The organism is Microcystis sp. Msp_OC_L_20101000_S702, assembly GCF_007095705.1.
GTDB lineage: Bacteria > Cyanobacteriota > Cyanobacteriia > Cyanobacteriales > Microcystaceae > Microcystis > Microcystis ichthyoblabe_A.
In genome coordinates, this window is sequence record NZ_SFBO01000026.1 from 1 (window position 1) to 41428 (window position 41428).

A 41428-nucleotide genomic window follows, 5' to 3' on the forward strand; every position below is an offset into this window, starting at 1 on the left:
ATCAAAGAAACTTTCGGGAAAAGTCTCAAAGAGACGATAGAAAATACTGTCCGTTTTCACTCAATTTTGTCCCTCAATGACTTGTGCTACTTGTTCAATCTCTAAGTCTAAAGTTTGGGTATAGGAAAGCCAGCAGATAGCATTTTTAGGGCAATTTGTCGAGATTTCTCTTCTTTGCCCTTTTCCTCTCCTTCCTCTCAAATATCTCGATTTAGAGGATTTTTTCTAAACCGTAAACGAGGGATTGCAGCTGAGTAACTTTGCGGATAGAAAGGAGAACCCCCGGCATATAACAGGAGCGATCGCTGGTATCATGACGAAGGGTATAGATTTCTCCGGGGGAACCGAAAATGACTTCTTGGTGGGCAATTAAACCGGGTAAACGGACGCTATGAATACGGATGTTCTCGGCAGTTAAACCGCCTCTAGCGCCGGGGATGGTTTCTTTTTCGGAAACTTGAGCAGGATTAAAGATTTTACCCAATTCTGCCAGTAATTCGGCGGTTTTAATCGCTGTGCCACTGGGTGCGTCTGCTTTTTGATTGTGATGCAGTTCGATAATTTCTACATGATCAAAGTAGCGAGATGCTTGCACGGCAGCCTGTTGTAGTAAAACCATGCCAATGGAAAAATTGGGGATAACTAAACAGCCGGTGCTGGCTTTTTCGGCAAATTCGGCTAAATCTTGCAGTTGTGCCGCCGATAATCCCGTAGTTCCCACCACCGGACGCACTCCATAGGCGATCGCACTGCGGGTATTGTCATAAACACCGTCGGGATGGGTAAAATCCACCATCACCCCCTGCACTTTTTCCTGAGTTGCCAGGACTAAAACACTCTGTAAATCGTCGAGAATCGGCACTTCTAGGGGTTCACAACCGGCCACTTCTCCCACATCCTGACCTCGAAAAGCTGGATTTCGATCCACTGCACCCACTAGGATCATATCGTCGGCACGAGCAACGGCTTTAATGACTTCCCGTCCCATTTTGCCGGCTGCACCGTTGACAACCACGGGAATCGGGTTTCTATTTTCGGTCATAGTTAATTATTCTCCTTATGTATGGCGATTATAGATTGTAAATGGGTAATAACGTTTTTTAGGGAAAAAAATCAAGATATAAATACTGCCCTAACACATCAAAAAGTTTTTTTTGGTGTGTTACCCTTGGTCAACCCACTACTTATAATAAAGCCATTTCTCCCACCACTTCCAAGCGGGTATAACTGCCGATTTTGAGGAATTTTTCCGAGAGAGATTCGGCCACATTGGGAGTAATCCAGCCTAACTGTTTGAGAATTTGCAAAGCGGCGGCATATTTAGCCCGTTTGGAACCATCTAAAGCTTTTATTGCTAATCCTAAACCTTCACCGACGCGCCCGATACATTGAATCCCTTCGGCCCCGGCTTTGCTGACGATTTCCCCTTGGCTAACCTGCATTAATTCCGTATCAAAAGCCCCTTCTCCTGCTACCATGCGGGGATGATAGGTCATAGCTCGGACGATTCTTTCTAAGTCTAAACGGTTGCCAGAGGCTAACTGGGCGTAGAGATGGGCCATTTGCCCCAACTGCATTGAATAGGTGGGCGCACCGCAGTCATCGTGGGCGCTGATTAATTCATCTCCCGGCATCCCCAATAATTCGGCAATTTTGCTTAAAATTAGCTTCTGTATCTGACTAGAACGCCGCAGATAGGTATTTAACGGCCAGCCACGCTGTTGACACACCGCTAACATCCCGGCGTGTTTACCAGAACAATTGTACTGGAGGCGACTGGGTTTACCGGACGGGAGGGGACATTGCAGAGCGTTGGGATCGATATCGGCACGCCAGAGAATATTAAAGACTTGACGGGCGTGTTCCACTGTGCCTTGGTGAGAACTACAGATAATGGCTAGATCCTTATCGTTGAGATCGTAGCGTTCGAGGGTGCCGGTACTGATGACAGCCAGTGCTTGAAAAGGTTTTAGGGCCGAACGAATAAAGGCGCTAGTTTCGGCACTGCCGGCGGTGGATAATACCCGGCCGCGGTCATCGCAAATAGCGGCCTCGACATGATGGACCGATTCAATAATACCTTCCCGGAGGAGATGAATTTCTAAGCGGTGGGTTGGTGAACGTTTTACCCTATTCATTCAGATTGGTGATTGGTTGCGGTTAGTGAGTGAAAAATAGCCAGAAAAGACCACTGATAGCGACAATTGCCCCTAGAATTAGGGCGGTTTTTTGTAAACGGCGGAGAATGGGCTGGATTTGATAGGAGACGATTAAACGATCGCGGGTTAAAATAGCGGCGGTTTTTGTCCAGATTTGGCCATCATACCAGCCCGACTCTTCATAAAATACTTTCTCTGATTGTAAGCGGTCATAGACGTAGATCCAGCCTAAATACAAGCGCAATAACACCAATCCTACCAAAATTGTCGAGCCAAAAATCCCCGCGCAGAAGAAGAGAAAAGGGGCCTTTTTCAGGGGAAAACTAGCGGCGGCAATCGGTCCGACAATTAACCATGTCCACAACCATAACCAGAGAATTTTTTTTGTATAAGAGGCTACATCTAGCGTCGCCCAACGGAAAAACCAAGATTCTTTTAATTGTTCGTACTCGTTAACCGGTTGCTGTTCTTCCGGGACGGGACAGAAATCAAGGGAGGATTTCATGGATTCTACTCCTCTAAATGGTCGCTAGGTAGAGGAATCCGTTGGGCATGACCCCAAAATGCTTCTAAATTATAAAATTCTCGCTCTTTTGGTAGAAAGATATGGACAATGATATCGCCATAATCCATCAGGATCCAGCTACCTTCGCTTTTTCCTTCCACTTGTCGGGGGGATTGTTGCCATTCTAGTTCCATAGCAGCTTCGATCGCATCCTCGATCGCTCGCACTTGGGTGGTAGAATAGCCAGTAATAATCAGAAAATAATCGGTTAAATAACAGATATCGGCGACTTTCAGGATGGCGATGTCCCCTGCTTTCTTGTCCTCGGCAGCGGTAACAATTGTCTCTAGAAAATTTTCGGTCTTGAGATTTTCGGCGACAGGGGTAATAATTCCAGTGGGATTGGTCATTCAGGTTGTGGTTATCCTTTGGCTGAGGTGGTTGTAAGGGAGTCTTGAGATTATGTTAATCAATGGTTTTAGTTTCCGTTAGTTGTTCTTTAACAATTTGTAACGCCCAGTTGCGGGTTAGCACGGTGCGGGGATGAATGGGACAATGGCTACTTAAAAGATATTTTAGGGAATAATCGCAGGTTTGTTGAAGGCTTTTATGGAGATTTTGATAGCTGAGTTGTCGTAGGGCGTTTAATTCGGGTGTATCGCCGCGATTGGGTTCCAAGGCATCGGCAATAAAGACTATACAGCTAAGATCACTCATATTGGGTTTACCGAGGGTATGATTGCGAATCGCTTCGAGAATTTCCTCATCGGTAATGTTAAATTCTTTTTGGGCGACAATTGCGCTCACGTCGGCGTGGAGTAAGTGGGGATGGGATGCACAGATATTATCCACCTCTATTCCCGCCGATTCTGCCATTTTTAGCAGTTTTTTGGGCTTGAAAAATTTAGCCAGATCGTGTAATAATCCAGCTTGCCCTGCTTGGACGGGATCGAGATCGTGATGACGAGCTAAATCAATACACATGGTCTCCACACCAAGAATATGGCGCAGACGGTGTTCGTTGACGTTTTCTTTTAACCAGTCGATAACTTGCTGTCGCATCTTTTTTTTGCCCTTGTGGAACCCCAAAACGATTGTAACAATTACTATACAATTTTGCCTATTGCTCCCGGGTTCGATCTTTACCAATCATCCTCGCAACTAGCTTCTAAAACTTCTCCTTGCTGCCAATCATCCTGAAAAGGTTGTACCACTTTACCGATCGCATCGGCCACAAAAGACTTAATAAATTCTTCCTTGCGACTAAGTTGAAATTGTCTTTGTACCACTTCCGTCATACCACCGTCACCCCAGTCTTGATCCTGACGGAAATATTCAATAAAACTTTTGCCGGCAATGCGGGTTAAATAGGCGGCACTGACCCCTTGAATTGCCTTACCGACTATATAGGTAGTAAAATTTAACTGTAGGATTCTGGCTAATAATTCTACTGCTCCTTTCACTACTCCCAAACTAACTAGAGTTTTACCCAAAGATACAGCCAATTCCTTGCCTCGATCGCTGTTAATTTCACAGCCATAAACTTGACCAATTTCCTTAACCATTTGAGCATTAACCGCCGCCGTTGCTAACAGATCGAACACTGGTAAGGGAGTCACCGCAATCACTCCCGCACCGATCCACTGATAGCGATCAATAATTTTATCAGCTTGGCGACGACGTTGGCGATCAATAATTTTCCTAGCTTCTTCTCCTAATCGTTGGGATTGTAAGAGGATATTATCCGCCACTAAATCCTCCCCTTCGGCGCGTAAAACTGAAGCCAAACGTTTAATTAAAGCTAAAATATCTGGTTCTGGTGTGATCATTTGTCCACCAGTTAACTGTACTGGTTGGGGATTAGCGGCGACGGCAATAATATCGGCTGAAAGGACAACTCCTTTAAGACGTTCTCGTAATTGTTTTAAAATAATGTCTCGATCTTCGTCGCTATAGAGATCGATTTTATTAAAGACTAAGAGAGAACGTTTACCAATATCAATTAAACCCAATAAAGGGCCGTATTCCGATTGTCGAATATCGTTATCGATGACAAATAAAAGTAAATCTGCTTCCGTGGCTAATTGTCGCGCTAACTGTTCCCTTTGACCTCCAGCTGCACCAATTTCAAGAATGCCGGGAGTGTCGGTAATTTGAATTTCCCGATTCACACCTTTCATTTTTAAACTATAGGTTTCCCCTTTTTCCGTGGTTCCCATGGTTGCCTCCACATTGCCCACCATTTGACCGATGAGGGCGTTAATTAGGGAGGTTTTTCCCGCCGATCCCGTGCCGAAAACAATGATTTTAACTTCTTTTCTGACTAAACTTCGCTCAATTTCTTGGGAACGATTAATAAAAACCTGTTGGGTTACTTTATCTTGAATTTGCTCCACTTGTTGCCGGATAGCTTTTAAGGTTTCCCCGGCGGCCTCGGTTTTTTCTACCGGTAATTTTAGGGGTGGACGGGAGGAAGAACGCAACCCGCGGCGACTTTTTTGCTGCTGGGGCAGCAGATAAAAGTAGTACAAAAGAATGTAGATCAGCAAGCCCAGCAGTCCGATAATCAGTAAAAGCAGAATATTGGCTAGTAGGGGAGCGGTAAAGGCGATCTGGATGTAAAGACGATAGATAGAGTTGACTAACCACAACATTAATCCGAAAATAAAGCTCAGACCAATGATTAAAGCGGCAAGACGGGGTAATTTCATCAGCTTTAACGGTAGGGGATTCCTTGATCTTGATCTTAGTTCTTTGCCGGCCGATTGTCGGGAACTAGAATAGACTATTATCTATAGTCATAATTGTTTTTATTCATCAGTAGGGAAGCACAATTATTTGTAGGATGGGTTAGCGGTAGCGTAACATAATCGGGCGTTGGGTTTCATGCTTCAACCCAACCTACGTTCTTCCCCACTTCCCCATCTCCCCACTTCCCCACCTCCCCACTTCCCACTTCCTTCGGACCAGAAAAGGGGTAAGATAATAAGTTTAGTGATAAGATGACCGAATTGTAAGCGGGGACTTGATATGGCAGAAACCCTATTATTTAATGCTTTGCGACAGGCGATCGATGAGGAAATGGGCCGGGACCAGACAGTATTTGTTTTGGGTGAAGATGTGGGTCATTACGGCGGTTCCTACAAAGTTACCAAAGATCTCTACAAAAAATATGGCGATTTAAGGGTTTTAGATACTCCCATCGCTGAAAATAGTTTTACGGGCATGGCAGTGGGGGCAGCCATGACGGGATTACGTCCGATTATTGAAGGCATGAATATGGGTTTTCTTCTGCTTGCCTTTAACCAAATTGCCAACAATGCCGGGATGTTACGTTATACTTCTGGCGGTAATTTTAAAATCCCCATGGTTATCCGTGGTCCGGGGGGTGTGGGCAGACAATTAGGGGCGGAACATTCCCAACGTTTAGAGGCCTATTTTCACGCAGTACCTGGCCTAAAAATTGTCGCTTGTTCCACTCCCTACAATGCCAAAGGTTTATTAAAATCGGCGATTAGAGATAATAACCCCGTGCTTTTCTTTGAACACGTTCTTCTCTATAATCTTAAGGAAAATTTACCTGATACCGAGTATCTTTTACCCCTCGATAAAGCCGAAATCGTTCGCAAGGGAGAAGATATAACTATTCTCACCTATTCGCGGATGCGTCATCACTGTTTACAGGCATTAAAACAGTTAGAAAAAGATGGCTATGATCCAGAAATTATCGATTTAATTTCCCTGAAACCCTTTGATATGGAGACGATTGCCGCTTCGATTCGCAAGACTCACAGGGTGATTATCGTGGAAGAATGTATGAAAACGGCAGGAATTGCTTCCGAGTTAATTGCTTTAATTAACGAGCAGTTATTCGATGAATTAGATGCCCCCGTGTTAAGATTATCTTCCCAAGATATCCCCACACCTTATAACGGTAATCTAGAAAGATTGACGATTATTCAACCTAATCAAATTGTCGAAGCTGTCCAAAAAATGGTCGGCGATCGCATTTAACAAATTCTCCTTTTGATACTGAAGTTATGCAGAGACAAAATTGGTTATTGTTACTGATCGTCGGCCTAGTTGTTGCCTCGATCTTTATCCTGATTAAGTTACCCCTACAATTAGGTTTAGACCTGCGCGGGGGTAGTCAATTAACCATTCAGGTTAAACCCACTGAAACCGTGACAACCATTCAACCTAATGATTTAAAAGCCGTACAAAATGTGATTGAAAATCGCGTTAATGCCCTCGGTGTTTCTGAATCATTAGTGCAGACTGTGGACAGTAAAAATCAGGTAATCGTGCAACTACCCGGGGTCACAAATCCCAAAGAAGCTGAGAGAAACCTAAATGTTCAGGCCCAATTAGAATTTCGTCAGCAAAAACAAGGTACAGAAGGAGAATTCCGGGCTGAATATTCAATTTTTCAACAAAAAAAGGCGGAATTAACCGCCCTCAAAGCCGAGAATAAACCCGAAAATGCCGCTAAAATTGCCGAACTAGAACAATCTCTGCAAAAATCTAAAGAGGCAATTTTAAATTTATTTGAGTCGGTGGACTTAACTGGAAAAAATCTGCAAAATGCCACTATTAGTTCCACCCAAGGCACTAACTGGGAAGTGGCCATTACTTTCGATTCGGAAGGGGGCAATAAATTCGCCGAACTGACTAAAGCGATCGCTGGTACTGGTCGCAGTATTGGGATTTTCCTCGATAATGAATTAATTAGCGCCCCTGTGGTTGATGTGCAGTTTGCCCAAACGGGAATTACAGGAGGCCGGGCCGTGATTACCGGTAATTTTACCGCCGAAACTGCCAACGATCTAGCGATTCAATTGCGCGGTGGTTCTCTACCTTTCCCCGTTAAAGTGGAAGAAATTCGCACCGTCGGGGCAACTTTAGGCCAGGATAGCATCCGTCGCAGTATCTACGCAGGTTTAGTGGGTTTACTGTTAGTTTTAATCTTCATGGCGGTTTATTACCGTTTACCCGGGATTATTGCCGATGTTTCCCTGATTATCTATACTATTCTCTCTCTGGGGGCTTTTGCCCTAGTGGGAGTCACGATGACGTTACCCGGTATTGCCGGATTTATCCTCAGTATCGGCATGGCAGTTGATGCAAATGTACTGATTTTTGAGCGTACCCGGGAGGAATTAAGGGCCGGAAAATCCCTATTTCGGGCAGTAGAGTCGGGATTTTATCGGGCTTTTTCCAGTATTCTCGATAGTAATGTCACTACTTTAATCGCCTGTGCTGCCTTATTTTGGTTGGGTTCAGGATTAGTCAAAGGTTTTGCTTTAACTTTAGCCATTGGGGTAGCTGTGAGTATGTTTACCGCTTTAACCTGTAGTCGTACTCTCCTGTTAATCACTGTGTTAAGCGTCCCTAGCATTCGCCAAAAACCCCAACTTTTCTGCCCTAATTTACCGGCAAATCAGTAGGGTGGGTTAGGCGACGACAAGTTATGCTGTTAACCAATAATTTCATATTCGCCGTAACCCACCGATTGCCACTCCCTACTCCCCAAATTCCTTTTTCCTTTTTACTTTTTACTTAATCGATATGGCATTTAACGTTACAAAACAGCGTAATTTTTGGTGGACAGTCTCGGCCTTGCTGACGATTGGTAGTATTTTGGCCATGGTAATTTCTTGGTTCACTATTCAAGCGCCTTTGCGACCGAGTTTAGATTTTGTTGGTGGTACGAGAATTCAGATAGAATTAGCCTGTGCCAAAAAGAATAACTGTGAGAAACCCTTAACTACTGCCGAAGTGCAAGCAATTTTAGACGAGGAAGGATTGGGTAACAGTAGTGTGCAGGTGTTGGATAAATATACTTTATCGGTGCGGACGAAAACCCTCGCAGAAGAACAGAGAACAAAATTACTCGACACCTTAAACCAGAAAATCGGTGCCTTTGACCCCGAAACCAGTCAAATCGATACGGTCGGTCCCACCATCGGTCAAGAATTATTTAGGTCGGGATTTTTAGCTTTATTAGTGTCATTTTTTGGCATTGCTGTCTATCTAAGCTTCCGTTTTCAACGGGATTACGCTTTTTTTGCCATTGTCGCCCTGCTGCACGACGTTTTGATCACTTTAGGGGTCTTTGCGGTTTTAGGCTTAATTGCGGGGGTAGAAGTGGATAGTTTATTTTTAGTTTCCCTCTTGACAATTGTGGGCTTTTCTGTTAATGACACAGTGGTAATTTATGATCGCGTGCGGGAAAATTTTGCTAATACCCCCGAATTATCCGTGGATGAAATTGTCGATAATGCGGTGAGTCAAACCCTAAGTCGTTCGATTAATACCACCCTGACTACTTTATTGCCTCTGGTGGCGATTTTTCTCTTTGGTGGCACGACCTTAAAATATTTTGCCCTAGCTTTAATTATTGGTTTCGTAGCGGGGGCCTATTCGAGTATTTTTATCGCTAGTACCCTACTAGCTTGGTGGCGCAGTCGTTCCCATCGACCCACACTCAATTACAGTTAGGATGCCATTGGTGAAGAATCAGTGGTTCTTGGATGGGTCGTAATAGTAATTTCAACCTGTTGATTGAGACGACCCAAAATTGAGATCAAACGGTCAATAGTAAAGCGTCCCAAATTAGCACGGCGAATCTGGACAAATTCACTGTGATTAATTCCAGTTCGCACTTGAGCATCGCGGGTTGATAAGTCTTCCTTCTCCAGAACCTTGATAATTTCAGCAGCAAGCAGTGCTTTCGCTTGTCGCACGTCCGCATCTACATCGCCAAAATCGCGGTACACATTCCCGCTACCTTGTACCAGTTCAAATTGTTCTTCACTCATGAGAGTTCCTCCTTCAATCGCTTGAGCCGTGCTTTGATAACTTCGACTTCTTGCTGTGGTGTTTTGATCCCTTTTGGGGATTTTTTCTGGAAGGCATGAATCACCCAGATAGCCTCACCTAACTGGACAGCATAGATAGTTCGATAGGCATCCCCCTTGAAAGGTAGAGCAATCTCGAACACACCAGAACCTATCCCCTTAAAAGGCTTGGTTAGGGATGATTTTGCCCCTTCTGCTGCAATAGTTAAAGCGTCAAGTACAATTTCTTGGGCTTCCTTGGGAAACTTTTGAAAATCTTTCCGTGCCGCTTTAATCCAAGATATAGGACGGGTATTACGCATTCGCTTATGGTGATATAACTGATACCACCGGTCAAGCCCCATTATACCTAAAGACCATCAATTTGATGCTTATCGAGGGTCATAACTCCCTTTATAGGTTGTAAAAATTTGATAACCAGGTAAAACTAAGCTGATACCAGCAAAACTATGTATTCTTCCTGGATAACTTTCTTCTGCATCACTACCCCCCAATCGCCAACAAAAAGAACCCAACCAAATATAAAAGCCTGGAATCAGTGCGTCCATCGAATAGGCAATATCCTTTAACTGAGGGTTAACTTCGTTTGATGATCCCTTTTTTTGGGAAACTTTTATTTTCATTTATTTTCATTATTTTAAACTTATAATCGTTTAAGAACTATACCATATTTTTATTAGCATTGACGATGACAATTATCACAATTCCACACTTAAACCCTTTGGTGCGATCGCTGATATGGTAGGTTGGGTTGAGGAAGGAAACCCAACGCTAATCAAAGATATTTGAAGGCCTTATTATCTTCAACCGTCCCATCGAACTAAGATAGTGCAAGCTTAAAGATGGCTTTTAGTTGTCAGCTAAATTTTTGCGCCAATTTCGTCAAATTGCTTCAAGAGATTTGATTGCGAACGCCACTGAAAGCAGCGTATGCGATCGCTATAGCATCTACAGCATCATTAATAGGCATTTTTGTCAATCCGAATAAATACTTAATTTGTTCGGCCACCTCAGCTTTAGTGGCCCTACCATGGCCCAGATGACATTTCCAACTAGCTTGATGGAGGAAAATCGGTTCAATTCCCCCATCGCGACAGCTAACTAGATTGATAATTCCCAATGCTTGCAGGACTCCACCGGCTGCCTTGATTTGCCGGTTAAAAAAGGGCATTTCCACGGCAATTTCCCCCGGTTTATATTCTGCGATTAACTCCTTTAAATCCCGTTCAATTTCGATCAAACGCTGGGCAGTAGAAAGATTTTTAGAAGTTTCGATCGTGCCGTAATCGACTAAGATCGGCACTAACTCACTATTATCCCGGAGAATAGCCCAACCGACAATCGCTAATCCGGGGTCGATACCCAACCAAGTAGTCATAGATTAAGCCAAAAAATCTTGGACGATTTGGAGGATTCTTTGGGATGCTTGTCCATCTCCAAAAGGATTAATGGCATTAGCCATACGATCATAGGCGATTTTATCCCCTAATAATTCTCCCGCTTCTGCTAAAATTTGCTCCGGATTAGTACCAATTAATTTCGCTGTTCCCGCTTGTACTGCTTCCGGTCTTTCCGTGGTTTCTCGCAATACTAAAACCGGTTTTCCTAAACTAGGGGCTTCTTCTTGAATGCCTCCAGAATCAGTTAATAATAAATAACAGCGTTGAATCGCCCCCACTAACTCGGCATAATCGAGAGGTTCAGTTAAAAATACCCTAGGATGATTGCCCAAAACAGACTGAATTGGTTCTCGGACGGTGGGATTACGATGCAGGGGTAATAATAGGGCTGTATCGGCATATTTTTCTAACAACAAAGTCAATCCTTTGATAATATCCTGTAAGGGTTCGCCCCAATTTTCCCGGCGGTGAACCGTGGCTAATAAAACCCGATAATCTGACCAATTTAAGCCCGCAATTTGACATTCTGGGGCGGTTTTAGCTACGGTTAATAAAGCATCAATAACCGTATTGCCGGTGTGGTGAATATTTCCTGTCACCCCAGATTTTTGTAAATTTTCCACGGCTAAAGTAGTGGGAGCAAAATGTAGGGTCGTCAGTTGAGAAATTAGGCGGCGATTAGCTTCTTCGGGATAGGGATTATAGATATCATTAGTTCTTAATCCTGCTTCCACATGGGCGATAGGAATTTGTTGATAAAAAGCCGCTAAAGCAGCAGCAAAAGCGGTAGTAGTATCACCTTGCACAATAATTAAATCTGGTTTTATGCGCTCAAAAACTGTTTCTAAACCGCGTAAACTACGGCAAGTAATATCAGTTAAAGTTTGACGGGTTTGCATAATATCGAGATTTTCATCTGCTTTTAAAGCAAATAATTCCATCACCTGCGCTACCATTTCTTTATGCTGTCCCGTCAGAATTACATGGGTTTGAAACTGTTCCGATTCTTGAAAAGCACGAATAACGGGAGCTAATTTAATCGCTTCGGGACGAGTTCCAAGAGTAATACAAATTGATTTCAACATATTATTATCAGTTATCAGTTATCAGTTATCAGTTATCAGATGTGAGTTTTCAGTTCACTGATTACTGTTCACTGCCAATCGCTTGAATTGTGCTGTTTTGTCATTTTTCACTCGTGGGGGGTTGTTGAACGATAAATTGGGGATAGAGTTGCATTTGCTTAGGATTTAAAGAAGGTCGAGAGATGGTCAAAACTTTTTGTTTAGCTAACTCTTGAGTCATGGTATCTAAAGTTTGAGCGATACGCAAATTATATTCTAACTGTTCCCCAGAAGAAAGCAGATTACTTAAGCCATCAATTAAACGTCTTAAATTCTCGCGAAATTGGGGATCACCGATTAACTCATCAATATCGGAGGTGATTTTTTGAGTATTTTCAAAAGTCACCCTAGCGGATTCGAGAGTTTTTTGCAGCACGACAATTGTAGCAGGATCGTTAATAGTTTTAGTAATTTCTCGTAAATTATTCGATGTTTCCACTGCATTATTCAAAATAGTCTCGACATTTTGCATGACTTGTTTAGTATCAATTTCATCTAAACCAGCATTCAACCTCATGGCGGTATTATTGAGATTATTAGCGAGACTGCCAATACCTAAACTAGCTTGATTAATATTATCGAGAGTATTAACAATTTGTCCACGATTTTCGCTGAGAACAGCATTAAGATTAGCGACTAATTGGGAAGATTGTTGAAAAGTTCTGCTGATTTGACTGCGATTTTCCTGAACGGTATTATCTAAAGTATTGACAAAACGGGAGGCATTATTAGCCGTATTAGTCACCGAGCGACTGGTGGTAGCTAATTCCAAAGATAGACGAGAGATTTCTCTTTGGGCATTACGGATAGTCTGGGAGGTATCATCGGATAAACGGGCGATTTTTTGAGCTGCTATAGCGGTATTTTTGGTGACATCATTGAGATTACCCACAAATTCAGGACTGGTAAAAGTATCCACTAAACGACCAACACTAGACATTAATTGTGTTCCTGTTTTCCCCTGTAAACGGCTATTATTACAGAGAATTAACTGTTGATCACAGTCGGGACTAAGAGGGTCGAGATTTTTGGCCTCAGCACTTAAAGAAACTAAGGGAGTGATATCGATGGCTGCCTCCCCAATTAATCCGGAAAGATTGGTAGTAACAGTTACCTTCCTAGGCATAACTAAAGTAGCAGAAGCGATTTCGGCAATAACTTCCACTTGATTGCTTCCCGGGATAAAACTCGTAATTCTTCCCACTCTCACCCCGCGAAAACGCACCGGCGCCCCGACTTGTAACCCTTCCACGTCGGCAAACTCGAAGATTAATTGATAGGTTCTTTGACCAAATCCTCCCCCGCGAACCCAGATAGCGAGCACCCCAAAGACCAATAATCCGCCTAGGGCAAACAAACCTAGTCTTCCTTCCCGTAAAGCTCGCGAACTCTGCATGATTTTTCTCTCATTCTCGATAGTTCTTAATTTAGCTTAATCTAGCTTAAACGATTGTCCTAATCGGTCCCTCAATGCTGGCGCTAAAAAATTGCCGAATCATGGGATGATCGGTACGATCGATATCTGCCACCACTCCCTGCCATTGCACTTTTCCCTGATAGAGAAATACTACTCGATCGGCGGTGCGTCGGATGGTACTTTGTTGGTGAGAAACCATCACATAGGTGTTCGCAGACCCTGATTTTTCATGGAGAGTCCGCACTAGATCCTCGATAATTGTAGAAGCTATTGGGTCTAATCCGGCGGTAGGTTCATCATACAGCAGTAATTCAGGATTATCAGCCGGATTATCGGGATTAGTGATAATAGCGCGGGCAAAAGCCACCCGTTTACGCATTCCCCCCGATAGTTCCGAAGGATAAAGGTCACTAATTCCCTGTAAACCGACCATTTCCAAGCTTTTTTCCACTAATTCCCTAATTATGGCTTTTTTTAAATTAGTTTGTTCATAAAGATAAAAACCGACATTTTCCCCGACGGTGAGAGAATCAAACAGGGCCGTTTGTTGAAAAACTAAGGAAGTTCGCATCGCTTCTCGACCATCTTCTAGCAATCCCTGACGCAATTGGCCTTTAATACGAATTTCTCCCGCATTTATCCCCGTTAATCCCGCAATTAACCGTAAAACCGTTGATTTTCCCGTCCCCGACGGACCGATAATTACCAGGGCCTCCCCTCGATAAATGGTTAAATCTAAACCGTCGAGAATAACATTATCCCCGAATCTTTTCGATACTCCTCTCAATTCAATTAACGGTTCTTTCATCGTCGCTTAATTATCTTATAACCTCTGGAATTTTAGGGAGATGGGGAAGTGGGAAGTATTTTCAGTGAACAGTAAACAGTAATCAGTGAACTGAACTCTGATAACTGATAACTGATAACTGATAACTGACTCGATTCTGGCTGCTATAGTAGAAAAGCACCCATTGCTGACGATATCTGAGGTAGATTGCCGTGACTATTGCTTTAGACCAACTGCTCACCCCCGACATTTTTCGACCAGCGCGTTATTTGGGCAACGAGTTAGGTGCTAAACATAAAGAATGGGCAAGTGCGGTGGTTCGTTGGGTGTTAACCTATCCGGAAGTGTACGAAGTGGGGGCATCTAACCTCGGCCATATTATCCTCTACAATATCCTCAATGCACAACCCCGCCAACTCTGTGATCGCACTTATTTACCCGCACCGGATTTAGCCCAAAAACTCAAACAGACAAAAACCCCCTTATTTGCCCTAGAATCCCGTCGTTGCCTCACAGATTTTGATATTCTGGGTTTTAGTCTCAGTTATGAGCTAGGAGCCACCAATATTTTAGAAATGCTCGACCTAGCGGCAATTCCCTTGACTTGGAGAGAAAGAGATGCGGGTAACTATCCGCTAATTTTTGCCGGGGGACAAACTGCCACCTCTAACCCCGAACCCTACGCCGACTTTTTTGATTTTATCGCCCTTGGTGATGGCGAAGAATTATTGCCAGAAATCGGTTTAATTTTAGAAGAAGGTAAACTAGCTAATCTAAGCAAAGAAGAACTATTGCTAGATTTAGCCCAAATTCCGGGGGTATATGTGCCGCGTTTCTACGATGTCACCCCAATTGGTGCAGTTATCCCCAATCGTGACGATGTACCGCAAAGAATTTTACGCCGGGTAGCCACTCCTATCCCAGCCTATTCTATCGGTTTAGTTCCCTTCGTCGAAACAGTCCATGATCGCCTAGTGGTGGAAATTCGTCGCGGTTGCACTCGGGGATGTCGTTTTTGTCAACCGGGGATGTTAACCCGTCCTGCGCGGGATGTGCAACCGGAAGCAGTAATCGAATCGATTGAAAAAGGAATGCGAGCGACGGGATATAACGAATTTTCTCTATTATCTCTCAGTTGCTCCGATTATCTAGCTTTACCTGCCGTGGGTATGGAGATTAAAAACCGTCTCCAGAATGAGAATATATCTCTATCCTTACCCAGTCAAAGAGTCGATCGCTTTGACGAAAATATTGCTAACATAATTGGGGGCAATCGTCAATCGGGTTTAACCTTTGCACCGGAAGCGGGAACCCAACGAATGCGCGATGTAATTAACAAAGGGTTAACCAACGAAGAATTACTCAGAGGGATAAAAACTGCCGTCGAACAGGGTTGGGATAAGGTCAAACTCTATTTTATGATCGGTTTGCCGGGGGAAACCGATGTGGATGTCATCGGTATCGCGGAAACCCTGCGCTGGTTGCGTCGGGAATGTCGTTTACCGAAGCGGAAACCCCTCGATTTTACCCTAACTATCTCGAATTTTACCCCTAAACCCCATACCCCCTTCCAGTGGCATTCCGTCTCCACGGCCGAATTTATCCGCAAACAGGAGTTATTAAGACAGGAATTCCAAGGCATGAGAGGGGTAAAAGTCAATTATACCGATGTCCGCATCTCGGCCATGGAAGATTTTATCGGTCGCGGTGACAGAAGTTTAGGGAAAGTGGTGCTGCGCGCTTGGCAATTGGGAGCCGGGATGGATGCTTGGTGGGATAATACGGAAAAAGCCTATCAAGCATGGTCACAGGCGATCGAAGAATCTGGTTTAACCTGGAAATATCGTCAGATAGAACAGGGAGAATGGCATATTTTTGCCGATACAGACAAAGATATTTTAGAGCGTCCTTTGCCCTGGGATCATCTGGATACCGGTATCGATAAAAAATGGCTAGAGGAGGACTTAAAACGCGCCCTAGACGCGGCAACGGTCCCCGATTGTTCTTTTGAGGGTTGTTCCCATTGTGGCGTTTGTAGCGTCGATTTTGGTCATAATATCGTCATTGAAGCGCCCCCGATTCCCGCTTTTGCCGGACATTTTCAACCCAATCAAGAACGCACCCAAAGAATTCGGGTTTGGTTTGGCAAAATTGGCGAAATGGCTCTAGTTAGCCACTTGGATCTGGTGCGTTTATTTGATCGCGTCGTCCGTCGGGCTGCTATTCCCATTTCCTTTACCGGTGGATTTCACCCCGGTCCGCGCATTTCGATCGCAAATGCCTTATCCTTGGGAGCAACCAGTAGCGGTGAGATTGTCGATTTTGAATTGACAAAAGTGATGGATTTAGAGACGTTTAAACAGCAGTTAACCGCACAATTACCCGCAGATTTGCCGGTTTATCAGGTGGAAGAAATTCCCTTAAATGCTCCTGCTGCCACCCGTGTGTTAGAAAAAGCCGAGTATTTGCTCACTTTTAATAGCGAGGGAATTGACTGCCAACAGTGGCAAAATTGGATCGAGGCAATTAAACAAGCAACGGTGATGGAACGGGAAAAAACCACCAAATCCGGCAAAAAAGTCACGATTAATCTGCGAGAACAATTATATGAATTAGAGTTAAAAACTGTTGACAAACAAGCCGTTTTGTGCTATGTGGGCAGTTGTCGCAATGATGGCACTTTACTACAGCCCGATCATATCGTCGAGATGTTAGAAAGGGTTTCTGGCCAAGAGATTTCGCTGCTTAATTTTCATCGTCAGCGTTTGATTTTAGGAGCTTAACCATCGTAAATTGTTCCCTTTATGCTCTAACCCCAGAAAGTCAGCTAATCTTGATCGACTAATTCCAAGGAATCATCAACCAAAGCTGGCCGGTAATTTTGAACAACCAAAAGTTTCCTAAGAGACAGATTCACCTAATCAAATAAAAGGAGATGAAAATTAAAATCTGGTTGATTTCAGGCTACCGGCAATAGTCACTGATAACTGATCACTGATAAACTTATTGCAAGGCGTCGAAGACTTTAAACATGGGTAGGTACATAGACACAAGAATAGTTCCCACCATCACCCCAATAGCAACCATCATCAAGGGTTCAATGATACTGGTTAAAGCTTTAACGGCCTGTTCCACCTCATCTTCGTAGAAATCCGCCACTTTCATCATCATGGCATCTAATTCTCCTGTTTCTTCACCAATACTAATCATTTGAATGGCCAAAGGTGGGAAAACATTGGCTTTTTGTAGGGACAAACTCATCATTCCCCCCTGCTGAATTTCCTTCTTAGCACTAGCGATCGTATTAGCAATTACCTGATTACCCACCGTATTAGAAACTATATCAAGGGAATTCAAAATCGGGACACCAGAACGCGTCAGAGTCCCAAAAACCCGGCAAAATCTAGCCACAGCCGATTTTTTATTCAAATCGCCAAAAAGGGGCATTTTAAGGAAAAACCAGTCAATTTGCAGACGACCTATCGGGGTTTTGTAATAGCGACGCAGCAAAAAAACCGTGGCGGCAATGGTGACAATCGGAATTAAAATCAACCAACTACGCATCACACCACTTAAAAAGAGCATAAATTGCGTTAAAGCTGGTAGTGGCACCTTCAAATCGGTGAAAATTTTGGCAAACACGGGAATTAAAAAGATGGTCATCCCGAAAAACACAATTATCGCCAAAATTCCCACCGCTACCGGATAGGTCATCGCTGATTTAATCTGGTTTTTCAAGCGGGCCATATCTTCCAAAAGTTTCGAGAGACGGAGCAGCACTTCATCGAGTACCCCCCCCGTCTCTCCAGCTTCGATCATACTGACATAAAGTTCATCAAAACATTCGGTATGTTTGGCCATCGCTTGCGATAACGGACTCCCTTGCTGTACTTCGGTGCTAATCGCTTGTAGTGCTTTTCTCATCTTGGGATTACTGGATTGATCCCCCAAAACTCCCAAACATCTCATAATCGGCACACCAGCATTAATCATTACCGAAAATTGACGGGAAAAAACCGCTTTATCTTTGATGGAAATCTTGGCAAATATCAACTCTAAACTAGAAAGATCGATCTCTCCTCCCGCTTTTTTGACTTTACCGACGGCGGCATATTTTGCCTTCAGTATCATTCGAGCATGATCGGGAGACATAGCTTCAACTTTCTCTTGGAAAACTTTTCCAGAGCTGCTTTTAACTTGTGCGACAAAAGTAGGCATAGGACAAATTAGTTATCAGTTATCAGTTATCAGTTTTTTAGCTGTTAGCTGTTAGCCATCAGGAGTCAGGAGATTATTTTTATTTATTGTCCCTGCTTCGGTACTCCCCAATCTCCTATGCCTTTTAAACAGTATTTATCATTAGAAACGGGCTTTAGTTTTGGCGTTAGCAACGGACCCAGCGACCAGACGTTGTAATTCATCGGGTTTACTACTTTTAGAAATTGCCTCTTCAAAGGATATAACACCGCTAACAACTAAATTAGCTAATCCCTGTTCCATAGTTTGCATTCCTAGCTTCATTCCCGTTTGAATTGCCGAGTAAACTTGGGGGGCTTTTCCTTCGCGAATTAGGTTAGCGATCGCTGGAGTTACCACCATGATTTCCTGTACCATTGTCCGTCCAAATTCCCCCGGTTTGGGATTTTTTTTCTTGACTAGGTTTTGACTAAAAACTGCTAGTAAAGAATTGGATAACATGGCGCGAATTTGTGCCTGTTGGTTAGCGGGGAAAACGTCAATAATCCGATCCACTGTTCCCGCTGCCGAGCTAGTGTGTAGGGTTCCGAAGACTAAGTGACCGGTTTCCGCCGCCGTGATTGCCAAACTAATTGTTTCTAAATCCCGCATTTCTCCCACAAGGATAATATCAGGATCTTCCCGTAAAGCTGCTCTTAGTGCGTTAGCAAAACTCTTGGTATCTTCTCCTTTTTGTCGTTGGTGAAACAGGCTTTTTATATTAGGAAAAACGTATTCAATTGGGTCTTCTACAGTTAAAATATGTTCAGACCTAGTCCGATTAATTAAGTCTAAAATTGCCGCTAAAGTGGTAGTTTTACCTGAACCTGTTTGACCAGTTACGAGAATTAATCCCCTCGGTCTTTCCGATAATTCTCGGATCACTTCTGGTAAATTTAATTGTTCAAAGTTAGGCATTTTAGAGGACAAAGCGCGTAAACAAGCTGCATAGGCTCCCCTTTCTTTATAAACATTGATCCTAAATCTTGCTAATCCTTTCACCCCGTAGGAACAGTCTAATTCCCAATTCTGCTCTAACTCTTTTATTTGAGTATTATTGAGCATACTAAAAATCAATTTCTGACAATCTTGCGGGGTTAAAGATTTTTCATTAATCGGGATGAGTTTGCCACTAATGCGAAAATAGACCGGCGCACGGGACTGAATGTGCATATCGGAACCGCCCATCTCGACCAATTGTTCCATTAAATCTTCGATCATTAATTCCATAAGTTAAACCCCATCTATAGTGAACAGTAACCAGTAAAAAGACATTGGGAAAGTGCTATTTAAGACTACTCACTTAATACTCCTTACTTAAAACTCAAATCTCATAACTGATCACTGATAACTGAAAAACTATCTTAATAACTAAATCGCGGTCTCATACAATAGGGACAATCGAGCCATTCTGGTTGTAGTTCAGCGCGACAACCACTACAGATTAAACCGCTTTTCCGTTTGGCTTTTAATTCCGCTTCTAGACCAGAATCGGTCAGTGTCACCCGTTCTACTTCTTCGAGGGTGGTGTAACCCTCGCGCACCAGATTTAAACTATAGGCTAGGAGTGTCACCATGCCCTCATCAACGGCCGCCTCCTTAATGCGATCGGTTGTCGCCCCTTGGTTAATTAACTGCTGTATTCGTTCACTATTCTGCATTACCTCATAGACACCGATGCGATCTTTGTAACCGCTGCCAGCACACTTAAGGCAGAGATTGCCCTGTTTTCGCGCTTGTTGAATTTCCTCCATAGTTAGGGTATTAGCTTTATAAAAAGTCACTTCCTGTTCATTGGCAGCGGAAAGACCAAAACGGGCTAATTCCTCTTGACTAGGGTGATAGGCGACCCGACACTGGGTACAGACGCGCCGCACGAGACGCTGGGCCAAGATTCCCAACAGAGAACCAGAAATCATGAACGGTTCAATCCCCATCTTATCAAGACGAACGATCGCACCTGCGGCATCGTTGGTGTGTAGGGTAGTTAAGACCAAGTGACCGGTTAAGGCGGCCTCGATCACCGTTTTAGCCGTTTCCCTATCCCTAGTTTCTCCCACCAGAATCACATCCGGGTCTTGTCGCAGGAATGCCCGCAGAATCGAGGCGAAATCCATGCCTTTTTCGCGAATTATCTGCACCTGGGTGATGCCTGGCAGAGAATATTCGATCGGGTCTTCGGCGGTATTAATATTAATTCCGGGGTGATTTCTTTCCGCTAACACCGAGTATAAAGTGGTGGATTTTCCCGAACCAGTGGGGCCTGTCACCAGCAACAGACCAAAGGGACGACTGGCCAAGTCCCGGAAAATTTGCAGAGTATTTCGATCGGTGATTAGTTTATCTAAACCCAACTGGGTAGCCGAGTTATCGAGAATCCTTAAACAGACTTTTTCCCCGTAGCGACTGGGCAGGGTATTAACCCGAAAATCTACTTTTCGTCCTTGATACATCCGCCGAATTTTACCATCCTGGGGAAGACGACGTTCGGAAATATCGAGATCGGCCATGATTTTAAACCGGGCTGTGACCGCCGGGGCAATTTTTTTCGGCAGTGGCTCAAAAGCTTGATGAAGAACTCCATCTTTGCGAAAGCGAATTTTCAGGAATTCTTCTTGGGGTTCGATGTGAATATCGGAGGATCCTTCCTGTAGAGCTTTAGCTATAATTTTATTGACAAGGTTGATGACGGGGGCTTGATTAGCATCCCCTTCTCCGAGATCATCGGCCACTTCATCGTTAGCAACACCAGAGGTCAAATCAAGACTGCCGACAATATCGGTCAGATCCGAGAGTTTTTCCAGTTCTTTTTCTTTTTGCAGTCGGGCTTTCTCCCGTTCTAGTTCCGATTGAGCCGAGTGGAATTTTTCCAGTAATCTTTCATAATCTTCCCCAGCAATCACCAAACGCTGTAAACCTAACTCCCTGGGGCGGAGAATACGATTGATATCGTCAGTAGCCGCGAGGTTGTCGGGATCGACCATGGCTATCAAAATCGCGGCTGGCTCTCCTTCGATTCGACGCAGGGGGATGAGACGATAGCGACGACAAAGATCGATCGGAATCAAAGAATCGATCAGCCTGGCTATTTCCAGTCCATCCACATCGCTCAATTCTGGGTCGAGCGATTCGACTCCGTAGAGAATTTTTAGTTCAAATAACTGGTTTTTCTTATACTGTCGCTGTAAATCCGGGGGCAAAGGCCGCCCGGTTAGTTTTTGCAATATTTCTACTAGCGATCGTCCCGATTTCCGCGTTTCTACCAGGGCCTGTTGCATTTGCTCGGCACCGATATAGCCCGACTGCACTAACTTGTTACCAAAGGGGGAAAAGTAATTGCGTAGGGCGACAGCACGGGTTTTCTTGGAAGAAAATGTCATAGACGATTCCTAACCTCTTCACTACCCTTTAATCTTCCCAATTTTACTGAGAAAACTGCATTCTAGCAAAAATTTTTCTAGATCACTGATTATCTATCGGGGCCGCTTATATCTAGTTACGGATCTTGTCCACAAAATGTTACATTAAGGGTTAAACCTTGATTATTAGCTGGTACTTAAAGACCAAAATCAGCATTAAATGGTCATATATTGCCAAATTCCCCACTAAAATCCTATACCATGAGTGCAGAACCAAATACCTCGGCAATTTTCGACGAAAACCAAGAATCCTCTTCTAATTCCCCTGAATCTCCTACAAACGAATCAGAAGCCAGTGTCACCGATGAAGCCAAAACGGTGACGGACAAGGCCGCCTCTAGCGAGGAATTTTCCTTTCTAGGCGGAATGACTATCGATACTCTACAAGAGGAAATTGATACTCTCAAACAGCAGTTAGAGGAACAAACCCAACAGGTTGATGCCTATAAGAAACGCTATATCACTCTAGCAGCCGAGTTCGACAATTTTCGCAAACGCACGGCCAAGGAAAAAGAGGAACTGGAAACAAAAATCAAGGGCAAAACCCTGATGGAAATTCTTGGTGTGGTGGATAATTTTGAGCGCGCTCGTACTCAAATTAAACCAGCTAACGATGGCGAGATGGGTATTCACAAGAGTTACCAAGGGGTCTATAAAACCTTAGTGGACAGTCTCAAGCGTTTGGGCGTTTCCCCCATGCGTCCGGAAGGTCAACCCTTTGATCCTAGCTACCACGAAGCGATGATGCGGGAGTACACCGATGAACATCCCGAAGGCACGGTAGTCGAGCAGCTAGTGCGAGGATACACTCTCGGAGAAGATGTTTTGCGTCATGCTTTGGTAAAAGTGGCCGCCCCCAAAGAGACAGATCCTAACGCTGATCAGTCCGAATCTCCTTCCATTCCATCCCAGGAATCCCTCTAACACCTCCACATCAAAAAGTGTTCAGATATTTTGGTTTTGGGGATATGTTTTTCCTCCCTATCCCCTCTTCCCACTGAAAGACTTTTTCTCGCTTTTATCTTTTAATTAAAAACGCTTCTATACCCAAGGCTTTTGCCCCTTGATAGTCCTCTTTTTTACTATCGCCAATATGCCAAGCTTGTGCGGGGGGACAATCATGTTTTTGCAGGGCAATTTGAAAAATTTCCCGATCGGGTTTAGCTGCTCCTGTCTGGGAAGAAATCGTGATCGATCGAAAAAAATATTCTAAGCCTAATTCGGCCAAAACTTGGTAGATACGACTATCAAAATTAGAAATAATGCCCAACTCGATCCCCTGAATCTGCCAGAGTCTTAAAGCGGGAATGACATCCTCGTACAGCACCCAAGGCTCGGCCGTGGCAAAATGATGATAAAGTTCGCCAAAAAAAGCCTCAAAATCGGGAAATCTTTCCAGATAACCTAAATTATTAAAAACTGCCCCAGTCAGCGATCGCCACCAGCGATACTCTAACTCAGGAATTTGTGCCGGTTCAACGTCAGGAAAAGCTAGGGGGGGAGAAGTGGGGAAAATAGCCAAGAAAGACTGTTCTAGACTCTCGGCCGCCACCTCTACCCCAAAATCCGCCGCTATTTGACTATAAATTCCTCCGACACTGCCTTTTACCCCAAAAAGGGTTCCCACAGCATCGAGAAAAATAACTTGCGGTTTCTGCATAAGAGTTTTGTCTTTAACGGTCTAACTGAGGTTTTTAGGGTCGGTCTTTTGGGGGGTTTAACACACCTAACCATTGCTTATTTTAAAGGATTATGGCCGAAATTCTTGGATCCCTTGCCAAACCCTTAATACCTCTGCCACCGTCCATGCTTGGGCAAAAGCACCCCTAGGAGTAAAAGGAGCATTACCATCGAAAATTTCACTTAAATTACCGATACAGCTATCCCGAAGATGGTCAATCATCGGTGTTAAAAAACTCTGGGCTAGGATGGGATCGCGATAGACTTTTAGATGGGCTTCGATAAATGCCCCTAATAACCATCCCCAGACTGTCCCCTGATGGTAGGCACTATCTCTTTTTAAGCGATCCCCACTGTAAACGCCACGGTAATCAGGATGATCCACATCTAGCGATCGCAAACCGCGAGAAGTCAAAAGTTTTAAAGCACAAATATCGAGAATGGCCTTTTTCTGTGGGGAATTTAATAACTCCTCCACCGACAAAGACAGGGCAAAAAGTTGATTCGGTCGTAAACTGGCATCATTACCCTTGTCCGTATCTAAAACATCGTAACAGTACCCTAGAGAATCGTCCCAGAAGCGAGAAAACCCTTTTAAGGTCATTTCTCTCATTTTTTCGTAATCAGTGGCATCCATGCCCAAATAATGGGCAAATTGAACCATAATTTTTAGGGCATTGAACCAAAGGGCATTAATTTCTACGGGTTTGCCGATGCGGGGAGTAATCACCAGATCATCAACTTTGGCATCCATCCAAGTTAACTGTACTCCCGTTTCGCCAGCATAGATCAAACCATCGTCATCTAGGTGAATATTGTAGCGAGTACCGCGACGAAACCAAGCGATCACTTCCGTTAAAGCGGGATAAATAGTTTTGAGAAACTCAAAATCTTGGCTTTGGTTAAAATAGGAACGAATGGCTTCAAAATACCAAAGAATAGCATCGACAGCGTTATATTCGGGCATTTCTCCGCCATCGGGCAGTAAATTGGGCAATAAACCCCGGTCTAGATAACGGGAAAAAGTTAGTAAAATCTGACGGGCGATCGCAGATCTGCCTGTAGTCAAAGTTAATCCTCTTAGGGAGATCATCGTATCGCGACCCCAATCACCAAACCAAGGATAACCCGCGATTATCGTTTTGCCGTCCGGTTGATCCCGGAGAGGACGACTAACGATAAACTGGTCGGCAGCGAGGGTAAGTTGTTGAATCCATGGCGGCTGCTGGGGATTAATCAGACTATTTTCGTAGCGATAGCGAGACTCTAGAGAAGATTGACCGTCTAAATTCGGATCGGGACGGGTACTAGCGGCAATTGTCACCGATTCTCCCACTTTAAGAGTAGCCGAAAAACTAGCCACATGGAGATGATTTTCTCGATCGATTAAACCACGATAACGTTCCACGGCCAAATCAAAGCTATAATACCAGATATGAGCGGGAAAAACCTCTCCCTGACTGATTAATAGATAAAAAGGTACAGCATTGTCATAGGCAATCACTCTTACTCCTTTTTCTAGGGGACTAATAGCCATTTGCCAGTTAAAACTCTGGGTATTGCCGTGAAAATCGCGATAATTGACAAAAGCAGTCAGATTCAGGGTTAAAGGAGAATTGCCGCGAAGGTAGGTATAGCGGGTATAGGTGGTATTTTCTCCCTGTTCCATCCAGATACGCTTTTCTAGTAAGGCATCCCCACAGATAAAAGTCCAGACGGGAATTGTCCCTTCCAGATGAAAACTTTCGATATTAATATAGCCTTGTGGTTCGATCGTAGCACCTAACCAGCGATTGCTGGCCAGATGATAGAGTTTCTGGTTATATTGTACCGATTCATCGATTTTAGTCACTAGAAGTGTTCTTTTCGTCGGTGGAGCCAAAGCAGCGATCAACAGGCCATGATAACAGCGCGTTAGCAATCCGGCCACAGTTCCCGAGGCAAAACCCCCAATACCATTAGTGACTAACCATTCGCGCTTTTCAGCCACCGGGAGACAATTACAGATATCCCGACCAAAACGGAGCTTGACCATAGGCTTCCAAATTCCTAGGAATTTTGTTATAATCAAAAATTGTGTCTTTAATATCTATAGACTAACTCTATCTTAAGGAGAAAAATCAGCAGTGAGTAAACGTACTTTAGAAGGAACCACGCGCAAACAGAAGCGCACTTCCGGATTTAGAGCGAGAATGCGTAGCGTCAACGGACGTAAAGTGATTAAAGCTCGTCGGAAAAGAGGACGCTATCGTTTAAGTGTTTAGGTTATTCTGGGAACCGACTAATTTTCGTGGGATTACCCCAAGTTCATCGCTTAAAACATCGACAGGATTTTCAAGCTGTCTATGGAACAGGGAAGCGTTATCACGGTTCCCACTTAACCTTAATTAGTTTAGAGGATTCTGGCCCGGATAAGCCTCTTCCCAGTCGTTTTGGCATCTCGATTAGCAAGAAAGTTAGTAAAAAAGCGGTGGTTCGTAATCGACTAAAAAGGCAAATAAGAGCGGTAATTCGGCAGTTATTGCCAGAAATAGCGACAGGATGGCGAGGAATAATCATTATCCGTCCCGGGGCGATCGAGTGCAATTATGAACATTTTTTGCGAGAATTAAAGCAGTTGTTAGTGAAGGCCAATATAATTCATGGGCATTAAAGAAGAAACTTTTTATGAAGGCGGTCCGCACATCGGCGACCTAATCATCAATATACTGCTAGGATTTACAGTGATTTGTTTACCTTTAACCGTTGGGGCAGTGGTGCGGGCAATCTGGTTAAGATATAAGATAACCGATCGGCGGATTTCAATCACTGGGGGTTGGATGGGACGCGATCGCACAGATATTATCTATTCAGAAGTGGCAAAAGTGGCAAAAATGCCGAGAGGAATTGGTATTTGGGGAGACATTGTCGTAACTCTCAAGGATAGAAGTCGTTTAGAAATGCGCGCGATGCCGAAATTCCGGGAAATTCATGACTACATTGCCGAAAGAGTCGCCGATAAAACCGGTCGTCCCCTAGAATCGATCATCAGTCAATAAAACAAAATAATCGATCACCGCGATTCGATAAATTAGATTTGTCAAAGTGAACCCCCATTAAACGAGAAGGCATAGATTAAAGCCATGGATTTTGGAGTCGGATTTATTTCCACAAATATCATGTTGCCAATCCTAGATTTTTTCTTTCGGATTGTGCATAGTTACGGTTTCGCCATCATTGCTTTAACGCTGGTGGTCAGATTTGCCGTCTTTCCCCTCAGCGCCGGCCAGATTCGCAATATGAGAAAAATGCGAATCACTCAACCCTTGATGAAGGAAAGACAGGCAGAAATTCAACAACGTTACAAAAATGACCCCCAAAAACAACAGGAGGAAATGGGCAAATTAATGCAGGAGTTGGGCAATCCCTTGGCCGGTTGTTTACCCCTGTTATTACAAATGCCGATTCTTTTGGCTTTATTTGCGACGCTGCGGGGTTCCCCCTTCTCGGATATTAACTACACCGTCGATTTACAGGTGTTACCGAGCGAACAAATCGCCCTCGTCCAGCGCCAACCCTATGGCACCAAACCCCAAAACGTTTATATTGACGAGTCTCTCCACTATCCCATCACCGCTTTTTTACCCCAAGGCAATAAAATCGCCCCGGGAGAACAGGTAAAAATCGACCTGCAAAACGACCAGGGCAAGTCTTTAAGCCAATTAGCCACGGAAGCACCCGAAAATAACCTAAAACCCACCTACGAGGTGGTTAAAGGTCAAGAACTGGTGCAAGTTAATGAAGACGGTTCCATCGTCGCTTTAGCCCCCGGAGATGCCAGTATTAAAGTTATCGTGCCGGGGATTGCCGCTAATACGGGTTTTCTCTTTATTGAGGCCCTGGGAAGAATTGGGGCAACCGGTGCCAATGGTGAAATTCACTGGGATATCTTGGCGATGGTGATCGCTTTCGGTATTAGTATCTATGTTAACCAAGAGTTATCCGGTGCCGGCGCTCCTTCGGGGGGAGCAGCCCAACAACAGCAAACGGTGAATAAAATCACCCCGATAATTTTTAGTATGATGTTCCTGTTTTTCCCCTTACCGGCGGGGGTATTGATGTATATCCTAACTGCGAACATCTTCCAAACTATTCAAACGGTGATTTTGATGCGGGAACCTTTACCGGAAAACCTGCAAAAATTGGTAGCGGAACAGGAAAAAACGGAAAAATCCCGCGATGCTCTCCCCTTTGAAAAACGTTCTAGCAAGAAAAAGGAAAAAACATCGTAATGAGTATATGGGAGCAAAATAGCGAGAAAGCTAAACAATGGCTGGAAAAACTGCTAAAGTTGATGGCCATGCCCGCAGATGTCCAGATTGGAGTGCAGGAATTGGGAATTGGACCTTCCTCCTGTTGGTTAATTATTGATAGCAGTCAATTGAGTCCCCAACAAGTGGAACTTCTCCTCGCTAACAAGGGTGAGGGACTGGATGCGATTCAATCCCTAGCTAATACGATTCTGAATATTGGTGTCGAGTCGGCAGAACATCAGTTCTATATTGTCGAAATCAATGGCTATCGTCAACAAAGACAGTCAGAACTTTTCGACTGGGTTAATCAAGCGGCGACGCAAGTGCGGCAAACAGGACAGGAAATAGAATTAAAAGCCCTATCTTCGGCGGAACGTCGCCAAATCCATGCCTTTTTTCAGGAAGAAAACGATTTAACCACGGAAAGTCGCGGCGTGGAACCCGATCGCCGGTTAGTAATTCGTTTAAAGTAGGATCAAAGGGTGGGGTAAAACCTGCCCTCTTTTTTATTTTAGGCTTTAGCCTTCTTGCTCACTCTAAAATTGAGTTGAGAATTACCACAGCCAGGGAGATATAAAATTAGAAAATCCGACCACCTCGACGGTTGGGGGCTAAACCACGATTACTGGGTGTAAAGCAGTAGGCATCGCGATTGATTCGTCGAATATTCTCTTGTAAAAATCGATCACAATTGCCCTCTGGAACGATAATTGTTTGATAGAGCGATTTTCCCGATAGATTACTATAGTAAGGAATCCAAAGAATACCCAGATTTTGAAATCCATATTTGAAGTGTAGTTCTTCCCCGCGTTTCTTTGCTTCGTATTCGGTCTTCCAAGCTGACTCGGCAATTACTCGCAGACCTTCAAAATCGGCACTGTGCCAGTCAAGACGTGGAGCAGCGAAAACCTCACCGAAAAATGTACCCGAAAATGCCATGCACATCATCAATAAAGTGATTTCTTTTCTGATATTCACGAAAAATTGATAACTGAAATATTTTTTATTTTAACCTCAGTTCAAGATAAGCCGAAACCCTAATTTTACCGTAGCCAGTCAGTCCTATTCTTTCCTGAAAGTCATGGCAAGATCTGCTTAACCCGAACTGACGTTATTTTAGCCAGATATCTCCTTTCTCTTCTGTCTTTTCGCCTGTTTTTGCTCTCAAAGCTCTGGCAGCCAAAATTTTGTCATCGATTGACGTTGTTAATAGTGGGATTAACTCCCTATTCAACTTTAAAAACACCCCACACCCACGCCAAACTTTTTGCCGCAAACCCTAGTTAATAACTTAACTTCAGAGCATTTACCGGTACATCATCCCAGGATTCTACGGTTCTTAAAACTGCTACCCACCCCGCTTGTTTTTGTTCGTCCGTAAGATTGGTTAACCAACTTTGATGACAATCTTTTGCCGCTTGTTCGTCTTGACAGGCAATACAAGCTTGTACTAAACCACAGGGATCAATCTGTTCATTTACCCAAATAATCATAGTTAATAGCCCTACTTAACTTTATTATTATAATCCATCGATCGCCCACAGAGAAACTTTTGATATTGATAACCTGTTACATAATTGGAGGACAACTCTGAAGGTTGACAGTCCGCTCGATCTATTGAAGAATGGAAATTGATTAACCATAATTCAAAAGGGGGAGAAGATGACCGATTAAAATTTGGCTTTTGTTCTGGGTTAACTAAGATAAACTTAGGGTTTTTATCGGGAAATCTTTGGTTAAATTCCCAAGCAATTCCCATCATTTCTCCCACCTGCACCAAACTCCTATAGCTAGTGGCAATTACTAACGGATAACGGCTATTATTTTCGATGGTGGTAACTAATTTATCTGGGCGATAATACTTACGATAGCCTAAATTAAAAGTCACACTTAGGGAACTAACTAAAGCCATGATAATTACAATAATTACTATTCTTTTCTGCTTCCTTTGCCAACAATTATCTAATAAAATTGCTAGAATTAAAATTACCGAGGGAAAGTAAACAAAACTATATCTAGCTCCCCGGGTAATATCGATCGAAAGCAGATAAGTGATGACAAAAAAAATAGCAATTGAACTGAGAAAAAATGCCGATAGAATGCCTAATTCTGGTTTATAGGAGTCTAGCCACGCTGTTTTTAATTGTGGGATAATCCAGAGAAAAAACCCGATCATTATTGCCCCAGAAATCAAGATAATTATTAAAGATTCTGATTCGACGGGGAGCAGGGAAAGCATAGTTATTAATGTTCCCAGTAACTGAAAAAAGGGGCTAATTACGGCTAAAAAACTATCATTGTCTCTCTGAATCCAACCAGTCATCTGATTGCCATAATCTTTGGGTACAAACGTGATAAACCAAATAATAATAAAGCTCAAGTTACCTAAAAAAACTAAACTTAAACGCCACCAATTAGTTATCCAAAAGTTTTTTTGTTTGATTTGCTTGAATAAAATCAATAATAAAGTTATCGCTTCTGCGAGGATAGTTAAACTAAAAAAATAGTGGACTAATAACCCTAGACAGTTGACAATTAACCAGAAAAAAACCAAAGTATGGGATATTCTCTTATGGTCGATAATTTTGCTGCTTGCCCTCAGAAAACAGCCTAAAGATATGAGGACAAATACAACCGCTAAAGTATAATGACGCGCTTCTTGGGAGATAAAAACCGCGTAGGGAGAAACCGCCATTAAAATCGCCGACAGAAAAGCGATCGAGCCAGATTTAAAGACCAATTTACTGATAAAATAAATTAGAGGAATCGAAATAACTCCCCAAAATACTGCCAGCGATCGCATTCCTGCTAAAGATACATATTCTCCCCGATCAAAGAATAATTTATTCCAGAAATAGGCGAAAATAAAATATAAAGGTGGATGATTGTCCTCCTGAATAACTAATTTAATTACATCGGCAATAGTTGCCTGATGGTTGCTCTGGAGAGGTGCTAATAAAGTGTCTAGGGAAATTATTTGATTTAACGGCACTATCTGGTAATTATTGCCAATACTAAAAACCATAGTGGCAAATTCATCCGTCCAGGGAGGTTTGCTCGTTAATTGTGTTAACCTAATAACCAGTCCCAAAATTATTACTAATCCTAACCAACAAAAATCAGACCAAGCTAACCGCTCCTTGCCTTTTTGTTGTAGATTAGAAATGACTGTAGATAAATTCAATTTAATTGTTATCTCCAAAAGATTCGATTATTTTAACCGCTTCCGATGGGGAAATATCTTGACGGCAATTAGGATAATCATACTCCTCCCGGGCAATTAATGCCCCACTGAGACGATAAAAATATTCTCCCATTTTCATCCAATCGGAATACAAATCGGGTTCGGGAAATTGTTGCCTTAATTCCGAGTCTTGGGGTGTACCATAATTGAGCCAGTATCCTTCTCCAAATAGTGGGGAATTGAGCGCTAGGGTTCCCTCTAATTCTAAACCATCATCGCCCCTGGCGTTTTCGATTCCTTCCACCAAAAAACAGCTATTCTCGGCATTTTCAAAGAGGACTGCGTATCCTTTCCCCTCTTCTGCGAGGATTTTAATCTCGCTGGCCCGAAATCCGGGGGGGATATAGTTAGGTAAAATAATCTTAGCATCTAGCGATCGCAGTTGTTGCCGTTGACTGGCGCTCAAAGTTACCGTTTCTGCTCTCAAATATTGCCCATTGTCAATAATAACAATAGATAATCCTAAAACTAAAGGCCAGAAAAATTTTATGGTCATAATCGCTGTTTCTAGGGTCATATTCTGGAGAATATGTCAGTTTTTAGCCAATTTACTGATTATTTAACCATATAAGCGACGAATATTGCCCTTTTCCTGTTCCCGATTCCCTATTTACCGATTCTAATCGACAAAAAATCATAGCTTATCTGTGGATTCCACTTTTTTCCACTTCTGTCACCCGGAATTATGGGACTGACATCACCCCAAACCCTCTCGTATTCTAAGGTTATCGACAGGAAAGAGAGGTAACAACCATGTTAGTCAGCCACCAAAATCCAACTTTTGTCCGTAACTACTTAATCGCAGTTATCTCCGTGGTGATGATGGGTGTGGGAGTTGCCGATCTCGTCAATAATCCCTCCCGAATCGCTCAACAAAACCGTCTTGATGGTTATGGTCGCTATGTTAGCGCTGGTTTGGTTAGCGGTGCGGTCAATAATATGCGTTAATTTACCTCTGATTCTCAATCCTGTTGAAAAGGTGTGGGGGAGTGGGAGTTTTTTCAGTGGTCAGTAAACAGTAAACAGTAAACAGTGAACTGATAACTGATAACTGATAACTAATAACTAATAACTGATAACTAATAACTGATAACTGATAACTGATAACTGAAACTGCCTAAACCCAAGAATGGAGAGCGCGTAATTGGGGCGTTTTTTTAGCTTGGTGGGTCTGCATTCTTTGTAAAACATCATCGAGAATTGTCACCGCTTCGCGGATATATTCCCCCTTATTCAGCATGACACATTCGGCCCTTTCGGCCATAGCGGCATCGGTAATCTCGGCCCGGGAGGGAATACTTTTCTTGACCAGATTTTCTAGGACTTGGGTAGCCCAAATTACTGGAATATGGGCCGCTTCGCATAACCAGAGAATTTCCTCTTGAATTTCTGCTAATCTTTGATAGCCAATTTCTACAGCCAAATCACCCCGGGCAATCATCACCCCAAAAGGTTGTTTACCGGCGGCATGGATGATTAATTCGGGTAGATTTTTCACGGCTAAAGGTGTTTCTATTTTGGCCACAATTGCTTTTTGTCGCCAAGCATCCCCCAAACGACTTTGTAACTCTAGCTGTAGTGTCTCGATATCGCTGGCTTTTTGTACAAAAGAGTAACCGATAATATCGGCATTTTCGGCAATAAAATCTAAATCTTGCCGGTCTTTTGCGGTCAAAGGATCGATATTTAAGACGGTATCGGGGAAATTTAGGCCCTTATCTGCTTTGAGTTTTTCCCCTTTCTCCCTGGCGTGGGTAATTTTTAGTAAAAGACCTTCCGGCATTATGGCAATAACTTCAGCCCCAATATGACCATCATCAATCCAAACTTTCGCCCCGACGGGAATTTGGGGAATAATTTCCGGTTGGGAACAATTAGCCTGAAAATACTGAGGATGGGCAGTATGGGGCGGTTGGGTGGTTAAGAGGAGAAAATCCCCTTGATATAGTCTGGTTTGGGACTGGGGAGCTAAAATCTGTTCTAAACGGATTTTTGGACCGGCTAAGTCCATATAAACTTTACAGGTATGTCCATTGACTAAATTTTCGGGATTTTTGACTGCCTCGCGCAGATTTTCAATCATTCCCTGCCACTCTTTGGGTCCATCATGGGCGCAATTAATGCGAATACAGTCCATCCCGCAACGCAGTAATTGGGCGATAAAATCGGGGTCGGTTGCCGCCTCCGTCGGCATTGTCACCATAATTCGCACCCGACGCCGGGGGGAAGACAGACCAAAAACTTCGGCGCTATGGGAGGCTAAAAGTTGATCTCCTTGGAAAAATGCCTCTAAAGGGGGATGTTTGGGTAATAATGAGGCTTCTTGATGACAAACCGCCCCTAAAGTGGCAATTACGGCATCGAGAGTCGGTAAAACTTTCGATTCAATCCGGCCTAGGGAAGATAATCCCCAGGGCATTAAAGCTAATTGTAAATCCCGGATATCTTCTTGTCTCAGGGCGAGATAATAGGCTAAATTACGGGTGCTAGGTTGAAAATTATCCTTTTCAATCAGGTTTTTCCACTGCTGCAATTTCTCCTCTCCTTCCACTGTTACAAAATGCCGTAACTTTTGCAGATGATGGAGGAGAGTTTGAGGGTAGGATAATTGTTCTCGTTTGAGTTGTTCTGAGAGAGTTAAAGACATAAAATTAAGTAAAAAGTAAAAATCGTCAATTAAGTAAGTGGTTTCAATTAAATTGAAGATAGATTTTGTCCTTGATCCCCCCTGCCCCCCTTGATAAGGGGGGTGCCGATCCCCCCTTAATAAGGGAGGTATCTGACAATTTTTAACATCCACCTACTTACTAAGGCAATATTTGCCTAGAAAATGCTCACTTTCGCCGCTTATATTGCTTTTGTCCGGCTATGGGGTCAGTTCTTGGACATAATCTCTCTGTTTCTATACTAAGCGAATATCCCGCCTCTAGAAGTTAATTTTTGCTACGATTTGTGGCGGTTATCTTCATGGTGAGTTGGGAAGTTTTCTTTTTCGGGAGTCGCTGGTCGGTGGTCGCTACTAGAAAAGCTAGGTTTATCGGTGAAAAATTATCGATAAGCTTCCCTGTCTTATACCTTTGATATTATTAAAATAATGGCGGACATTGGTTGAATAAATTATCTTTTTTGAGCTATATTAAAGGTGCATAAAGTTATTAGTAACTACAGTATTAAGTTTTATGAAGGGAGGGAATGATCCAGAATCGCGACTATAATGATTAAACAGATCATTCCTGTGTCGGCGAGAGCGAGAAAATATGTCTGCCACTGAATACGAAGCAATTATCGGTTTAGAAACCCACTGTCAACTGAACACCAGAAGCAAGATATTTTGTTCCTGTCCCACCAACTTCGATAGTCCCCCCAATACTAACGTCTGTCCCATCTGTTTGGGTTATCCGGGGGTATTACCCGTCCTTAACCAAGAAGTCCTGGCCAGTGCCGTTAAACTGGGATTAGCTATCGATGGTAAAATTACACCTCATAGCAAATTCGATCGCAAACAGTATTTTTATCCCGACCTGCCGAAAAATTATCAAATTTCCCAGTATGATCTCCCTATTGTCGAACAGGGTCAACTAGAAATCGAGATCGTCGATAAAAAAACTAAGGAAGTTAGCCGCAAAATTATCGGCATTACCCGTCTGCACATGGAAGAAGACGCGGGAAAACTGGTTCATGCTGGCAGCGAACGTCTCTCCGGTTCCACCCATTCCCTCGTGGATTTTAATCGTACAGGTGTACCATTATTGGAGATCGTCTCGGAACCGGATTTACGCACCGGGGCCGAAGCGGCGGAATATGCCCAAGAATTACGGCGTTTAGTGCGTTATCTCGGCATCAGTGACGGTAATATGCAGGAAGGTTCCCTGCGCTGCGATGTCAATATTTCTGTTCGCAAAAAAGGCACTAAAAAGTTCGGGACTAAGGTAGAAATTAAAAATATGAACTCCTTTAGTGCTATCCAAAAAGCCATAGAATACGAGATTGATCGACAAATTGAAGCGATCGAAAATGGCGAACTAATCGTACAGGAAACCCGTCTTTGGGAAGAAGCTACTCAACGGACGATTAGTATGCGGAAAAAAGAAGGTTCTAGCGATTATCGCTATTTTCCCGAACCGGATTTACCCCCCCTGGAAGTCTCCCCCGAACAGTTAAAAGCTTGGGCAGAAGAATTACCGGAATTACCCGCTCATAAACGTCGTCGTTATGAAGAAGAATTTGGTCTTTCCCCCTACGATGCCAGGGTTTTAACCGATGATCGCACCGTGGCCGAATATTTTGAAACTGCCGTAATTGCGGGGGCCAATGCGAAATTAGTCGCTAACTGGATCAGTCAAGATATCGCCGCTTATTTGAATAATAATAAGCTGATGATCACGGAAATTGCCCTGCAAGCGTCAGACTTAGCTGAATTAGTTAAACTGATTGAAACGGGAACAATTAGTGGCAAAATTGCTAAGGAAATTTTACCGGAACTTCTCACCCAGGGCGGTTCACCCAAAGCGCTGGTGGAAAAGAAAGGATTAATACAAATTTCTGACAGTTCTGCGATCGAAAAACTGATCGAGGAAATTATCGCCTCCCATCCAAGCGAGTTAGAAAAATTCCGGTCTGGTAAAACCAATCTTAAGGGATTTTTTGTCGGTCAAGTCATGAAAAAAAGCGGCGGTAAGGCCGATCCTAAATTAACTAGCCAAATCTTAGATCAAAAACTTTCTGGTTAGTTATATTCAGTGATCAGTAATCAGTAAACAGTAATCAGTGGGGAGCTTTTTTTCAGTAATCAGTAATCAGTAAACAGTAATCAGTGAACTTAAAACTCAAATCTGATAACTGATAACTGATAACTGATAACTGGTAACTGGTAACTGGTAACTGGTAACTGATAACTGATAACTAATAACTGATAACTGAAAATGACCTCGCAATTAAAGCCTAATAGCCCAAAAATTCTCGCTGTTGTCAACGGTAAAGGTGGTGTGGGTAAAACCACCACTGCGGTTAATTTAGCGGCAATTTGGGGACAGAATCAGCGTGTTTTGCTGGTGGATGCGGATCCCCAGGGTTCCTCCACTTGGTGGGTAGAAAGAAATCAAGCGGGTATGGTATTTGATTTAGCCAAGCAAATTAATACAGAGAAATTAGGAGAATTGCGTCAAATTATCGAGTATGATCTGATCGTGATTGACACACCACCAGCTTTGCGCTCCGAATTACTTACGGCAGTAATAGCAGAATCAGATTATTTAATTTTACCGACTCCTCCCGCACCGATGGATTTAATGGCTTTAATTGACACGGTACGCACGGCAGTTAAACCCCTAGGAATTGCCTATCGGGTTTTATTAACAAAAGTGGATTCCCGTAGTCTTAAGGAAACTTTAGAAGCACAAAATACTCTATTAGAATTAGGTATTCCCGCCTGTCATGCTTTTGTCAGAAATTATAAGGCCCACGAAAAAGCCGTTTTAGACGGGGTTGCTATTACCAATTGGCGCGGTAAAAATGCCCAGGAAGCCAGCGCCGATTATCGTCGTGTGGCCGAAGAATTAGAACGGGATTGGTAGATTTATGAACAGGTTTTCTAAGGACAATATTTTTGTAGTAAAGAAATCACTAAATCTAGACCATCGGGCTGAACTTGAATAGTATAGGCTTCGGCTTCGATTTGTCTGCTAAAACCCTGATAATTCATAAAAAATCTTCTGGTCATTGCTGGTGGTTCTATGGCTAAATTAAGAGCTTTAACTGTTTTGCCTCCATGACACAGTTGAGCGGCATGGACAGCTTCATGAATTAATGTTGGTCGGGCAATACCTAAGTCAAAAACTAGGGGATGAATCCAAATAATTCTAGTTTTACTATCAAATAAACCGTAGGCTCCTCGCACTGGTGGCGGGGCAATTTTGACGATGAAATTGTGTTTTTCTAAAGCTTTCTGCAGCTGGAGAAAATCAGGGTTTGCCGCCGATAAATTTTCTCCTGCAGCTAATTGCATCCCTAGAAAAACAGCAGCAATTGTGTAATAAATGCCCATCGGGTGATAGTTCCTATTAAAGAAAAATCAAAATTAGCAGGAGGTTATTCATTGATGAATCGAACCATCGGGGAGAATTGTTCCTGTTAAAATTGCCCCGGTTAATTTCACCATAATACGCTTACCAAAGCCAATTTTTGCCCCGCGTAAATCCGCCGCCGACAGATCCGCCCCGCTTAAATCCGCCCCGATGAGATTGGCTTCCTGTAAATTTGCGCCTTTAAGGTTCGCTTCGAGGAGATTGGCGCGAAAAAGATTAGCTTTGTACAGATTAGCCTTTTCTAGGTTAATTTTGTGCAGGAAACTATCGCTTAAGTCGGCATGGCTTAAATCAGCCCCGATGAGACTGCGACTAGAGAGATCTTTTTCTTTCAGGTTAGCTCCCTGTAAATCGGCTCCGTTTAAATCCCGATAGTGAGGGCGCCAGGCGCCATGATTGTGAACCTGATGGTTATTCTGGGAGTGGCTGTGTTGACTATGGGTTTGTTGACTGTGGGTTTTATGACTGTGGGTTTGGGAATTTTGGCCGGGTTGGCTAGGGTGAGGCTGATAGGGAGAAGCAGTTTTATAGGCGTGGGCGGGCTGTGTTTCAGTTTTAGGGGCGGAATTGGAGCGTTTAGGAGAATTTTGATGAATTTGCCGCAATTGTTCCCTAGCTTGGTTAATTTCTTGCAGTTTAGCGGTGGCTTTTTCCAAAAGACGCTGATTATCTTTGGGAATGCGATCGGGATGCCAAATAAACACCAAATCTTTGTAGGCTTGATTGATCTCATCGAGAGATGCCCCATGATCTAACCCTAAAACTTTATAGTATCGCTCCAATTCTTTCATTATCGAAGTCCTAATACAAGGATAAAAGCATTAATGGCTACAATTTCTCTGAGTCTTGTCGGATTTTCTAGGAGAGGATTTCTTTCAGGATAATTTGACTCTGGGAGAGTTGCCATAAAATTTGAGAAAATGTCTGGTAATTAAGAAAATCTCGTTTTTCTATCCTGTTTTGATGCGTAACTGTATAGCACATAACAGCAAAATTAGCAAATTTTTGATACAAAACTTAATTTGTGCTGTTGGGGGTTAGGGAGAGAGAAGTGGGGAAGCGAGCAGGGTGAAAGCGTCTCAAACGCTATTGACAATTGGCCAATTTTGTGATCCGCGTGGGACTTTCAAGTGATACCAGTCGATTAGAATAGTTAGGAAATCGACCCATTTGGTCTATTTTTGCTTCACAATTGAGATGGTAAATTCTACTCAAATATGCTTGAATCGTCCTCTGGGTAAGCAACTCACATAAAGTTCATTTTGTCAAGGATTGTTAAGATGCGCTTACCCCGACATTGATATTCTCAATCTTAATTGAAATGACTATATTAACCTCTCACAATAAACCGCGATAACGGATAAAAACGAGGATTACTGCCCAAGAACCTAAAGCTACTTTAACGGCGACTAAAATGTTTAGTATCGGTAAAATACCCCCACTAAATAGTGCCCCTAATTCCCCGTGGGGTAACTCAAATCCTGAGAGAGTAATGGCGGCTAAAACAATAAAAACTAAGACGGAAATTTTCTCCCATGTTGCCGCTTGCCAACGGCGATAAATTGCTTGCATCCATTCGGGAGACGAGGTAATTGCTATTAAGCCAATTGCCGTACCTCCGGCGACTCCAGCGGCAAAACCTCCCCCCGGACTTAAATGTCCGCGGATAGCTAATTCAATGCCCACTAAAGCGGCAATTGTTGACCCTAAACGGGCTAAAATAATTGAAGGTTGGTCGGTAAATTGATGGATTTTACTGGCGGGTTTTTCGGTGGCTAAAAGAAAATTCGCCCCCATAATGGCAATGGTAAAAACAATCACTTCATAGATGGTATCGTAGAGACGATTACGAAAAATAACCACCGAAACCGCATTAGGAACACCGCCGTCGCGCACTAGGGATTCAACAATGTCTAGGGATAATATAGAGGAAGCAGTATTGGGAATAATTACCATTTTGACAGCGAAGGCAATGGCGGCTAGAGTATAAATCCATTTCATTAGTGTTTCTCCTCTAATTTGGGGGTTTCAATACAGGTTAAAATCGTGTTGGCTGCGGTTAATTCATTTTTAAAAATATCGTAGAGATAGGGTAATCTAATTGTGGTTTCGTAGGGGATGGTTTCTGGATTGTCTTGACGGATACAGACGGCATGAATATCCTTATCTATAAGTGCCTGTTGCAAAGCTTGTTTATCACTGTAGGCAACTAATTCTAAACGCATAAAACGTTTACTTAAAACCGTTTGTAGTTGAGTTTTTAACTGTTCTAAAACCGTATCGGTTTCCTCGGCAATTACTCCTAAACGCATCACTAAAGAGGAACGAATCGCCACCGCGTAGAGAGTTACGGCTAACATGGTTCCCATCAAAGCCTCGGTTAAAGATACATCTGCCGCCCCTAATAAAGCATAAACTAAAGCGGCTATTGCCCCTAAAACCCCGCGAATTACTAAAGCTTGGTAGGGATTAGATTGTAACATCACCATCGCCGCAGTTAAAGGCAAGAGGGCAACAATAACATAGAGATAACTTTCATTCATCTTTAATTCTACTCTCGATCGCTAGAAGTATAAGCTAAAACGTAGCCTAACATGGTGTTCCAAATTGCTAGGGAAATTATTGCCAATAATAATAAAGGCCAATTTTGGGGAACTTTCAAAAGTAGCCCGAAAATAATCGCCATCGAACCCAAAGTATCAGCGACAGATAGGCCGTGTAATTTATATAATACCGAGCGCTTGTCTAAAAGATGCGCCGTTCCCCAAAACCAGAAAAAAACTCCGATAGCGATGCAGATATAACTGAAAATGTCAATCATGATTCGTTCAGTCGTTTAAGAATTTGTGCTAATAACATAAAGCCGGCATTACCGACACTGAGAATAATCACTGCTACCACTCCAATCATCCAATCATCCCGCAGAACCGACACCACTAGAATAATAATCGATGATTTACTGGAAGCACTGGCAAAGGCGGCCATTTTTTGCCAGATGTCATCATTTTTTGCCACTTCATAAAGGGGAATTAATAGGGCGACAATCATGGCAATGAGAACAATATTCATCCCTGGGTACTCCGTTTAATTACATGAACTTCATAACCCTCATTTTCCTTGTATTCGGTGACGATAGTTTTCGGGGTAAAGGTAATCAGAAATATATCCCAAAAAGCTAGTCTAGGTGAACGTTTACCCGAAATTCTCTCGAAAATAATTTCTTCTTCCTTGTGGGGACGAAAGATAATTTCAAACGCTTCTTTATAAGCTTGGGGAATAGCTATAAAGACTTTAATTATTACCTTTAACCAATCGCCTAAAGTTTCACTAGAGGTGAAATTACGGGGCAAAAGAAAAGCAATAGCTACCCCGATCATAATATTAGCGGGGGTAAAATTAGCGGTGAGTAAAAACCACATAGTTAAACGCAGAATTATATGTCCAATCATGCTAAAACCATCCAAAATAATAGAACTAACATTATACTCATCATACCGATGAGATTATCAAATTGTTCCCAGGCTCGCGATAATTTTAGGGATAACTTTTTGAAAACTCCCAGATATAACCACCACCCGGCACCAATGACAGCTAAAGCTTTGATAATATTGGGGATATTATAAGCTTCAACATAGACGGCATTGGATAAAAATAGGGCGGCAAGGAGCAGAATTATTGCTATCCAGAAACCGATAGTTAGCTTCTGTTTACTTTCGCCACCGGCGTGGGGTAAAAAGATAAATTTAGCAAAGGAAATCGCCGTCCCCACCGCCACAAGATTGATCATAATCTCTTGCCAAGGAACTAAATTTTTCATCGTTAACGCTTTCGCCCCAAAACCGGATAATAGGGGGAATCCAGAGATAGAAAAACTAGCAACCACTAGGGCAATCCAGAGGGAATTAGGGATCGATTGTTGCTGTAATTCTTTAAAATTGCGACTGGGTAAAACTCCCGCTAACAGAAATAGGCAAGATTTAACTAAACCGTGGGTAAGGGTATAAAAACCACTGACTACCGGGGCGGCTAAAATAAAACCTAACTGGGAAATAGTATGGAAGGCTAACATCCGCTTACTATCCTTTTCAAACACTGCGTATGACACGCCAAAAATCGCCGTTAGCACCCCGAAAAGCCGAATTAGTCCATCCAAATCCTCTAGGATTAAAGCACAGCGCAGGAGGGGAAAAATGCCCGCTTTTACCACCACCCCTGACATCAG

44 protein-coding genes are annotated in these 41428 nt (G+C 43.1%); 13 read left to right on the top strand and 31 right to left on the bottom strand.

Features of this window, described 5'->3' with window-relative positions; all coding sequences use genetic code 11:
- Positions 1–211: 211 nt before the first annotated feature.
- The 6 genes from dapB to EWV60_RS03050 all read right to left on the bottom strand — a co-directional run bounded on the left by dapB (position 212) and on the right by EWV60_RS03050 (position 5375).
- A complete protein-coding gene (gene dapB, locus EWV60_RS03025; protein ID WP_002739420.1) occupies positions 212–1042 on the bottom strand; it encodes a 4-hydroxy-tetrahydrodipicolinate reductase in 831 nt (276 codons plus the stop codon).
- 142 nt (positions 1043–1184) lie between these two features.
- The gene (locus EWV60_RS03030; RefSeq protein WP_271947763.1) at positions 1185–2138 is read right to left on the bottom strand and encodes an asparaginase; all 954 of its coding nucleotides are present in this window, start codon (positions 2136–2138) and stop codon (positions 1185–1187) included.
- A 22-nt stretch (positions 2139–2160) separates the two neighbouring features.
- Positions 2161–2664, bottom strand: a complete 504-nt coding sequence (locus tag EWV60_RS03035) for a CGLD27 family protein (protein WP_002738948.1) — start codon at positions 2662–2664, stop codon at positions 2161–2163.
- 5 nt (positions 2665–2669) lie between these two features.
- Entirely contained in the window at positions 2670–3074 is a 405-nt protein-coding gene (rsfS, locus tag EWV60_RS03040; RefSeq protein WP_002739249.1) for a ribosome silencing factor, read from the bottom strand.
- A 55-nt stretch (positions 3075–3129) separates the two neighbouring features.
- Complete coding sequence (yqeK, locus tag EWV60_RS03045) at positions 3130–3726, bottom strand: bis(5'-nucleosyl)-tetraphosphatase (symmetrical) YqeK (RefSeq protein ID WP_016514364.1); 597 nt, start codon at positions 3724–3726, stop codon at positions 3130–3132.
- Between the two features lie 80 nt (positions 3727–3806).
- Positions 3807–5375 (bottom strand): YcjF family protein, encoded by a 1569-nt coding sequence (locus tag EWV60_RS03050; protein ID WP_287230875.1) that lies wholly within the window; start codon positions 5373–5375, stop codon positions 3807–3809.
- Between the two features lie 319 nt (positions 5376–5694).
- Here EWV60_RS03050 and EWV60_RS03055 point away from each other — a divergent pair, with 319 nt between their 5' ends.
- The 3 genes from EWV60_RS03055 (at position 5695) to secF (ending at position 9165) form a co-directional block, all read left to right on the top strand.
- Positions 5695–6678 (top strand): alpha-ketoacid dehydrogenase subunit beta, encoded by a 984-nt coding sequence (locus EWV60_RS03055; protein ID WP_002752113.1) that lies wholly within the window; start codon positions 5695–5697, stop codon positions 6676–6678.
- A 26-nt stretch (positions 6679–6704) separates the two neighbouring features.
- Positions 6705–8111 (top strand): protein translocase subunit SecD, encoded by a 1407-nt coding sequence (gene secD / locus EWV60_RS03060; protein ID WP_287230878.1) that lies wholly within the window; start codon positions 6705–6707, stop codon positions 8109–8111.
- A gap of 121 nt (positions 8112–8232) precedes the next feature.
- Positions 8233–9165: a protein translocase subunit SecF gene (gene secF, locus EWV60_RS03065; protein ID WP_287230881.1), complete on the top strand. Its 933-nt coding sequence runs from the start codon at positions 8233–8235 to the stop codon at positions 9163–9165.
- Here secF and EWV60_RS03070 read toward each other — a convergent pair.
- The 7 genes from EWV60_RS03070 to EWV60_RS03100 all read right to left on the bottom strand — a co-directional run bounded on the left by EWV60_RS03070 (position 9162) and on the right by EWV60_RS03100 (position 14273).
- Positions 9162–9485 (bottom strand): helix-turn-helix domain-containing protein, encoded by a 324-nt coding sequence (locus EWV60_RS03070; protein WP_002752110.1) that lies wholly within the window; start codon positions 9483–9485, stop codon positions 9162–9164. The two genes, secF and EWV60_RS03070, sit on opposite strands and share 4 nt — an antisense overlap.
- The gene (locus tag EWV60_RS03075; RefSeq protein ID WP_232306098.1) at positions 9482–9826 is read right to left on the bottom strand and encodes a type II toxin-antitoxin system RelE/ParE family toxin; all 345 of its coding nucleotides are present in this window, start codon (positions 9824–9826) and stop codon (positions 9482–9484) included. Before EWV60_RS03075 ends, EWV60_RS03070 begins: the two co-directional genes overlap by 4 nt.
- A gap of 69 nt (positions 9827–9895) precedes the next feature.
- A complete protein-coding gene (locus EWV60_RS03080) occupies positions 9896–10147 on the bottom strand; it encodes a hypothetical protein (protein WP_287230884.1) in 252 nt (83 codons plus the stop codon).
- 269 nt (positions 10148–10416) lie between these two features.
- Entirely contained in the window at positions 10417–10902 is a 486-nt protein-coding gene (locus EWV60_RS03085; RefSeq protein ID WP_002739294.1) for a crossover junction endodeoxyribonuclease RuvC, read from the bottom strand.
- Between the two features lie 3 nt (positions 10903–10905).
- Positions 10906–12009: a non-hydrolyzing UDP-N-acetylglucosamine 2-epimerase gene (wecB, locus tag EWV60_RS03090; protein WP_193977241.1), complete on the bottom strand. Its 1104-nt coding sequence runs from the start codon at positions 12007–12009 to the stop codon at positions 10906–10908.
- Positions 12010–12109: 100 nt separating this feature from the next.
- Positions 12110–13444 (bottom strand): MlaD family protein, encoded by a 1335-nt coding sequence (locus EWV60_RS03095; RefSeq protein WP_287230888.1) that lies wholly within the window; start codon positions 13442–13444, stop codon positions 12110–12112.
- 46 nt (positions 13445–13490) lie between these two features.
- Positions 13491–14273 carry an ABC transporter ATP-binding protein gene (locus tag EWV60_RS03100; protein WP_002778015.1) on the bottom strand — a complete coding sequence of 261 codons (783 nt, stop codon included), beginning with the start codon at positions 14271–14273 and terminating at the stop codon, positions 13491–13493.
- A 191-nt stretch (positions 14274–14464) separates the two neighbouring features.
- Here EWV60_RS03100 and EWV60_RS03105 point away from each other — a divergent pair, with 191 nt between their 5' ends.
- A complete protein-coding gene (locus tag EWV60_RS03105) occupies positions 14465–17035 on the top strand; it encodes a TIGR03960 family B12-binding radical SAM protein (RefSeq protein WP_287230892.1) in 2571 nt (856 codons plus the stop codon).
- Positions 17036–17255: 220 nt separating this feature from the next.
- Here the strand turns inward: EWV60_RS03105 and EWV60_RS03110 are convergent, their stop codons facing one another.
- From EWV60_RS03110 to EWV60_RS03120, 3 genes are all read right to left on the bottom strand, one after another.
- Positions 17256–18470, bottom strand: a complete 1215-nt coding sequence (locus EWV60_RS03110; RefSeq protein ID WP_002752093.1) for a type II secretion system F family protein — start codon at positions 18468–18470, stop codon at positions 17256–17258.
- Positions 18471–18611: 141 nt separating this feature from the next.
- Positions 18612–19718 (bottom strand): type IV pilus twitching motility protein PilT, encoded by a 1107-nt coding sequence (locus EWV60_RS03115; protein ID WP_130758088.1) that lies wholly within the window; start codon positions 19716–19718, stop codon positions 18612–18614.
- A gap of 134 nt (positions 19719–19852) precedes the next feature.
- Positions 19853–21868, bottom strand: a complete 2016-nt coding sequence (locus EWV60_RS03120) for a GspE/PulE family protein (protein WP_287230898.1) — start codon at positions 21866–21868, stop codon at positions 19853–19855.
- A gap of 240 nt (positions 21869–22108) precedes the next feature.
- On the opposite strand from EWV60_RS03120, the gene grpE reads away from it, so the two are divergent.
- Positions 22109–22831 carry a nucleotide exchange factor GrpE gene (grpE, locus tag EWV60_RS03125; protein ID WP_002738986.1) on the top strand — a complete coding sequence of 241 codons (723 nt, stop codon included), beginning with the start codon at positions 22109–22111 and terminating at the stop codon, positions 22829–22831.
- A 94-nt stretch (positions 22832–22925) separates the two neighbouring features.
- On the opposite strand, the gene EWV60_RS03130 is transcribed toward grpE, so the two are convergent.
- Positions 22926–23567 (bottom strand): HAD-IA family hydrolase, encoded by a 642-nt coding sequence (locus EWV60_RS03130; RefSeq protein WP_002742601.1) that lies wholly within the window; start codon positions 23565–23567, stop codon positions 22926–22928.
- A 90-nt stretch (positions 23568–23657) separates the two neighbouring features.
- Positions 23658–25622, bottom strand: coding sequence for an amylo-alpha-1,6-glucosidase (locus tag EWV60_RS03135; protein ID WP_287230902.1), 1965 nt, complete (start codon positions 25620–25622; stop codon positions 23658–23660).
- A gap of 91 nt (positions 25623–25713) precedes the next feature.
- On the opposite strand from EWV60_RS03135, the gene rpmH reads away from it, so the two are divergent.
- The 5 genes from rpmH (at position 25714) to EWV60_RS03160 (ending at position 28352) form a co-directional block, all read left to right on the top strand.
- Positions 25714–25851, top strand: coding sequence for a 50S ribosomal protein L34 (rpmH, locus tag EWV60_RS03140; protein ID WP_002739276.1), 138 nt, complete (start codon positions 25714–25716; stop codon positions 25849–25851).
- 26 nt (positions 25852–25877) lie between these two features.
- Positions 25878–26240, top strand: coding sequence for a ribonuclease P protein component (gene rnpA, locus EWV60_RS03145; RefSeq protein WP_002738574.1), 363 nt, complete (start codon positions 25878–25880; stop codon positions 26238–26240).
- Positions 26230–26625, top strand: a complete 396-nt coding sequence (locus EWV60_RS03150) for a PH domain-containing protein (RefSeq protein WP_002763099.1) — start codon at positions 26230–26232, stop codon at positions 26623–26625. Before rnpA ends, EWV60_RS03150 begins: the two co-directional genes overlap by 11 nt.
- Before the next feature lie 84 nt (positions 26626–26709).
- Positions 26710–27858, top strand: coding sequence for a membrane protein insertase YidC (gene yidC, locus EWV60_RS03155; RefSeq protein ID WP_002739053.1), 1149 nt, complete (start codon positions 26710–26712; stop codon positions 27856–27858).
- Positions 27858–28352, top strand: a complete 495-nt coding sequence (locus tag EWV60_RS03160; RefSeq protein WP_004161942.1) for a Jag family protein — start codon at positions 27858–27860, stop codon at positions 28350–28352. Before yidC ends, EWV60_RS03160 begins: the two co-directional genes overlap by 1 nt.
- A gap of 106 nt (positions 28353–28458) precedes the next feature.
- Here the strand turns inward: EWV60_RS03160 and EWV60_RS03165 are convergent, their stop codons facing one another.
- The 4 genes from EWV60_RS03165 to EWV60_RS03180 all read right to left on the bottom strand — a co-directional run bounded on the left by EWV60_RS03165 (position 28459) and on the right by EWV60_RS03180 (position 31640).
- The gene (locus EWV60_RS03165) at positions 28459–28857 is read right to left on the bottom strand and encodes a hypothetical protein (protein WP_287230906.1); all 399 of its coding nucleotides are present in this window, start codon (positions 28855–28857) and stop codon (positions 28459–28461) included.
- Between the two features lie 305 nt (positions 28858–29162).
- On the bottom strand, positions 29163–29372 hold the full coding sequence (locus EWV60_RS03170; RefSeq protein ID WP_002752080.1) for a hypothetical protein: 210 nt from the start codon (positions 29370–29372) through the stop codon (positions 29163–29165).
- A gap of 11 nt (positions 29373–29383) precedes the next feature.
- Positions 29384–31063 (bottom strand): glycosyltransferase family 39 protein, encoded by a 1680-nt coding sequence (locus EWV60_RS03175; RefSeq protein WP_287230908.1) that lies wholly within the window; start codon positions 31061–31063, stop codon positions 29384–29386.
- A gap of 1 nt (position 31064) precedes the next feature.
- On the bottom strand, positions 31065–31640 hold the full coding sequence (locus EWV60_RS03180) for a hypothetical protein (RefSeq protein ID WP_130758082.1): 576 nt from the start codon (positions 31638–31640) through the stop codon (positions 31065–31067).
- A gap of 236 nt (positions 31641–31876) precedes the next feature.
- On the opposite strand from EWV60_RS03180, the gene EWV60_RS03185 reads away from it, so the two are divergent.
- On the top strand, positions 31877–32071 hold the full coding sequence (locus EWV60_RS03185; protein WP_002738625.1) for a hypothetical protein: 195 nt from the start codon (positions 31877–31879) through the stop codon (positions 32069–32071).
- 169 nt (positions 32072–32240) lie between these two features.
- Here EWV60_RS03185 and EWV60_RS03190 read toward each other — a convergent pair whose 3' ends face one another.
- Entirely contained in the window at positions 32241–33770 is a 1530-nt protein-coding gene (locus tag EWV60_RS03190) for a pyruvate kinase (protein WP_004161938.1), read from the bottom strand.
- Positions 33771–34380: 610 nt separating this feature from the next.
- Between EWV60_RS03190 and gatB the strand changes: the two genes are divergently transcribed.
- Positions 34381–35853 (top strand): Asp-tRNA(Asn)/Glu-tRNA(Gln) amidotransferase subunit GatB, encoded by a 1473-nt coding sequence (gatB, locus tag EWV60_RS03195; RefSeq protein ID WP_004161937.1) that lies wholly within the window; start codon positions 34381–34383, stop codon positions 35851–35853.
- 192 nt (positions 35854–36045) lie between these two features.
- Complete coding sequence (locus EWV60_RS03200) at positions 36046–36696, top strand: ParA family protein (protein WP_002745320.1); 651 nt, start codon at positions 36046–36048, stop codon at positions 36694–36696.
- A 17-nt stretch (positions 36697–36713) separates the two neighbouring features.
- Here the strand turns inward: EWV60_RS03200 and EWV60_RS03205 are convergent, their stop codons facing one another.
- The 8 genes from EWV60_RS03205 to EWV60_RS03240 form a co-directional block, all read right to left on the bottom strand.
- Positions 36714–37166: a DUF8637 domain-containing protein gene (locus EWV60_RS03205; RefSeq protein ID WP_002799249.1), complete on the bottom strand. Its 453-nt coding sequence runs from the start codon at positions 37164–37166 to the stop codon at positions 36714–36716.
- Between the two features lie 48 nt (positions 37167–37214).
- Positions 37215–37997 carry a pentapeptide repeat-containing protein gene (locus EWV60_RS03210; protein ID WP_004161935.1) on the bottom strand — a complete coding sequence of 261 codons (783 nt, stop codon included), beginning with the start codon at positions 37995–37997 and terminating at the stop codon, positions 37215–37217.
- Positions 37998–38544: 547 nt separating this feature from the next.
- Positions 38545–39207, bottom strand: coding sequence for a Na(+)/H(+) antiporter subunit B (locus EWV60_RS03215; protein ID WP_002752070.1), 663 nt, complete (start codon positions 39205–39207; stop codon positions 38545–38547).
- Complete coding sequence (locus EWV60_RS03220) at positions 39207–39749, bottom strand: DUF4040 domain-containing protein (protein ID WP_002738849.1); 543 nt, start codon at positions 39747–39749, stop codon at positions 39207–39209. The genes EWV60_RS03215 and EWV60_RS03220 overlap by 1 nt, the downstream gene beginning before the upstream one ends.
- A gap of 8 nt (positions 39750–39757) precedes the next feature.
- Positions 39758–40027, bottom strand: coding sequence for a monovalent cation/H(+) antiporter subunit G (locus EWV60_RS03225; RefSeq protein ID WP_002752066.1), 270 nt, complete (start codon positions 40025–40027; stop codon positions 39758–39760).
- Positions 40024–40275, bottom strand: a complete 252-nt coding sequence (locus tag EWV60_RS03230) for a hypothetical protein (protein ID WP_002739224.1) — start codon at positions 40273–40275, stop codon at positions 40024–40026. The genes EWV60_RS03225 and EWV60_RS03230 overlap by 4 nt, the downstream gene beginning before the upstream one ends.
- Positions 40272–40655: a Na+/H+ antiporter subunit E gene (locus tag EWV60_RS03235; RefSeq protein ID WP_287230920.1), complete on the bottom strand. Its 384-nt coding sequence runs from the start codon at positions 40653–40655 to the stop codon at positions 40272–40274. Before EWV60_RS03235 ends, EWV60_RS03230 begins: the two co-directional genes overlap by 4 nt.
- Positions 40652–41428: proton-conducting transporter transmembrane domain-containing protein (locus tag EWV60_RS03240; RefSeq protein WP_287230922.1), on the bottom strand; the 777-nt coding region annotated here is incomplete at its 5' end. The genes EWV60_RS03240 and EWV60_RS03235, both read right to left, overlap by 4 nt.

Bases quoted from the DNA above. Each gene is read 5' to 3' on its own strand.
- EWV60_RS03160 (WP_004161942.1), top strand. From the start codon at position 27,858: ATGAGTATATGGGAGCAAAATAGCGAGAAAGCTAAACAATGGCTGGAA.
- EWV60_RS03225 (WP_002752066.1), bottom strand. From the start codon at position 40,027: ATGATTGACATTTTCAGTTATATCTGCATCGCTATCGGAGTTTTTTTC.
- EWV60_RS03030 (WP_271947763.1), bottom strand. From the start codon at position 2,138: ATGAATAGGGTAAAACGTTCACCAACCCACCGCTTAGAAATTCATCTC.
- yqeK (WP_016514364.1), bottom strand. From the start codon at position 3,726: ATGCGACAGCAAGTTATCGACTGGTTAAAAGAAAACGTCAACGAACAC.
- EWV60_RS03200 (WP_002745320.1), top strand. From the start codon at position 36,046: ATGACCTCGCAATTAAAGCCTAATAGCCCAAAAATTCTCGCTGTTGTC.
- EWV60_RS03075 (WP_232306098.1), bottom strand. From the start codon at position 9,826: ATGCGTAATACCCGTCCTATATCTTGGATTAAAGCGGCACGGAAAGAT.
- grpE (WP_002738986.1), top strand. From the start codon at position 22,109: ATGAGTGCAGAACCAAATACCTCGGCAATTTTCGACGAAAACCAAGAA.
- EWV60_RS03080 (WP_287230884.1), bottom strand. From the start codon at position 10,147: ATGAAAATAAAAGTTTCCCAAAAAAAGGGATCATCAAACGAAGTTAAC.
- EWV60_RS03190 (WP_004161938.1), bottom strand. From the start codon at position 33,770: ATGTCTTTAACTCTCTCAGAACAACTCAAACGAGAACAATTATCCTAC.
- EWV60_RS03115 (WP_130758088.1), bottom strand. From the start codon at position 19,718: ATGGAATTAATGATCGAAGATTTAATGGAACAATTGGTCGAGATGGGC.
- EWV60_RS03215 (WP_002752070.1), bottom strand. From the start codon at position 39,207: ATGAAATGGATTTATACTCTAGCCGCCATTGCCTTCGCTGTCAAAATG.
- rsfS (WP_002739249.1), bottom strand. From the start codon at position 3,074: ATGACCAATCCCACTGGAATTATTACCCCTGTCGCCGAAAATCTCAAG.
- EWV60_RS03055 (WP_002752113.1), top strand. From the start codon at position 5,695: ATGGCAGAAACCCTATTATTTAATGCTTTGCGACAGGCGATCGATGAG.
- EWV60_RS03130 (WP_002742601.1), bottom strand. From the start codon at position 23,567: ATGCAGAAACCGCAAGTTATTTTTCTCGATGCTGTGGGAACCCTTTTT.
- EWV60_RS03050 (WP_287230875.1), bottom strand. From the start codon at position 5,375: ATGAAATTACCCCGTCTTGCCGCTTTAATCATTGGTCTGAGCTTTATT.
- EWV60_RS03230 (WP_002739224.1), bottom strand. From the start codon at position 40,275: ATGAATATTGTTCTCATTGCCATGATTGTCGCCCTATTAATTCCCCTT.
- EWV60_RS03180 (WP_130758082.1), bottom strand. From the start codon at position 31,640: ATGACCCTAGAAACAGCGATTATGACCATAAAATTTTTCTGGCCTTTA.
- EWV60_RS03095 (WP_287230888.1), bottom strand. From the start codon at position 13,444: ATGCAGAGTTCGCGAGCTTTACGGGAAGGAAGACTAGGTTTGTTTGCC.
- EWV60_RS03235 (WP_287230920.1), bottom strand. From the start codon at position 40,655: ATGATTGGACATATAATTCTGCGTTTAACTATGTGGTTTTTACTCACC.
- EWV60_RS03120 (WP_287230898.1), bottom strand. From the start codon at position 21,868: ATGACATTTTCTTCCAAGAAAACCCGTGCTGTCGCCCTACGCAATTAC.
- secD (WP_287230878.1), top strand. From the start codon at position 6,705: ATGCAGAGACAAAATTGGTTATTGTTACTGATCGTCGGCCTAGTTGTT.
- EWV60_RS03135 (WP_287230902.1), bottom strand. From the start codon at position 25,622: ATGGTCAAGCTCCGTTTTGGTCGGGATATCTGTAATTGTCTCCCGGTG.
- EWV60_RS03205 (WP_002799249.1), bottom strand. From the start codon at position 37,166: ATGGGCATTTATTACACAATTGCTGCTGTTTTTCTAGGGATGCAATTA.
- yidC (WP_002739053.1), top strand. From the start codon at position 26,710: ATGGATTTTGGAGTCGGATTTATTTCCACAAATATCATGTTGCCAATC.
- secF (WP_287230881.1), top strand. From the start codon at position 8,233: ATGGCATTTAACGTTACAAAACAGCGTAATTTTTGGTGGACAGTCTCG.
- EWV60_RS03070 (WP_002752110.1), bottom strand. From the start codon at position 9,485: ATGAGTGAAGAACAATTTGAACTGGTACAAGGTAGCGGGAATGTGTAC.
- EWV60_RS03085 (WP_002739294.1), bottom strand. From the start codon at position 10,902: ATGACTACTTGGTTGGGTATCGACCCCGGATTAGCGATTGTCGGTTGG.
- EWV60_RS03210 (WP_004161935.1), bottom strand. From the start codon at position 37,997: ATGAAAGAATTGGAGCGATACTATAAAGTTTTAGGGTTAGATCATGGG.
- EWV60_RS03170 (WP_002752080.1), bottom strand. From the start codon at position 29,372: ATGATTATTTGGGTAAATGAACAGATTGATCCCTGTGGTTTAGTACAA.
- EWV60_RS03220 (WP_002738849.1), bottom strand. From the start codon at position 39,749: ATGAATGAAAGTTATCTCTATGTTATTGTTGCCCTCTTGCCTTTAACT.
- EWV60_RS03150 (WP_002763099.1), top strand. From the start codon at position 26,230: ATGGGCATTAAAGAAGAAACTTTTTATGAAGGCGGTCCGCACATCGGC.
- gatB (WP_004161937.1), top strand. From the start codon at position 34,381: ATGTCTGCCACTGAATACGAAGCAATTATCGGTTTAGAAACCCACTGT.
- EWV60_RS03110 (WP_002752093.1), bottom strand. From the start codon at position 18,470: ATGCCTACTTTTGTCGCACAAGTTAAAAGCAGCTCTGGAAAAGTTTTC.
- EWV60_RS03100 (WP_002778015.1), bottom strand. From the start codon at position 14,273: ATGAAAGAACCGTTAATTGAATTGAGAGGAGTATCGAAAAGATTCGGG.
- dapB (WP_002739420.1), bottom strand. From the start codon at position 1,042: ATGACCGAAAATAGAAACCCGATTCCCGTGGTTGTCAACGGTGCAGCC.
- wecB (WP_193977241.1), bottom strand. From the start codon at position 12,009: ATGTTGAAATCAATTTGTATTACTCTTGGAACTCGTCCCGAAGCGATT.
- EWV60_RS03035 (WP_002738948.1), bottom strand. From the start codon at position 2,664: ATGAAATCCTCCCTTGATTTCTGTCCCGTCCCGGAAGAACAGCAACCG.
- EWV60_RS03185 (WP_002738625.1), top strand. From the start codon at position 31,877: ATGTTAGTCAGCCACCAAAATCCAACTTTTGTCCGTAACTACTTAATC.